Source organism: Novosphingobium sp. NDB2Meth1, assembly GCF_900117425.1.
Classification (GTDB): domain Bacteria; phylum Pseudomonadota; class Alphaproteobacteria; order Sphingomonadales; family Sphingomonadaceae; genus Novosphingobium.
In genome coordinates, this window is record NZ_FPEH01000019.1 from 56,346 (window position 1) to 110,842 (window position 54,497).

57 protein-coding genes (2 of these 57 cut by a window edge) are annotated in these 54,497 nt (G+C 64.1%); 27 read left to right on the forward strand and 30 right to left on the reverse strand.

Annotated elements, in window-relative coordinates:
* The 7 genes in view from NDB2M1_RS14960 to NDB2M1_RS14990 are tightly spaced (at most 36 nt apart) and all read left to right on the forward strand, a layout consistent with a single transcriptional unit that may run on beyond the window.
* A protein-coding gene (locus NDB2M1_RS14960; RefSeq protein ID WP_072383560.1) for an SMP-30/gluconolactonase/LRE family protein crosses the window boundary here: on the forward strand, positions 1-256 show its end. Its footprint begins 602 nt before the window's first position; only the last 256 of its 858 coding nucleotides appear in the window; its start codon lies off the left edge, out of view; the stop codon is at positions 254-256.
* Positions 249-695 carry a nuclear transport factor 2 family protein gene (locus tag NDB2M1_RS14965; RefSeq protein WP_072383562.1) on the forward strand — a complete coding sequence of 149 codons (447 nt, stop codon included), beginning with the start codon at positions 249-251 and terminating at the stop codon, positions 693-695. The genes NDB2M1_RS14960 and NDB2M1_RS14965 overlap by 8 nt, the downstream gene beginning before the upstream one ends.
* Before the next feature lie 36 nt (positions 696-731).
* Entirely contained in the window at positions 732-1,190 is a 459-nt protein-coding gene (locus tag NDB2M1_RS14970; RefSeq protein ID WP_072383564.1) for a MarR family winged helix-turn-helix transcriptional regulator, read from the forward strand.
* Entirely contained in the window at positions 1,187-2,263 is a 1,077-nt protein-coding gene (locus tag NDB2M1_RS14975) for a phosphotransferase family protein (RefSeq protein ID WP_072383566.1), read from the forward strand. Before NDB2M1_RS14970 ends, NDB2M1_RS14975 begins: the two co-directional genes overlap by 4 nt.
* A 14-nt stretch (positions 2,264-2,277) precedes the next feature.
* The gene (locus NDB2M1_RS14980; protein WP_072383569.1) at positions 2,278-3,558 is read left to right on the forward strand and encodes an acyl-CoA dehydrogenase family protein; all 1,281 of its coding nucleotides are present in this window, start codon (positions 2,278-2,280) and stop codon (positions 3,556-3,558) included.
* Positions 3,558-4,298: an SDR family NAD(P)-dependent oxidoreductase gene (locus NDB2M1_RS14985; RefSeq protein ID WP_072383571.1), complete on the forward strand. Its 741-nt coding sequence runs from the start codon at positions 3,558-3,560 to the stop codon at positions 4,296-4,298. Before NDB2M1_RS14980 ends, NDB2M1_RS14985 begins: the two co-directional genes overlap by 1 nt.
* Positions 4,295-5,029, forward strand: a complete 735-nt coding sequence (locus NDB2M1_RS14990) for an enoyl-CoA hydratase/isomerase family protein (protein ID WP_072383573.1) — start codon at positions 4,295-4,297, stop codon at positions 5,027-5,029. The genes NDB2M1_RS14985 and NDB2M1_RS14990 overlap by 4 nt, the downstream gene beginning before the upstream one ends.
* A 17-nt stretch (positions 5,030-5,046) precedes the next feature.
* Here the strand turns inward: NDB2M1_RS14990 and NDB2M1_RS14995 are convergent, their stop codons facing one another.
* Entirely contained in the window at positions 5,047-5,802 is a 756-nt protein-coding gene (locus NDB2M1_RS14995) for an N-acyl homoserine lactonase family protein (RefSeq protein ID WP_072383575.1), read from the reverse strand.
* Positions 5,803-5,861: 59 nt separating this feature from the next.
* Here NDB2M1_RS14995 and NDB2M1_RS15000 point away from each other — a divergent pair, with 59 nt between their 5' ends.
* Together NDB2M1_RS15000 and NDB2M1_RS15005 are read left to right on the forward strand one after the other, a co-directional pair.
* Positions 5,862-6,722 (forward strand): SDR family oxidoreductase, encoded by an 861-nt coding sequence (locus NDB2M1_RS15000; RefSeq protein ID WP_072383577.1) that lies wholly within the window; start codon positions 5,862-5,864, stop codon positions 6,720-6,722.
* A 1-nt stretch (position 6,723) separates the two neighbouring features.
* The gene (locus NDB2M1_RS15005) at positions 6,724-7,704 is read left to right on the forward strand and encodes an NADPH:quinone oxidoreductase family protein (protein WP_072383580.1); all 981 of its coding nucleotides are present in this window, start codon (positions 6,724-6,726) and stop codon (positions 7,702-7,704) included.
* Here NDB2M1_RS15005 and NDB2M1_RS15010 read toward each other — a convergent pair.
* Genes NDB2M1_RS15010 through NDB2M1_RS15030 form a run of 5 tightly spaced genes read right to left on the reverse strand, consistent with a single transcriptional unit; the run spans position 7,701 to position 12,679 of the window.
* Positions 7,701-8,630, reverse strand: coding sequence for an NAD(P)H-dependent flavin oxidoreductase (locus tag NDB2M1_RS15010; protein ID WP_072383582.1), 930 nt, complete (start codon positions 8,628-8,630; stop codon positions 7,701-7,703). The genes NDB2M1_RS15005 and NDB2M1_RS15010 overlap by 4 nt on opposite strands.
* On the reverse strand, positions 8,630-10,126 hold the full coding sequence (locus NDB2M1_RS15015) for a class I adenylate-forming enzyme family protein (protein WP_072383584.1): 1,497 nt from the start codon (positions 10,124-10,126) through the stop codon (positions 8,630-8,632). The genes NDB2M1_RS15010 and NDB2M1_RS15015 overlap by 1 nt, the downstream gene beginning before the upstream one ends.
* 17 nt (positions 10,127-10,143) lie before the next feature.
* Complete coding sequence (locus NDB2M1_RS15020) at positions 10,144-10,431, reverse strand: hypothetical protein (protein WP_072383586.1); 288 nt, start codon at positions 10,429-10,431, stop codon at positions 10,144-10,146.
* A 28-nt stretch (positions 10,432-10,459) separates the two neighbouring features.
* On the reverse strand, positions 10,460-11,467 hold the full coding sequence (locus NDB2M1_RS15025; protein ID WP_083554886.1) for an acyl-CoA dehydrogenase family protein: 1,008 nt from the start codon (positions 11,465-11,467) through the stop codon (positions 10,460-10,462).
* 3 nt (positions 11,468-11,470) lie between these two features.
* Complete coding sequence (locus tag NDB2M1_RS15030) at positions 11,471-12,679, reverse strand: acyl-CoA dehydrogenase family protein (protein WP_072383590.1); 1,209 nt, start codon at positions 12,677-12,679, stop codon at positions 11,471-11,473.
* 96 nt (positions 12,680-12,775) lie between these two features.
* Between NDB2M1_RS15030 and NDB2M1_RS15035 the strand changes: the two genes are divergently transcribed.
* Positions 12,776-13,579 (forward strand): thioesterase family protein, encoded by an 804-nt coding sequence (locus NDB2M1_RS15035; protein ID WP_171955414.1) that lies wholly within the window; start codon positions 12,776-12,778, stop codon positions 13,577-13,579.
* 23 nt (positions 13,580-13,602) lie between these two features.
* On the opposite strand, the gene NDB2M1_RS15040 is transcribed toward NDB2M1_RS15035, so the two are convergent.
* From NDB2M1_RS15040 to NDB2M1_RS15050, 3 genes are read right to left on the reverse strand one after another with little or no spacing between them, the layout of a single operon-like run.
* Positions 13,603-14,544, reverse strand: coding sequence for an alpha/beta hydrolase (locus NDB2M1_RS15040; RefSeq protein WP_072383594.1), 942 nt, complete (start codon positions 14,542-14,544; stop codon positions 13,603-13,605).
* On the reverse strand, positions 14,537-15,337 hold the full coding sequence (locus NDB2M1_RS15045) for an enoyl-CoA hydratase-related protein (RefSeq protein ID WP_072383596.1): 801 nt from the start codon (positions 15,335-15,337) through the stop codon (positions 14,537-14,539). The genes NDB2M1_RS15040 and NDB2M1_RS15045 overlap by 8 nt, the downstream gene beginning before the upstream one ends.
* Positions 15,338-15,345: 8 nt before the next feature.
* Positions 15,346-16,632 carry an FAS1-like dehydratase domain-containing protein gene (locus NDB2M1_RS15050; protein ID WP_072383598.1) on the reverse strand — a complete coding sequence of 429 codons (1,287 nt, stop codon included), beginning with the start codon at positions 16,630-16,632 and terminating at the stop codon, positions 15,346-15,348.
* A 71-nt stretch (positions 16,633-16,703) separates the two neighbouring features.
* Here NDB2M1_RS15050 and NDB2M1_RS15055 point away from each other — a divergent pair, with 71 nt between their 5' ends.
* On the forward strand, positions 16,704-18,194 hold the full coding sequence (locus NDB2M1_RS15055; RefSeq protein WP_072383600.1) for a class I adenylate-forming enzyme family protein: 1,491 nt from the start codon (positions 16,704-16,706) through the stop codon (positions 18,192-18,194).
* Positions 18,195-18,225: 31 nt separating this feature from the next.
* On the opposite strand, the gene NDB2M1_RS15060 is transcribed toward NDB2M1_RS15055, so the two are convergent.
* Genes NDB2M1_RS15060 through NDB2M1_RS15075 form a run of 4 tightly spaced genes read right to left on the reverse strand, consistent with a single transcriptional unit; the run spans position 18,226 to position 22,899 of the window.
* Positions 18,226-19,206, reverse strand: a complete 981-nt coding sequence (locus tag NDB2M1_RS15060) for an aldo/keto reductase (RefSeq protein ID WP_072383602.1) — start codon at positions 19,204-19,206, stop codon at positions 18,226-18,228.
* 2 nt (positions 19,207-19,208) lie between these two features.
* Positions 19,209-20,429 (reverse strand): acyl-CoA dehydrogenase family protein, encoded by a 1,221-nt coding sequence (locus NDB2M1_RS15065; protein WP_072383604.1) that lies wholly within the window; start codon positions 20,427-20,429, stop codon positions 19,209-19,211.
* A 1-nt stretch (position 20,430) separates the two neighbouring features.
* A complete protein-coding gene (locus tag NDB2M1_RS15070) occupies positions 20,431-21,537 on the reverse strand; it encodes an acyl-CoA dehydrogenase family protein (protein ID WP_072383606.1) in 1,107 nt (368 codons plus the stop codon).
* Positions 21,538-22,899 (reverse strand): phosphotransferase family protein, encoded by a 1,362-nt coding sequence (locus tag NDB2M1_RS15075; protein WP_072383608.1) that lies wholly within the window; start codon positions 22,897-22,899, stop codon positions 21,538-21,540.
* Positions 22,900-22,967: 68 nt separating this feature from the next.
* On the opposite strand from NDB2M1_RS15075, the gene NDB2M1_RS15080 reads away from it, so the two are divergent.
* From NDB2M1_RS15080 to NDB2M1_RS15100, 5 genes are all read left to right on the forward strand, one after another.
* On the forward strand, positions 22,968-23,774 hold the full coding sequence (locus NDB2M1_RS15080) for an enoyl-CoA hydratase/isomerase family protein (protein ID WP_072383610.1): 807 nt from the start codon (positions 22,968-22,970) through the stop codon (positions 23,772-23,774).
* 13 nt (positions 23,775-23,787) lie between these two features.
* Complete coding sequence (locus NDB2M1_RS15085) at positions 23,788-25,287, forward strand: acyl-CoA synthetase (RefSeq protein WP_072383612.1); 1,500 nt, start codon at positions 23,788-23,790, stop codon at positions 25,285-25,287.
* Positions 25,288-25,693: 406 nt separating this feature from the next.
* Positions 25,694-26,362 carry a TetR/AcrR family transcriptional regulator gene (locus NDB2M1_RS15090; protein WP_072383614.1) on the forward strand — a complete coding sequence of 223 codons (669 nt, stop codon included), beginning with the start codon at positions 25,694-25,696 and terminating at the stop codon, positions 26,360-26,362.
* A 218-nt stretch (positions 26,363-26,580) separates the two neighbouring features.
* A complete protein-coding gene (locus NDB2M1_RS15095) occupies positions 26,581-28,218 on the forward strand; it encodes a flavin-containing monooxygenase (RefSeq protein WP_072383616.1) in 1,638 nt (545 codons plus the stop codon).
* 46 nt (positions 28,219-28,264) lie between these two features.
* Positions 28,265-29,926 (forward strand): class I adenylate-forming enzyme family protein, encoded by a 1,662-nt coding sequence (locus tag NDB2M1_RS15100; RefSeq protein WP_253185898.1) that lies wholly within the window; start codon positions 28,265-28,267, stop codon positions 29,924-29,926.
* On the opposite strand, the gene NDB2M1_RS15105 is transcribed toward NDB2M1_RS15100, so the two are convergent.
* The 8 genes from NDB2M1_RS15105 to NDB2M1_RS15140 all read right to left on the reverse strand — a co-directional run bounded on the left by NDB2M1_RS15105 (position 29,927) and on the right by NDB2M1_RS15140 (position 35,737).
* Complete coding sequence (locus NDB2M1_RS15105) at positions 29,927-30,628, reverse strand: TetR/AcrR family transcriptional regulator (RefSeq protein ID WP_216234027.1); 702 nt, start codon at positions 30,626-30,628, stop codon at positions 29,927-29,929.
* Between the two features lie 4 nt (positions 30,629-30,632).
* Positions 30,633-31,733, reverse strand: a complete 1,101-nt coding sequence (ribB, locus tag NDB2M1_RS15110; RefSeq protein ID WP_072383622.1) for a 3,4-dihydroxy-2-butanone-4-phosphate synthase — start codon at positions 31,731-31,733, stop codon at positions 30,633-30,635.
* A gap of 1 nt (position 31,734) precedes the next feature.
* Positions 31,735-32,520, reverse strand: coding sequence for a DUF2889 domain-containing protein (locus tag NDB2M1_RS15115; protein ID WP_083554887.1), 786 nt, complete (start codon positions 32,518-32,520; stop codon positions 31,735-31,737).
* Between the two features lie 8 nt (positions 32,521-32,528).
* Positions 32,529-33,059 (reverse strand): flavin reductase family protein, encoded by a 531-nt coding sequence (locus NDB2M1_RS15120; protein ID WP_072383626.1) that lies wholly within the window; start codon positions 33,057-33,059, stop codon positions 32,529-32,531.
* A 1-nt stretch (position 33,060) separates the two neighbouring features.
* Entirely contained in the window at positions 33,061-33,831 is a 771-nt protein-coding gene (locus NDB2M1_RS15125; protein ID WP_072383628.1) for an enoyl-CoA hydratase-related protein, read from the reverse strand.
* Positions 33,832-33,833: 2 nt separating this feature from the next.
* Positions 33,834-34,670, reverse strand: a complete 837-nt coding sequence (locus NDB2M1_RS15130) for an enoyl-CoA hydratase-related protein (protein WP_072383630.1) — start codon at positions 34,668-34,670, stop codon at positions 33,834-33,836.
* A 5-nt stretch (positions 34,671-34,675) separates the two neighbouring features.
* Positions 34,676-35,137, reverse strand: a complete 462-nt coding sequence (locus NDB2M1_RS15135) for a nuclear transport factor 2 family protein (protein ID WP_072383632.1) — start codon at positions 35,135-35,137, stop codon at positions 34,676-34,678.
* Positions 35,138-35,221: 84 nt separating this feature from the next.
* A complete protein-coding gene (locus NDB2M1_RS15140) occupies positions 35,222-35,737 on the reverse strand; it encodes a nuclear transport factor 2 family protein (protein WP_083554888.1) in 516 nt (171 codons plus the stop codon).
* Between the two features lie 98 nt (positions 35,738-35,835).
* Between NDB2M1_RS15140 and NDB2M1_RS15145 the strand changes: the two genes are divergently transcribed.
* Positions 35,836-36,495 carry a carboxymuconolactone decarboxylase family protein gene (locus NDB2M1_RS15145; protein ID WP_072383636.1) on the forward strand — a complete coding sequence of 220 codons (660 nt, stop codon included), beginning with the start codon at positions 35,836-35,838 and terminating at the stop codon, positions 36,493-36,495.
* Here the strand turns inward: NDB2M1_RS15145 and NDB2M1_RS15150 are convergent, their stop codons facing one another.
* The 4 genes from NDB2M1_RS15150 to NDB2M1_RS15165 all read right to left on the reverse strand — a co-directional run bounded on the left by NDB2M1_RS15150 (position 36,496) and on the right by NDB2M1_RS15165 (position 41,236).
* On the reverse strand, positions 36,496-37,755 hold the full coding sequence (locus NDB2M1_RS15150) for a cytochrome P450 (protein ID WP_072383638.1): 1,260 nt from the start codon (positions 37,753-37,755) through the stop codon (positions 36,496-36,498). It lies immediately after the preceding gene.
* An 18-nt stretch (positions 37,756-37,773) separates the two neighbouring features.
* On the reverse strand, positions 37,774-38,859 hold the full coding sequence (locus NDB2M1_RS15155; protein WP_072383639.1) for a zinc-binding dehydrogenase: 1,086 nt from the start codon (positions 38,857-38,859) through the stop codon (positions 37,774-37,776).
* A gap of 79 nt (positions 38,860-38,938) precedes the next feature.
* Entirely contained in the window at positions 38,939-40,039 is a 1,101-nt protein-coding gene (locus NDB2M1_RS15160; RefSeq protein WP_083554889.1) for an LLM class flavin-dependent oxidoreductase, read from the reverse strand.
* Between the two features lie 42 nt (positions 40,040-40,081).
* Entirely contained in the window at positions 40,082-41,236 is a 1,155-nt protein-coding gene (locus tag NDB2M1_RS15165; RefSeq protein WP_072383641.1) for an LLM class flavin-dependent oxidoreductase, read from the reverse strand.
* A 164-nt stretch (positions 41,237-41,400) separates the two neighbouring features.
* Between NDB2M1_RS15165 and NDB2M1_RS15170 the strand changes: the two genes are divergently transcribed.
* The gene (locus NDB2M1_RS15170) at positions 41,401-41,769 is read left to right on the forward strand and encodes a VOC family protein (RefSeq protein WP_072383643.1); all 369 of its coding nucleotides are present in this window, start codon (positions 41,401-41,403) and stop codon (positions 41,767-41,769) included.
* 99 nt (positions 41,770-41,868) lie between these two features.
* Here NDB2M1_RS15170 and NDB2M1_RS15175 read toward each other — a convergent pair whose 3' ends face one another.
* Together NDB2M1_RS15175 and NDB2M1_RS15180 are read right to left on the reverse strand one after the other, a co-directional pair.
* On the reverse strand, positions 41,869-44,223 hold the full coding sequence (locus NDB2M1_RS15175; RefSeq protein WP_253185899.1) for a TonB-dependent receptor: 2,355 nt from the start codon (positions 44,221-44,223) through the stop codon (positions 41,869-41,871).
* Between the two features lie 193 nt (positions 44,224-44,416).
* Complete coding sequence (locus NDB2M1_RS15180) at positions 44,417-45,541, reverse strand: LLM class flavin-dependent oxidoreductase (RefSeq protein ID WP_072383646.1); 1,125 nt, start codon at positions 45,539-45,541, stop codon at positions 44,417-44,419.
* Between the two features lie 178 nt (positions 45,542-45,719).
* Between NDB2M1_RS15180 and NDB2M1_RS23330 the strand changes: the two genes are divergently transcribed.
* A complete protein-coding gene (locus NDB2M1_RS23330) occupies positions 45,720-46,385 on the forward strand; it encodes a TetR/AcrR family transcriptional regulator (RefSeq protein WP_072383648.1) in 666 nt (221 codons plus the stop codon).
* Here NDB2M1_RS23330 and NDB2M1_RS15190 read toward each other — a convergent pair.
* Positions 46,382-46,804 carry a nuclear transport factor 2 family protein gene (locus NDB2M1_RS15190; RefSeq protein WP_072383649.1) on the reverse strand — a complete coding sequence of 141 codons (423 nt, stop codon included), beginning with the start codon at positions 46,802-46,804 and terminating at the stop codon, positions 46,382-46,384. The two genes, NDB2M1_RS23330 and NDB2M1_RS15190, sit on opposite strands and share 4 nt — an antisense overlap.
* Positions 46,805-46,979: 175 nt before the next feature.
* Here NDB2M1_RS15190 and NDB2M1_RS15195 point away from each other — a divergent pair, with 175 nt between their 5' ends.
* A complete protein-coding gene (locus NDB2M1_RS15195) occupies positions 46,980-47,726 on the forward strand; it encodes an SDR family NAD(P)-dependent oxidoreductase (protein WP_072383651.1) in 747 nt (248 codons plus the stop codon).
* An 810-nt stretch (positions 47,727-48,536) separates the two neighbouring features.
* Here NDB2M1_RS15195 and NDB2M1_RS15200 read toward each other — a convergent pair.
* Positions 48,537-48,779: a helix-turn-helix transcriptional regulator gene (locus tag NDB2M1_RS15200; RefSeq protein WP_072383653.1), complete on the reverse strand. Its 243-nt coding sequence runs from the start codon at positions 48,777-48,779 to the stop codon at positions 48,537-48,539.
* A 40-nt stretch (positions 48,780-48,819) separates the two neighbouring features.
* Positions 48,820-49,353, reverse strand: coding sequence for a helix-turn-helix domain-containing protein (locus NDB2M1_RS15205; protein WP_253185900.1), 534 nt, complete (start codon positions 49,351-49,353; stop codon positions 48,820-48,822).
* A gap of 267 nt (positions 49,354-49,620) precedes the next feature.
* Here NDB2M1_RS15205 and NDB2M1_RS15210 point away from each other — a divergent pair, with 267 nt between their 5' ends.
* The 7 genes in view from NDB2M1_RS15210 to NDB2M1_RS15240 are tightly spaced (at most 36 nt apart) and all read left to right on the forward strand, a layout consistent with a single transcriptional unit that may run on beyond the window.
* The gene (locus NDB2M1_RS15210; RefSeq protein WP_072383740.1) at positions 49,621-49,953 is read left to right on the forward strand and encodes a TrbC/VirB2 family protein; all 333 of its coding nucleotides are present in this window, start codon (positions 49,621-49,623) and stop codon (positions 49,951-49,953) included.
* A 36-nt stretch (positions 49,954-49,989) separates the two neighbouring features.
* Entirely contained in the window at positions 49,990-50,277 is a 288-nt protein-coding gene (gene traL / locus NDB2M1_RS15215; RefSeq protein ID WP_072383655.1) for a type IV conjugative transfer system protein TraL, read from the forward strand.
* A 12-nt stretch (positions 50,278-50,289) separates the two neighbouring features.
* Entirely contained in the window at positions 50,290-50,883 is a 594-nt protein-coding gene (locus tag NDB2M1_RS15220) for a type IV conjugative transfer system protein TraE (protein ID WP_072383657.1), read from the forward strand.
* On the forward strand, positions 50,883-51,638 hold the full coding sequence (locus tag NDB2M1_RS15225; RefSeq protein WP_072383659.1) for a type-F conjugative transfer system secretin TraK: 756 nt from the start codon (positions 50,883-50,885) through the stop codon (positions 51,636-51,638). The genes NDB2M1_RS15220 and NDB2M1_RS15225 overlap by 1 nt, the downstream gene beginning before the upstream one ends.
* On the forward strand, positions 51,631-52,971 hold the full coding sequence (locus NDB2M1_RS15230) for a TraB/TrbI/VirB10 family type IV secretion system protein (RefSeq protein WP_253185901.1): 1,341 nt from the start codon (positions 51,631-51,633) through the stop codon (positions 52,969-52,971). The genes NDB2M1_RS15225 and NDB2M1_RS15230 overlap by 8 nt, the downstream gene beginning before the upstream one ends.
* Positions 52,968-53,849, forward strand: a complete 882-nt coding sequence (locus tag NDB2M1_RS15235) for a DsbC family protein (RefSeq protein ID WP_072383660.1) — start codon at positions 52,968-52,970, stop codon at positions 53,847-53,849. The genes NDB2M1_RS15230 and NDB2M1_RS15235 overlap by 4 nt, the downstream gene beginning before the upstream one ends.
* A gap of 5 nt (positions 53,850-53,854) precedes the next feature.
* Positions 53,855-54,497 carry the 5' portion of a hypothetical protein gene (locus NDB2M1_RS15240; protein ID WP_072383662.1) on the forward strand. It continues 104 nt past the right edge of the window, so only the first 643 of its 747 coding nucleotides appear in the window; it begins with the start codon at positions 53,855-53,857; its stop codon lies off the right edge, out of view.

A 54,497-nucleotide genomic window follows, 5' to 3' on the forward strand; every position in this document is an offset into this window, starting at 1 on the left:
GGGGCATGTCGGGTTCGACAGCCTCGCGGTCACGGCGGCCGGAAATATCTGCGTCGCAACGCTCTATCAGGGCGGCATCACGACGATCACGCTGGACGGGAAGACGACCAAGCGCGCCTTCGATGATCGCTACACCACCAACATCGCGTTCGGCGGCGAGGAAATGCAGGATGCCTGGATCACGCTTTCGGCCTCGGGCCGGCTGATCAAGGTTCGCTGGGACGAGCCGGGCCTGCGGCTCAATTTCAATGGCTGAACCCGCCCCCAATGCCGCAGCCGACCGCGATGCGATCCGCGATCTCCTTGCGCGCTACACCTACAACGGTGATCGCGGGCGGATCGAAGCACTCGCCGCCTGCTTTGCCGATGACGGCACGCTGGAATATCCCGGCAACCGTGCGAGCGGTCCGGCTGCCATCGTAGCCGCGCTCGCGGGCGGCAGCGGGACGCCCGGCCCAAAGCCGAGCTTCGTGCGCCACCATATCACCAACCCGCTGATCGAACTGGACGGTGATCGGGCAACCGCGCGCAGCTACTTCGCCGTTCACACCGACATCGGCCTCGATCACAGCGGCACTTATAGCGACACGCTTGTCCGGACGCCCCACGGCTGGCGCATTGCGCACCGGCTGGTGCGAGTCGACTGGCAATCTGCGCAGTCGCTGTTCCGACCGATGGTGACGCGCAAAGGATAATTTGACACCATGGTGTCGTTTTGACACTAACGTTCCATGTCCGAATCACACTCAGACCTTGCCCTGCTGATCGACGCTCTCGCGCGGACGCAGGGGCGTCTGCGCGCCGCATTTGCTCCAGCCCGTGCCGGATCGGCGCTTGGCGACATGGAGCACACCGTGCTCGTCGCGGTCGTGGAAGCCCGGGAGCCTCCGACAGTGCCGCAAATCGGCCGGTCGCTTGGCCATCCGCGGCAGGTGATCCAGCGTGCGGCCAACCGGCTGATCGAGGCAAGGCTGATAACTGCAGAGCCAAACCCCGATCACAAACGGGCCGCCCTGCTCGTCGCCTCTGCGGCGGGACAAGCGCTCCAAGCGGAAGCCAATCGGCGCGCAGGAGACATCGCCGCCGGTCTGATGACCTGCCTCGATGCAGCGCAGGTGAAGCAGGCAACCGCCTTGCTCTCGGCCATCCGCGCCGGGATCGAGCGCCACGAAAAGGGCAAAGCATCATGACCGAAACCGCGCCCCTCGCCCCCGGTCTGGTCGACCTGCCGCGGCTCACCGCATGGCTCGATGCACATATTACTGCGCTGGGCGATGGTCCGCTCACCGTGACCCAGCTTCACGGCGGCACCTCTAACGTGATCCTCACACTCAATCGCGGCGGCAAGGATATGGTGCTGCGCCGCCCGCCGCCGGTTGCGCCGCCCGGTGCGGAAAAGGGCGTGCTGCGCGAAGCGCGCGTGCTCACCGCGCTAGGCGGAACGGCGGTGCCGCATCCGACCTGCCATGGTTCCTGCGCCGATCCCGAGGTCATCGGCGCGCCGTTCTACGTGATGGAGCGGGTCGCAGGCTGGGCTGCGGAACTGCGCGGCGAGCGCATCTATCACCGCGCGCCGTTCGACCGCGCGCCCTGCGAATACGGCATCGCCTATGCCATGGTCGACGGGCTGATCGCGCTCGCCAATGTCGATTACAAGGCAGTCGGCCTCGAAGACTTCGGCAAGCCGGACAACTTCCTCGAACGGCAAGTCGACCGCTGGGAAGGCCAGATCCGCTCCTACCCCGAACGCTATGGGTCCGAGTGGCGCGAGCTGCCGGGCTTTGCCTATGCGCGTGACTGGCTGCGCGCGAACATTCCGGACGATTTCCGCGCCGGGATCATCCACGGCGATGTCGGCACGCCCAACGCGCTGTTCGCGTTCGATCGCCCGGCCCGGCTCACTGCGCTGATCGACTGGGAGCTTTCGACGATCGGCGATCCGCTGATCGATCTTGCCTGGTTCACCGGGCGGCTGCGCGATGAGGACCACCCCGAGGTGATCGGCGAGGCGGTGCTCTATGCCGCCGAGAACTTCCCGACGCGGCAGGAACTCGCGCGCTATTACGCCGCCGGCACGGGGCGCGACCTTGCCTGTTTCGACTATTACTGCGTGCTCGCCGCCTACAAGAGCGGCTGCATCCTTGAATACAAGGTGGCGCAGAGCAGCGCCGGGATCCTTCCGCCCGAGACCGGGCGCTTTTTCGACAAGCTGGTGCGCGCGGCTTTCGCCCGTGCCGAAGTGCTGGCCCGCAAGGCCGGCTGAGGAGACGCGAGCGTATGTGGCAATTCCAGACAGACACCGCTTTCCAGGCCCAGCTCGACTGGATGCTGGACTTCGTGAAGACCAAGGTCGAACCGCTCGACTACCGCTTCCCCGGCCACGGCGCGCCGTATGACGTTGCCAACCGCGAAAGCCGCGCTGCGATTGCGCCCTTGCAGGCCGAAGTGAAGGCGCGCGGGCTCTGGGCCTGCCACCTCGGCCCGCATCTGGGCGGACCGGGCTACGGTCAGGTCAAGCTCGCCTTGATGAACGAGATCCTGGGCCGCGCCTATTGGGCACCGACGGTGTTCGGCACGGCCGCACCCGATACCGGCAATGCCGAGATTCTGGCGATGTTCGGCACCGAGGCGCAGAAGGCACGCTACCTTCAGCCGCTGATGGACGGCGATATCGTCTCATGCTTCTCGATGACCGAACCGCAGGCGGGTGCCGATCCCAAGGAGTTCGTCTGCCGCGCATGGCAGGAGGGCGAGGAGTGGGTGATCGAGGGCGAGAAGTGGTTCTCGTCGAACGCCCGCTACGCCGCGTTCCTGATCGTGATGGCGGTGACCAATCCGGAAAACCCGCCGCACGGGCGGATGAGCATGCTGATCGTGCCGACCGATACGCCGGGGGTGGAAATCCTGCGCAATGTGAAGGTGATGGGCGATGATCTGGCCGGCGATGACGGCATTCACGCCTATATCCGCTACAACAAGGTCCGCGTTCCGATTGACGCCATGCTCGGCCTGCCCGGCGAAGGCTTCAAGGTGGCGCAGGCGCGGCTCGGCGGCGGGCGCGTCCATCACGCCATGCGCACCGTTGGCAAGTGCCAGCGCGCGCTCGACATGATGGTCGAACGCGCCAATTCGCGCCGCACGCAGGGTCGGCTGCTCGCCGAGCACCAGTTCGTGCAAGGCATGATCGCTGACAGCTGGATCGAGCTCGAGCAGTTCCGGCTGCTGGTGATGAAGACCGCCTGGTCGATCGACGAGGTAGAGGCCGGACGGACGCCCCCGGTGAACCCGCGCACGCTGATCGCAATGTGCAAGGTGCAGATGGCCAAAGTCTATCACGACATCATCCAGCGTGCGATCCATCTCCACGGCAGCCTTGGCGTGACGCACGAACTGCCGCTGGCCGACTGGTGGGGCGGCGTCGCCAGCCTCGCGCTCGCCGATGGCCCTACCGAGGTCCACAAGGCACAGGTCGCCAAGGCACTGCTCAAGCGCGGTGCGGCAGCACCGGGGCTTTTCCCGAGCGAGCATATCCCGAGCCGGATGGGGGCTCTGGCCTGATGGACCCCTTGTTCGATTTCACCGGCAAGGTCGTGCTCGTCACCGGCGGCAGCCGTGGGCTCGGCTATCAGATGGTCAAGGCCTTCGCAGAGCGCGGCGCCGACGTGATCATCGCCAGCCGCAAGCTGGAGAACTGCGAGCAGGTGGCGAAGGAATGCCGGGCGCTTGGCCGCAAGGCCATGGCTTTCGCAATGCACGCAGGGCGCTGGGCCGAATGCGATGCGCTGATCGCGGCTGCATATGCCGAGTTCGGCCGGATCGACGTGCTCATCAACAACGCCGGCATGTCGCCCCCCTGCCCCAGCCACGAAATGCCCGAGAGCCTGTTCGATTCGGTGCTCAATCTCAATTTCAAAGGCCCGTTCCGGCTCGCCAGTCAGATCGGCCGCCGCATGGCCGAGGGCGATGGCGGCGCGATCATCAACATCAGTTCGACCGGTGCGCTGATGGCGCTTCCCGGCGTGGTGCCCTACGGCGCTGCCAAAGCAGCCCTCAATGCGATGACCGTCTCGCTCTCGCGCGAGTATGCCCCCAAGGTGCGGGTCAACACGATCAGCGCGGGCCCGTTCCTGACCGATATTGCCGAGGCGTGGGAGCCGAAGAAGCGTGAAAAGCAGCCCGTCGCGCTCGGGCGTCCCGGACATCCGCCCGAGATTGTGACTGCCGCGCTGATGTTGGCGAGCCCCGCGTCTTCCTTTACCACGGGGGCATTGCTGCGGGTCGATGGAGGGCAAAGATGAGCGATCTCGTTCTGTTTGAGCGCGCGGGCGCCATCGTCACGCTCACGCTCAACCGGCCGGACAAGCGCAATGCCCTCAATCTGGCGCTGTGGGGGGAACTGGCCGCGCAGCTCGATGCGGTCCGCGCGCTCGGCGAAGACATCTCGGTAGTCATTCTGCGCGCATCGGGTCCGGTGTTCTGCGCGGGCAACGATCTCAAGGAGCGCGGCGCCAAGGCACCGGAGCGCGACTATCAGGCAAAGATCGTCACGCGTCTGGCCGATCTGGCGCAGCCGGTGATCGTGGCCGTGCAGGGCGGCTGCTTCACCGGCGGGCTCGAACTGGCGCTTGCTGGCGATATCATCGTCGCCAGCGAGAGCGCCAGCTTCGCCGATACCCACGGCAAGTTCGCACTGGTCCCGGCATGGGGCATGAGCCAGCGGTTGCCGCGCCGGGTGGGCCAATGGAAAGCGCGCGAGATGAGCTTCACCGGGCTGCCGGTTTCGGGCCGCGAGGCGGAGCGGATCGGCCTTGCCAACCACTGCGTGCCCGATGTCGAGCTGGACAGCACCGTTACCCGGCTGGCCGAGGCGATCGCCAGCCAGAGCCGCCACAGCGTGTTCGCCTACAAGCGTCTTTACCGCGAGCAGGCTGACCTGCCGCTACAGGCCGGGCTCGCGCATGAGGTGTTCGCCAGTGCCGGTGTCGGACCGGACTTCGCCGAGCGGGTCAGCGGACAGTTCGGCAAGTAGTCGGAAGCGCAGCGGTGCTATTCGAACCGGGCGTTCTCACGGATCGTCGCCCATTGCCGCCCATCGTGGCCGAACAGGATGCGCGTTCCGGAAGCGCGCGCCCGTGCCAGCCGTTCGAACGTCAGGCGGCCTTCCTCCAGATCAGCAGTCGCCTTGGGCAGCACCATCGTATCGAGATTGCGCTCGGTATAGCAGCAGTCGCCCGCGAGCAGCACGTCGCCACGCGCGAGCCTGATGATCATGCTCTGGTGGCCGTGGGTGTGCCCGTAAGTCGGCACGATCCGCACCGAGCCATCGCCGAACAGATCGAGCTCACCCTCGATCGTGCGGATCGGTTGTCCGGTATCGAAATCGACCGCTTCGTAGAGCCCGGGATCGGGCCGCTCGCGCGCAACCTCGTATTCGCGCGCCTGGACGATGACTGTCGCGCGCGGGAAATGCACGTTGCCCCCGCAATGGTCGATGTGGAGATGCGAGTTGACGATCCAGTCGATGCTCTCAGGATCGACATCGATCGCACGCAGGCGGGTGGCGATATCCATGCCCTCGAACCACTGCAGGCCGAACTTGTTCGCCGGCAGCGCGGTTTCCAGATCGCGGCGATAGCGCTCGCCCATGCCGGTATCGAACAGCGCGCGGCCCTTGGGGTGATCAATCAGGTAGGACGGGACAGGCCCGCGCAGATAGTCGCCTTCGTCCCCTTCGACGAAGTAGCCGGGGCGGCACTGGAACCAGCCGCAATTGAAGGCATAGAGCCGAACATTTTCCGTCATGGGGGCGAGTTTAGTGCCAGTCACGCCAATCGCAACGAGCGTTTGGAAAGGAGAGCCAGATGAATCTCGGTAACAAGCGTGTGGTCATAACAGGTGCCGCTTCCGGCATAGGCAAGGCGTTGGCCGAAGCGCTTGCGGCAGAAGGTGCGCGGCTGATGCTCGCCGACCTGGACGAGAAGCGTGTCGAGGGCCTTGCCGGAGAGCTTGGTGAAGCGACTGGCATTGCGTGCGATGTGAGCGATCACGCGGCAGTGGAAAGACTGGCTGAGACAGCCCATGCCTTACTGGGCGGCGTTGACCTTGTCTTTGCGAATGCGGGAACCATTCTCAACGGACCTCTGATCAATGCCAGTCCGGCTGAGTTTGATTGGCTCATGGGTGTAAATCTGCGCGGAGCGTGGAGTTGCATGACTGTGTTTGCAAAGCTCATGCAGTCGCAGCCGGACGGTGGCCGCATCTGCCTGACCGCGTCGGAACATGCGCTTGGCATGCAGCACACCGGCGCCGGGGTATATACTGCCAGCAAACAGGCCGCGCTGGGGCTCGCCGAAGTGCTCCGAGCCGAGCTTCCGCCAGCTGTTGGCATCAGCGTGTTCTGTCCGGGTCTGGTGGCAACAGGCCTTGCAAATGCAGTGATACCCGGCCACCTGCCGCAGCCCAGGACGCACCAACGTGCGTTTTCCCGCGCTGTTCTGGCCAAGGGCATGAGCGCGGCAGAAGCTGCGCAGGCAGCCATAGCTGGCGTGTGCCGCGGTGACGACCTTATCGTCACGCATCCTAATTCATTTGCCGCTGCCGAACGCCGCTTTGCCGCAATCAGCGAAGCCTTCGCCGCGCAGGCTCCAGTCGGCGACGACGCCAATCGATACGATGTCAATCAGATCGTCGCCGACCTGATCACAGCGCAGAAGGATAGCTGACATGCCGCGCGCCGTGATCGCCGACGAACTTGGCCCACCTTCGGCCTATGACCTTCGCGAGGTATCGTCACGCCCACTGGGACCGGACGAAGTGCGGATCGCGATCCGCGCTGCCGGGATCAGCTATGTCGACGTGCTGACCGCTGATGGACGCTATCAGGTCAAGCCCCCACTGCCGTTCATTCCCGGCAGCGAGGCAGCGGGGGTGATCCGCGAGGTCGGCAGCGCGGTCAGGGGTCTTGCGGTGGGGGACCGCGTTTCTGCGAGCGGCTGGGGCGGCCTGTTTGCCGACGAAGCGGTCCTGCCCGAGCGTACGGTGCGCAGGCTCCCCGATGCGATGGACTTTGCCGAAGCGGCGGTGTTCCCGGTCAGCTACGCTACCGCCTGGCACGCGCTGGTCGACCGCGGCCAGCTTCGCGCCGGCGAGACGCTGCTGGTCCTCGGTGCGGGCGGGGCGACCGGCTATGCCGCCGTCCAGCTCGGCAAGCATCTCGGCGCCCGGGTAATCGCCTCAGCCTCAACCGAGCCAAAGCGCGCGCTGGCGCTTGCCGGAGGGGCCGATGCTGCCGTTGATGCCCGCGCGGAGGATTGGCGCGAACAGGTGAAGACCGCCAACGGCGGAAAGGGCGTGGACGTGGTGTTCGACAGCATCGGCGGCGCGGCGACCGATCCGGCGTTCCGCTCATTGGGTTGGGGCGGTCGGCATCTGGTGATCGGTTTTCCCGCAGGCATCGCGGCGCTGCGCACCAACCTGCCTCTGCTCAAGGGCTCCAGCCTCGTTGGCGTCGATATCCGTCAGTTTGGCGAGTTCGAGCCGGAGAAGGCCGAAGCGAACCGCGCCGAAATCTTCCGGCTGGCCGCCGAGGGTGTGCTGCGCCCGCATATCGCCGCAGCTTATCCGCTCGAGCAGTTCCGCGAAGCGATGACCGCCGCTGCCGAAGGCGCGCAGGCGGGGCGGATCGTGCTGATGATGGAGATCTAAACCCAGTCCTGTTCGATCGCGGCGAGCCGCGCCCGCCAGCTTTGCTCCGGTACCAACTTGGCAAACTCGCGGCGCATCCGCGCGACAAGATTGGCTACCGGCTCAATCGCATCGATTAGTCCCACGCTTTGCCCGGCGCTGAAGATATCGCGCCATGGGCGGACCCCCTCCGGCATGGGCACGCGGTGCGCGGGGAGGCTATCCGGGTCGAGCCCGGAGGCTTCGACGGAATCGCGGATCCAGTTGGCGGGAACCCCGTTCATCGCGGCGGAAGTCATGATCCTATCGATCCCGGCGCCCGCGATCATCTCGCGGTGGGCCTGAACCACTCCGCTTTCCGGCGTGGCGATAAAGCGCGTGCCCATGCAGGCGAGATCGCCTCCCAGCGCGAGGACGGCAGCCATACCCCGGACATCGGCAATCCCCCCGCCCACAATCAGCAAACCGTCCCAGATCCGTCGCACGACAGGCACGAAGGCAAGCGGCGTGATGAACCCGGTATGTCCGCCAGCCCCGGCACAGGTGAGCATCAACCCATCGACCCCGGCCTCGATCGACTTTTCGGCATGGCGCAGCGTGGTCACGTCCTGGATCACGCGTCCGCCCCAAGCGTGGACACGTTCGACCAGAGCTGTGGGGTTCCCGACGCTCGAAAGCACCAGCGCGGCGCGGTGGCGCTCCAGCAGCGCCAGGCGCGCTTCGCCGTCAGCATCATTGGCAATGCGCGCGGGCAGATTGACAAGCGCCGGTGCACCCTGCGTCTGCGCCAGCGTTTCAAGATAGCACTCGAACTCGCTGACCGGGGTCGCCGCCCCGCCCTGCCAGCCCGCCACGACCCCCGCCTTGCTACAGGCCGCTGCCAGAGCGACCGAGGAGGCAAAGCTCATCGGCGCGCAAACGAGCGGCAGCGCGAGCCGCTCGAACATCACGCCGCGAGCAGCTTCTTGACTTCGCGGCGCAGCAACTTGCCCATCTCGTTGTAGGGCAGGCTCGGGAAGAAGCGCACCACTTCGGGCACCCGGCTCGAACGCAGCCGCGCGCGGACCATGCTCCGGATCTCGTCCGCATCCGGCTGCGCAAAGCCGCCGCGCACCACCACGGCGACGCCAACTGCCTCGCCCCATTCGAGGCTGGGCACTGCAACAGCCGCAATATCGGCGATTGCGGGATGGGTAAGCAGCAGATCCTCGATCTCGCCGGGGGAAATGTTCTCTCCCCCGCGCACGATCACATCGTCCGCGCGCCCGGCGAGGAACAGATAGCCGTCCTCGTCGAGGTAGCCGGCATCACGGGTCGGGAACCAGCCCTCGGCATCGAGCGCGCTCTTTTCCTTGTACCGGCCCGAAACCTGATCGCCGCGCACGTAAATCTCGCCCGGTTGTCCGGCGGGCAGGACCTCGCCGTCCTCGCCGCGAATCTCAAGCTCGATCGTCGGCAGCGGAATGCCGACCGAGGCGAGCCGGGCGCGCACCTTGGGATCGGCCGAGCGATGCGCTGCGCGATGCTCCTCGGGACCAAGCAGCGCGATGGTCGAGCTTGTCTCGGTCAGGCCATAGGCATTGGTGAAAGCAGTCTCGGGAAACAGATCGAGCGCGCGGTGGATCAGTTCGAGCGGCATCTTGCCTCCGCCATAGGCGATGGCCTTCAGCGAGCCGATATCGGCGCGCACGCCCTTGTCCAGCGCCTGGATGATTCGCCCGAGCATGGTCGGCACGACAAAGGCATTGGTGACCTTCTCGGCCTCAACCAGCTTAAGCCAGTCCTCGGGCGCGAAGGCAGGCAGGAGCACGACCTTGCGCTGGGCGTAGATCGAGGAGACCAGCGCAGCTATCCCGGCGATATGGTAGGGCGGCACCGAAACAAGCGTCGCTTCGCTTTCCTCCGCCGAGCCGAACTCGACCGTGCCGAGAATGTACGAAACGAGGTTGGAATGCGCGAGGATGGCGGCCTTGGGCGCGGCGGTCGTGCCGCTGGTGAAGAGCTGGATGCAGACACCCTCGCCCGGATCGCATTCAGCCTGTTCGTCCACCACGGCTTCGAGTGCAGCGAGCGTGAACTCGCTCCGCGGATAGACGATGTGTCCGGCATCGCCCGATAGCTGCTGCACACGCCGGGCATCGCCGACAATGAGCGCAGGCGCCACGCGGCCAAGCAGCGCGGCGAGATCGGCATCGGCCAGCCGGTAGTTGAGCGGGCAATAGGGCACTCCGGCCAGCGCTGCGCCGAACAGCGCGATCACCGCGGCCTCGCTCGATTCGTCGAGCAGCGCGACATGGCTGGCCCCGCTCGCGCGGATCAAGGCACAGGCCCCGCGCGCGGCGGCGTCAAGCTCGCCATAGGACCAGTGCTTTCCGTCGCAGACAAGGCCGATGCGGTCGGGGTCGGCCTGAGCCGCCATTTCCAGGAAAAGGGCAATGTTCATGGGCCGGGCAGGTCCGTTCAGTCCGAGGCCGGAAGAGGCTTGGCTTCCTTGAGCTGCAGCGCCGCGCCATCGAGCGCGAGCGTGCCTTTGCCCGGCTTGACGCAGAGCAGCTCGACCGTACCGGCAGCGTCAACATAGCGCTTGCCCATGACGGTGCCGCCAGCCTGCGCGGGATCGATTTCTCCGCGCTCTCCGGCACCATCGCCCAGCGGCGCGCCGCCGCAGGTGAGCACCCCGCTGCCATAGCGGATCACCACCACTTCACTGTCACAGACCGTGCTTTTCAGACGCGAACCCGGCTTCATGGCCCGTTGCTCCCTTCCTCTGTTTTCTCTACCAACCCGCCAGCTGTGCGGCGCGGGCGCGATGCTGCGCCGGACTGCCAAGCCAGGCCCGGTTGTGCACCGAGCGGCGGAACCAATAGTTGAGCCCATATTCCCAAGTATAGCCAATGCCGCCATGCGCCGCGATGGCGGCGCGGGTGGTGCGGGTATAGACCTCACATAAATGCGCCTTGGCCATCGCCGCCGCGCGGGTCGCGTCGGGCAATCCGGCGTCCCACCCATAGGCGGCGTACCACACTTGCGCGCGCGCGGGCTCGACATCGAGCATCATGTGCGCGAGCTGGTGCTTGAGGCCCTGAAACCGGCCGATCGGCTGGCCGAACTGTTCGCGCGTCTTGGCATATTCGACCGAAAGATCGGTGCAATGCTGCGCGCCGCCCAGCGCGTCGGCGGCAATGAGCACCAGAGCCGCATCGCGGATGCGCTGGACCATCGGATCGCCCGCAACAAAAAGCGGATAGGTCTTGGCCGATCCGAACGTGACGCGCGAGACCGGGCGGCTGCGGTCAGTGGCGCTGACTGCTTCGATTTCCACCCCCTCGCCCGCAGCGATCAGGCAGAGCCCGCCGGCACCGTCGTCCGCCAGAAACAGCTGCGCGGTGCGGGCGCACTGGACGAGATTGCTGTCGAGCGCGATTGTCGCGACGGTCTCGCCGCTGGCAATGCCTGGCAGCAGCGCGCGGGTGGCAGCATCTTGGCACTGCGCCACAGCAAGCGCGGCGACGATCTGTCCGATCAGCGGCCCGGGCGCAGCCGCCTCACCCGCCACTTCGCAGACAAGCGCAGCGTCAAGCAGGCCAAGCCCGGCGCCGCCTTCCGCTTCGGGCAGCGCCAGAGCGCCGATGCCCAGCGCCATCAGCGCCTGCCAGCTTTCAGCATCAAAATCGGCTTCGCCATCGGCAAAGGCATGGAGCCGCTCCATGCCCCAGCATTCGCCGAGCGTGCCCCGCACGGCATCCTGAATCGCGACCTGTTCGGCTGTCAAATGAAAATGCATGGCTTACTTCTCCGCGCTCATCGCGAGATCACGCGGCAGGCCGAGCCCGCGTTCGCCGATGATATTGCGCTGGATATTGCTGGCGCCGCCCGCAATCGAATTGCCGAGGCTGCCCATGATCTGATCGAGCCATTTGTTGGGGCCGCGAGGGCCGCGCGGGCCCCGACCGCCTGCCCCCAGCGGCTCGGTCATGCCTTCCTCGCCAATCAGATCCTGCGCGAGGAGAGCGATATCGTGGCCGATTTCTGTGAGCAGCAACTTCATCAGCAGCGGCACCGCACCCGGATCCTCGCCCGCTGCGGCGCACGAGAACAGGCGGAAGCTGGTATAGCGGTGCGAGAGCACGCGGCCCTCGATCTCGGCCAGCCGGTCGCGCACCAGGGGATCGCCGATCCGGCCCATTTCCTGCGCCAGTTCGACGAGCTTGCGGAACTGGCTGCCCAGCCCATCGGCGCTGCCGATGCTCGCGCGCTCGTGCTTGAGCGTCGTGCGGCTGACATACCAGCCTTGGCCGCGCTCACCCACCTGCCACGAGACCGGTGCTTCGGCATTGTCGAAGAAGAACTCGCAGAAGGTGTGGCTGCCCTGCTCTCCTGTCATCTGCCGGATCGGGCGGCGGGTCACGCCCGGCTGGTTCAGGTCCATGAGCAGGTAAGTGATGCCATCGTGCTTGGGCGCATCGGGTTCGGTGCGCACCAGCATGAACATGTGCGTTGCTTGCATGCCCTGGCTGGTCCAGATCTTCTGCCCATTGACGATCCATTTGCTGCCGTCGGCGGAGAGTTCGGCCTTGGTCCGGACCGAGGCAAGATCGCTGCCCGAGCCGGGTTCGGAATAGCCCTGCCCCCAGATGTAATCGCCCTCGATGGTGGGTCGGATGAACAGTTCGCGTTGCTCTTCGGTGCCCTTTTCGAGCAAGGTCGGCACGGTCATGTTGACGCCGTTGCCGCCCACTTCCATCGGCGCGCGAGCCCGGCCGAATTCCTCGCGGATCACCTGCGCGCGGATCACGTCAACCGGCTGCTCCGAACCGCCATAGCGTTTGGGCACCGAGCGGTAGAGATAGCCCTGCTCGATCGCCGCGCGGCGGAATGCGCGGATATGATCCTTGAGCTCGGCCCCGCGCAATTCACCCGGCTGCCAGGCCGCCTTGATGAAGCCGCGGACCTCCTTGCGGAACGCCTCCGCCGCTTCGCCATAGCTCAGGTCCATTGACAAAACTCTCCCGTTACGGTGCTTGATTGACCGCGCATCCTATGCCTTACTTATATCACTAGGTCAAATATGTCGACAGAGGAGCACGCGCGTTTGAACGAAGCTGAAACTCGGCCCTGGCCTCCGTTCTACTACGAGCGGGATGGCAAAAACTTTCGGCCCTCCGGTCTCACCCGCAGCCCCTGGGATGGCCGCGCGATTGCCGGCGGGCCGGTGAGCGCATTGCTGGCCTGCGGGGCGGAAGATGCGCAGCTTGACGATCATTTCGAGATTGCCCGCTTCCAGGTCGATATCTTCGGCAAGGTGCCTCATCAGCCGCTCACCATGGCCACCGAACTGCTGCGTGACGGGCGTCAGAGCAAGCTCCACCGCGTGACCATGCTGGCGGACGATCGTCCGGTAGCGCAGGCGCACGTGCTGCGGGTGCGGCGGATGGAGACCCCCGTGTTTCCTGTTCCGCACGACTATCCCATCCCGGCCAGCGTACCCGAGATCGAAAGCCCGCGCGCAATGCGCATGGCCGGGGCCATCCGCCTCAAGCGCGTGCTGGGCGGTCCGGGCGAGCCCGGTCGCGGCATTTCCTGGCTGGCAATGGACGGCGAAGTCATCAGAGGCGCCACCCCGTCGCAATTCGTAAAGGCGTGCCTCTTTGCGGATTTCGGCAACGGGTTCGGATCGGCAACGGCTGCGGAAGATTGGTCGTTCGCCAATCTTGACATCACAGTCCAGTTCTTGCGCATGCCGGTCGGCGAATGGTTCCTGCTCGATGCAGAAACCCACATGGCCGGCAATGGCCATGGCACCGCTCGCAACGTTTTTGCAGACGAACAAGGGGTCTACGCGCGCGGTTTTCAGACTATCTTCGTGGCCCCTGGATATCGGCCGGACGGCAACTAAGAGGCCATGCGCTGAAGCGTGCTTCAATGTCCCGCCTGATCGCGCACCCAGCGGTCGATCCGCTCGTACATCTCCAGCCGCGTCTCGGCGAAGTTCTGGCAGTGGCCCGAGCGCGGCAGGATGTGCAGCGTGATGTCACGGCTGCTACGGTAGTAGCCAGGTTCGGCATGGGGATCGGGCGAGACGTCGCGCTCGCCCAGATTGATGTAGAGCGGAACGTCGATGCGCGCAGCATCCTCTCGCACGATGCCCATCAACACCGACTGCGCACTGAGCACGTAGGGGACCTCGACCAGCAAGCTATCATCAACCGCAATCACGTCATCGGGCACGTCATCCCAGTGGAAGGTCGAATGCAGGCGCGATCGGTCGTGGAGGATGTAGTCAGGCATCGCGAAATCAAGCGGCCCGCGATCGGCCGGAATCGTCTGGCCGTCGACGTGCAAGTGAACTCCGCAAGCCGTATAGCCAAGGATCAGGCAGAGATCGTAGGTGCGGTGGGCGGCCTGCTGGGTAATGGTCTGGAAAGCCCCCATGGAATGACCGCCGCCGACCTTGACCATCCGCTCAAGCGGGGGAACGGCGGGACTGATCGTGCCCGCAGCAAGACGCGCGTAGATTTCGGTCATGGCCGCATGGTTCGCTGCCGCGGCGATATGCCGGGTCACGAGCATCTGATTGCTCGCCCGGTCGCTGGCTCCGATCCCGAGATGGTCGGGCAGCACAACGATATGCCCGCGCTGGCGCAGGTATTCGGCAAGCGAATATCCGGTTCGCCCGGGCACCTCGAAATGAAAGTAGCGCCGGTCGTACGTTCCCCCGTTCAGCAACGAAATGACCGTGGGCCGGTCCGGCATCGCATCGGGCAGGAACACCCATGTGCTGATGAGGAGCGGCTTTCCCGCACTGACCTCCGGCGGCAAAGCACCGCTGACATCGACAAAGATCTCGAGCGGTTCAGCCACCTTTGTCTTCGTTGGCCTTGCGCGCTTCGCGCCAGATCATCGCGGTCGCTTGGGTAGACAGCCCCATGTTGAGCGCCTCGGCATCGAACTGGGCTTCGAACGACCAGTCCTCGGCATTGTTGAGGTTCTGCTTCATGTAGCGGAAGCCCATGCGGGGTCCGTCGGCCAGCCGGTGCGCGGCCTTCAGTGTTTCCGCGCGCAGTGCCTCGTCGTCGAAAAGGCGGGTGTAGATGCCCTTGGTGAAGGCTTCCTCGCCGGACAGCTTTTCGCCCAGCAGGAACAATTCGCGCGCGACCCCGGTGCCGAGGATCTTGGTCCAGAACCACGTCGAGCCGAAGTCACCCCCCGCGCCGATCTTGTCGAACGCGGTGAGGAAGCTCGCCGAGCGCGCGGCGAAGCGCAAGTCGCAGGCCCCGGCGATGCCGATCCCGGCCCCCGCGACCGGCCCGTTGACCATGGCGATGGTCGGCTTGGGCATCTCGTGCAGCAGGCGCGCGGTTTCCATGAAGCCGCGCAGCCGCACGAAGCTCTGCTCGGCGCGGCTGCCGCTCTCCGGATTGGCCGGGACGACAGCCTTGTCGCCCCCGCCGTCCTTGAGATCACCGCCCGCGCAGAAGCCCCGCCCGGCCCCCGTCACGACCACGCAGCCGACAGACGCATCGCGCGCGGCATCAGCGCATGCGTCGGCGAGCGGCGCCATGATCGCGCCGTTCAGCGCATTGAGCCGGTCTGGCCGGTTGAGGGTGATGATGCGAACACCGCCCTCATTCGTGATCAGCACTTCATCGGCCATGGCTGCGCTCAATCCCCGCCCAGTTCCCAATGCCGCGCCATCATCCGCACCGCGGTTTCGGCCAGATCAGCCGGCACCTCGGGATAGAGCGGCAGCGGCTTGTCCTTGCTCGGCAAGGCGATGGTCGCGGTCGAGCGGACCGTCTCCTCGCCGCGCTGGTTGACGAAGCGCACCGCGACATCGACGAGGTTCTGCCCGTTTTCGGTCCGCTTGCCCAGCACTTCACCGGAGACGCGCTGGACATCGCCCATGTAGTTGAACTTGCGGATCTCGTCGTGGACATGGACGATCACGCCGTCATCACCGGCCCAGTCGTTGAGGTACTGCCACAGGTAGTTCTCGCGCATGACCCCATAGTCGTAGGCCATCGGGTTGCCGATCGCCTGCGCCCACACCGGGTCCCAGTGCAGTCGCTGCGCGACATCGGGGATGCCGTGCTCGTTCTTGACGTAGAACGCCGGGATGCGCTGGCGGTTCTTGTGCGCGCGGCGGTTGGCCGTCGGCGCATAGGGGGTAAAGCCGTAGCCGCCCGCGTGGAAGCAGATCACGTCGGTCACGGTCAGCGGCCCCTTGGCCTGAAGCCCCAGGGCATCACCCTTTTCGACATCCTCGAACCAGCGCTTGCTGCTGCCTTGCACCTTTTCGCCGGCGTAGATGTCCTCGATCGCCTGCAATTCCTCGTCGGTATAGGTCGCCGGCTGGATCGAGAGATTCTTGCCCTTTTTCGCGGCGGTCTTGCGTTCGGTGAGCACGCGCAGAAGATCATAGGTCGCGATCACTTCCGCACGCTGATTGACCTTGACCCGGCGGCTGGTGATGATCACCGAGCGGCCGGCAAACTCGGACTGCTTGACCTCACAGGTCAGGTCGCCGCCATAGGAGTAGATCGTGTCGCCCGGTCGCACCGGACGGTAGAAATTCCATTCCGAGCCGGACACGAAGACGTGGATACCCTTGAACAGGCTCTTCTTGAGCGCGCGGATTTCGTCCGGCACCGGATCGCCCTTCATCGGGCGGTTGATCTGGCCGACGAACATGCCCGGCGCGATGATCCCGCCCCACCGGGTCTTGCGGGCATAGGCCGGATCGCAAAACAGCGGATTGTCATCGCCGCAGCCGTAGGCCCAGTTGCGGATCGAGTCTTCCGAGGCGGTCTGGACATATTCAGCCGTCTTCTGCGGTTCCCAGAAGCCGATCAGTTTGCGCTGCCGCTCGATGTCGCTATCCGCGATCTCATAATCGACGGCTTTCTGCCACTCTTCGCTCTGCTTGATATCGGTCTTTGCATCGGCCATGGCATTCGCTCCTTGATCCCAGTTGTATAACTAGGTAATAGAAGCTCTGACGACAGGCAAGGGATTTCAGGATGGTTGAGGTGCGGCGGATCAGTGATGCGCTCAAGGTGCGGGCACAGCACCAGCGCGATGAGATCGCGCACGACGGTATCAATCGCACCATTACCTATGCCGAATGGGACAGCGAGGCCGACGCAATCGGGGGCGGACTGGCCGCAGCCGGGCTTGAACCCGGAGACCGCGTATTTCTTCCGATCAGCAATGCCCACGCGGTCGAAATGGCGATCGCGGTGTTCGCCGTGTTCCGTGCCGGCGGGATCGCATGCCCGATCAACACGCGGCTCAATGCCAAGGAGATCGCCGACTTCGCCGCGCTGACCACCCCGCGCTGGTGCATTACCGACGTGCCGGAAGTGGTGGCGGGCCTTGAGCTCGACGGCTGCTGGACGGTCGATGCTATGCCCCGCAATCTCGCCGCGCTGCCCTATCAGAGCATGCTGGACCCGAACTCCGATGCAGAAATCCTTGGCACCAGCGGCACCACCGGCAAGATCAAGGGCGTGGTCGTCTCGCACCCCGATCTGATGAAGGGTGTGACCGGCACCAACATGGACCGTTCGCGCTCAACGCTCAATGCCCTGCCGCTGACCGGGTCGGGCGGGAACCTCGGCATCGTCATGCTCCCCGCGCGCGGCGGCGCGACCGCGATCACCCAGCCGAAGTTCGATCCCAAGGGCTTCCTCGAACTGGTCCGGGAGAAGAAGCCCGATCTGGTCTATCTGGTCCCCTCGATGCTGCGGCTGATCCTCGATCATCCCGATGTGCGGGACTACGATTTCGCCGGGGTGAAATACCTCATGACAGGCACCGCGCCGCTGCCGCACGATTCGGTGAAACGCGCGCTCGAGCTTTGGCCGCACGTGCGGATGCGCAACAGCTACGGCATGTCCGAAGGCGGCATCGGCATCGGCACGACGACCAAGGAGCAAGTGCTCAAGCCTGGCTGCGTTGGCAAGCTGCCCGAACACATGCAGCTCCGCGATGAAGCGGGCGCAGTGATCACCGAGCCCGGAGTCGTGGGCGAAATCTACGGTTTCCAGAAGCATCCGCGGCGCTACTGGAACGACCCCGAAGCCACCGCCGCAAGTTTCATCGGCGGCTGGACCAAGACCGGCGATCTTGGCTACGTCGACGAGGACGGCGATCTCATCATGGCCGGCCGCTCCAAGGAACTGATCATCCGCGGCGGCTACAACATCACACCGCTGGAAATCGAGACCGCGCTCCATCTGCACCCGGCGGTGCAGCAGGCTGCCGTGGTCGGGGTCGAGCACGAGGTGCTGGGCGAGGATATCGCCGCCGCCGTGACCTTGCGCCCGGGCCAGAGCGCCACGCCGGACGAGATCATCGCATTCTGCCGCGACCATTTGGCCGACAACAAGGTCCCGCGTACCCTGCTGGTGCTTGGCGACATGCCGCTCAACCCCAATGGCAAGATCCTCAAGAAGGATCTGGTCGGACCGCTTACCGAAGCCGCGAAAGCACGCCGGAAAGCCGCCTGATGCGCTAGAGTCTGTCCTGATAGGGTGGACTCTAGACGTGCCCGAGCACCGGGTGCGGCACGTAGGGCGCTTCGAGCGCACTCAACTCGTCAGCGCTCAAGGTGAGATCGAGCGCTGCCAGCGCGTCCTCAAGCTGCGCAAGCTTGGTCACCCCGATGATCGGTGCCGTCACTTCCGGCTTTGCAAGCACCCAGGCCAGTGCGACCTGCGCCATTGGAGCCCCGCGCGCTGCAGCGACAGTGGCAACCGCCTCGACGACCTGCCGGTCGCTCTCCTCGGTGCGTGCATAGAGCATCGAGCCGAACCGGTCGCTGCCCGAACGCTCGGTCATTTCGCCCCACGGCCGGGTCAGTCGGCCGCGCGCCAGCGGACTCCACGGGATCACACCGATGCCGGCATCGCGGCACAAGGGCAGCATCTCGCGCTCTTCCTCGCGGTAGATGAGATTGAGGTGGTTCTGCATCGAAACAAAGCGCGCCCAGCCATTGCGCTCGGAAAGCAGCAACGCCTTCTGGAATTGCCACGCATACATCGATGATGCGCCGATGTAGCGCGCCTTCCCCGCCTTAACGATATCGCTGAGCGCCTCCAGCGTCTCCTCGATCGGCGTTTCGCTGTCCCACCGGTGGATCTGGTAAAGATCAATCCAGTCCGTGCCGAGCCGCCGCAAGCTGTCGTCCACCGCCTGCATGAGCGCTTTGCGCGATAGGCCGCCCTGATTGGGGCCCTTGCCCCATGGGCCGAACGCCTTGGTCGCGATCACCACCTCGTCGCGGCGGGCCATGTCCTTGAGGGCGCGGCCGGTAATCTCCTCGGACGCGCCGTCGGCATAGACATTGGCCGTATCGAAGAAATTGATCCCCGCCTCGACCGCGCGGCGGATGATCGCACGGCTGGCATCTTCATCGAGTACCCAGGGGTGCGCGCCCTTGCCCGGTTCGCCAAAGCTCATGCAGCCAAGGCAGAGCTGCGAGACCTTGAGGCCGGTCTGGCCCAAACGCTTGTAGGTCATGCTCATTTCAGCTGCTCGAAGGGGATGTCCTTGTCCATGCGCACCTCTCCCGGCATGCCCAGCACGCGCTCTGCGATCTGGTTGCGCAGCACTTCGTCCGCGCCGCCTGCGATGCGCATCACAGTCGAATAGATGTAGTCGTATTGCAAGTCGGCCGTAGCGCTGTCCGCCGGATCGGCAGCGATGGCATCCAGCCCGCGCAGCTCCATGCCGAGCCCCAGCGCCTTCTGCTGCCGGCCGGCATAGGCCAGCTTGATCATGCCCGCGAGCGCGCCGGGGTTCTCACCCTTGGAAACCATCGTCCTGAGCCGCGCCTGGAAGAACCGTTCGCCCTGCTCCTCCGCCAATGCATCCGCCAGCGCAAGGCGCACGGCGCGATCATCCAGCATGGTTGAGCCGTCATGTGCAGGCGTGCGGGCGGCCATGGCGATCAGCGGCTCGACCCCGCTGCGATGCGCGCCCGAGCCCAGCCGTTCGCCCATCAGCACGGTCATGCAGCAGGCCCAGCCCTCGCCGATCGCGCCGATCCGGTTGGCATCGGGAATGCGCACGTCGGTGAGGAACGTCTCGTTGAACTCGCTCATCCCGGAAATCTGCCGGATCGGGCGGGTCTCGATGCCGGGCGTCTTCATGTCCACGACGAAGAAGGTCAGCCCCTTGTGCTTGGGCACTGCGGGATCGGTGCGGACGACCAGAATCCCCCAATCTGTGAGATGCGCCCAGCTCGACCAGACTTTCTGGCCATTGACGATCCAGTCACCCGAACCATCTTCGGCGCGCACGGCCTTGGTACGGAGGTTGGCAAGGTCTGACCCGGCGGAGGGCTCGGAGAACAGTTGGCACCACGTCAGATCGCCCTTGAGCGTGGGCTCGATGAACTGGGCGCGCTGGGCGTCGTTGCCGTGCTTTGCAATCACCGGCAGCGCCATGCCGGTGCCGATCGAAGTGAACGGGCCCTTGGGCAGATGATAGCGGCTCTCCTCCTCGGAAAAGATCACCGCCTCGATCCCGGTCAACCCGCGTCCACCGAGTGCCTTGGGAAAGGTCAGGCCCGACCAGCCGCCGTCGAACAGCTCGCGCATCCAGGCACGGCTCCGGTCGGCTTCCTCGGTATCGGGGATCTTGAGCCCGGGCGTCAGTTCGTGTGCCGGGGCGTGCGCGGCGAGCCAGCCTCGTGCCTCAGCGCGGAAAGCGGCTTCGGCGGGGGTATCATTGAAGTCCATCTCAGGCAGCCTTTCCGGTCGAATGGGTTTGCCCTTGCGCGCCGGGCTGCGCGTTGAGGAGGCGGTCCGCCCAGTAACCCCGGCCGCCGACAATCACCGCCAGCATGCGTTCGCGTCGGTAGTAGAAGTGGCAGTTGGCCTCGAAAGTGTAGCCGATCCCGCCGTGGACCTGCAGGTTCTCGCGCGCCGCCATTTCGAAGGCCTTGATCGCGGTGAGCCGCGCTGAGGCCGCTGCCCCCGGCAGATCATCGGCCGAGCATTCTGCCGCCCAGCCGGCGAAATAGGCGTTGGACTTGGCCAGCTCGATCGCCACCGCGACATCCGCAAGCTTGTGCTTGATCGCCTGATAGCCGGCAAGCGGGCGGCCGAACATCGTGCGGCCCATCGTGTAGTCGCGCCCCATGGCAAGGCAGGCTTCCGATCCGCCCACCGCCTCAAAGGCTGCCTGCACCGCTGCCCGGTCGAGCAGAGTGGCAAGCACGCCAGCGCCCGGCATGGGCTCGGCTAAGGCATCGGCAAAGTCGATCCGGTAGTGCGCGCGCAGCTGATCAAAGCTGTCGAGCCGGGTTCGCGTGACGCCCGGCTGATCAAGCTTCACGAGCGCCAGCCCATCACCCACTTGCACCACTGCGAGCGCCGCAATCCCGGCATCGGCGACCGGATGCTTGGCACCGCTGAGCTTGCCATCGGTCAGTTGGGTCCCCTGCCCCAGCAGCGGCCCCGGTCCCTCGGCGCTGGCAAAGCAGGCGATCACTTCACCGCTCGCGAGGCGGGGCAGCCATTCGGCCTTCTGCGCGGCACTCCCGGCGAGCCGGATCGCATCGGCCGCGAGCACGATCGAGGAAAAGAACGGGACAGCCGCATTGGCCCGGCCCAGTTCTTGCGCGATCACGCCAAGATCGAGCTCCGCCATGCCCAGCCCGCCGAATTCCTGCGGGATATTGGCGCCCAGAAAGCCCATTTCGCCAAGCTCGCGCCACAGTTGCTCGTCCCATTCGGCCCCGCTGTCGATCAGCTTGCGCAGCCGGTCATACGGGGTGCGCTCGGCCAGCAGGCCGCGAGCCTGATCGGCCAGCATCTTCTGTTCGTCGGAAAGGTCGAAGTCCATTCAGCCGATATCCTCATACCATGTGGTGGCGAGTGCACCCAAAGCGTCCGCCATCACGAAAGTCTCGCGCGCCGCGCGGTTGTGGCACAGTTGCAGGGCCGCGGCGAAGTCAGCCTTGCCTCCCGCAATCGCCTCGCCCAGCGCGGTGCGAGCTGCGGCGAGAGCGTTTGGCGCACCAGGCAGAAGCGCCTGAATCTCGGCAAGCTCGGCCGCGTCGAACGCCGCACCGTGGCTCGCGCGGCGCCGCCAGAACTTGACCATCCGCGCGAGATCCTTGGCCTTGGCCGCCGCGCGCTGGTTGGCAGCGGCAGGGACAATATCGGCCTTGAGATCTTCAAGCGCGGCGGCGAAGTAGCGATCGGTCCAGTCAGGCGCGATCTGCGGCACGGGCGGACCGGTCAGCGTGATCCCGGCCAGTTCGGCCACCGCGCGCACGATGACGCGCCGGTGCATGGTGCCGTACAGCAGCCCGGTTCCGCTCGCGCCGACTGCCGAAACCGCAGCTGCCGCCGCAGCGCCAGCAACGCTGAAGCTCAGCTGGAAATAGAGCCGATGATACTTGATCCGGGCCAGATCGGGCACAGACCCACTTGCCTCGGCATAGGCTTCAAGAACATCGCGCATCGGCACGAAAGGCTGAATCAGGCTACGCACCCAGATTTGCGCAAGATCCTCCGCCGGATCCCCGAGATGCGTGAGTTCCCAATCGATCAGCGCCGCAACACGGTTGCCATCAAACAGGAAGTTGCCCGGCCCCGCATCGCCGTGCAGCACTACCGCCGGACCGCGATCTTCCGGCACATGGCGCGCCAGCCAGTCGAGCGCGATCTGCAGGATCGGATCGGCCCCTGAAGCCAGATTCGTCTCCCGCCACTGCGCAAGATTCGCAGCGATGCGCTGTGATGGCGGCTCGCTCGCATCGCCCAGCTCAGCAAAGGCTGGGTCCGCGGCGTCGAACCTATGTAGCGCCGCGAGTTGCCTCATGAAATCAGCGGCCAGCGCGGCCTTGTTCTCGGCCATCGCAAAGCGGTCATTGCCCGGAACGAACACGCTCAGCAAAGCGAGGTGCGAAGGATAGCTCCCGATCAACGGCGCGGCCTTGATGCCGCTTGCCGCAAACGGACCCGAAAGCGCCCGCAGGATGGCGGTCTCGCGCGCGAAGAACGGCAGCCGCGAGGGATCGCCCGCACGCGCATCCCACGCCAGATAGCAGCGCTGTTCGGCGCCGCTGGCCGCCCGGAGGGTCACTTCCGCCCCCTGCCGCGATGCGCCGCCGCCGCCCCGCGCAACTTCGGCGGCAATGACACAGCCGGTGCCTTGCTCTACCTGTTGCCTGAGGTCAGAGGGGATTGCGCTTGCCATCGGTCCTCTCAGTTATATAACTAGGTCACATACCAGCCAATCACACGCCTCAGGCGGGAGAGTCAAGCGTGCGCTACGAAACCATCCTGTTCGAAGTGGCCGATCACGTCGCCACGATCACGATCAACCGGCCCGAGGCCATGAACAGCTTCAACCGGCAGATGATGGACGAATTTGCCCATGTCTGGCACGAAGTTTCGTGGAACGATGATATCCATGTCAGCGTTTTGCGCGCGGCGCCAGGCCGGGCCTTCTGCACCGGGGTCGATGTGAAAGGCGCCGTCGCGGGCGGCGACCAGCGGCCCGCGGTCGATCTCGACAACATATGGCACTGCGAAGATCCGGGCGATCTGCTCGGCCCCAAATCGCGCAAGTGCTGGAAACCGATGATCGCGGCGGTGCACGGCATGGCGGCGGGCGGAGCGTTCTACTGGCTGAACGAGGCGGACATCATCATCGCGTCCGAAGAAGCAACGTTCTTCGATCCGCACGTGACGTACGGGATGACCAGCGCGCTCGAGCCGATCGGCATGACCTACAAGATGCCGCTCGCCGATGTGCTGCGCATGGTCCTGCTCGGCAATGATGAACGGATGAGCGCCGAATACGCCAAGTCCATCGGTCTCGTCAGCGAAGTGGTCCCGCTCGATGCGCTGTGGAGCCGGGCGCACGAACTGGCGCTTCAGATTGCAGCCAAGCCCCCCGCCGCGATCCAGGGCAGCATCAAGGCGATCTGGACGAGCCTCGACCTGCCGCGCTCGGTCGCGCTGGCAAACGCGCTCAAGTTTCCGCAGATCGGCAATCCAGTCGGCGTGCCGCAGGTCGACCGCGCGGCGCTGATGGCGGACAAGGCCAAGAAATACACGCTGCGTTGACGGGCGCACCGCGATGACCCACCCCCGCCTGCACGCCCTCGCCGATCCGGCCAAGCCAGCGGTGCTGATGAGCGACGGCTCCGCCGGGCTCACTTATGGCGAGCTTGAGGACCGCGCCAATCGCGGCGCGCAGCTGTTGCGGTCACTCGGGATCAAGCGCGGCGATACGATCGCATACTGGCTGCCGAATTGCCCGGAAGTGTTCGAAGTCTATTGGGCCGGGCAGCGCGCCGGGCTTTATATCACGCCCATCGCCACCGGGCTCACCGCAGGCGAGGCGGACTACATCGTCGAAAACTCGGGCTCGCGTCTGCTGGTGGTCTCGCCCGAGATCGGCGGCCTTGCAGAACTGCCCGCGCGTGAAGGCGTCACTGTCCTGACGCTCATGCAATGGCGCGAAGCGCTTGGTGCACAGCCGTCCGAAACGATTGCTGACGAGGCACCCGGCTTCCACATGGTCTATTCAAGCGGCACCACCGGCTGGCCCAAAGGCATCCGCCTGCCGCTGCCGCAGGGTGAAGTCACCGCCAGCCACATGCTCGCGGAGCTGTCAGCCGCCGCCTACGGCACCGGTCCGCACACGATCTATCTGTCGCCTGCGCCGCTCTATCATACTGCGCCACTGGCCTATACGACCAGCTGCCACCGGCTCGGCGGAACTGTGGTGGTGATGCCCAAGTTCGATCCCGAAGCCGCGCTGGCCGCAATCGAGCGCTTCAGGGTCACCGCCACGCAGATGGTGCCGACCATGTTCGTGCGCCTGCTCAAACTGCCGGACGAGGTACGCGCGCGCTACGATCTTGGCTCGCTCAAAGTGGTCGTCCACGCCGCCGCGCCCTGCCCGGTGGAGATCAAGCAGGCTATGATGGCGTGGTTGGGGCCGATCATCCACGAATACTACGGCGGATCGGAAGGCAACGGCTCGACCCGGATCACCCCGGAAGAATGGCTGAGGAAGCCCGGCTCGGTCGGCAAGGCGAGCTGGGGCGTGGTCCACATCTGCAGCGATGCCGGAGAGGAACTGCCCGCCGGCGAACAGGGCGTGGTGTATTTCGAAGGGGGCTGGGATTTCCAGTACCTCGGCGATCCGGACAAGACGCGCGACAGCCGCAACCCGCTGCATCCGGCCTGGTCCACCCTCGGCGATGTCGGCTTTCTCGACGCGGACGGCTACCTCTTCCTGACCGACCGCAGGAGCTACATGATCATTTCCGGCGGGGTGAACATCTACCCGCAGGAAGTCGAAAACCTGCTCATCACGCATCCGCGCGTGGCCGATGCCGCCGTGATCGGCGTGCCCAATGCGGATTTCGGGGAGGAAGTAAAAGCCGTCATCCAGCCGCTTGACCCGGCCAATGCTACCCCTGATTTCGCGGCTGAACTGATCGCGTTTTGCAAGGCCCGGCTCGCGCATGTGAAGTGCCCGCGCTCGGTTGATTTCGATCTCGCCCTGCCCCGGCTCGACAACGGGAAGCTCTACAAACGGCTGATCAAGGACCGTTATTGGAGCTGAAATTTCGTGGCTCGGTTCTGCCTCACCAATGTCCCTTGGCCATGCCCCAGAGAGTTGGGCCTAGATACCGGCTTCCAGCAGGCTGGCAGATGCAAAGTAATCCCGCCGGATTGCGACCTCGTTCTGTCGGAGAATGTTCGGCATCGGCTAGATGCCGCGAGCGACTTAGTGAAGCCCCCCGCCCTAAGCAATGACTGAACGGGGGACGTCAGTTGGCCCGGGATCCGGCGGGACGCGGGATTGGATGAATATTGCTCGAGACCCCGGGCATCACTCGAGACCGGCGGGTCCATGATGGTTTCCCTTATAGTTTGACCCTGAGCAACATCCCCGGCAGTGATTGATGAGGCGCAGCCCTTGCCATTGCATGGCTCGGGAGTGAGCTGCGCCAGCATAAGCACCAGCGATGAGCACGATGCCGGGCAAAAACCAGACTGCTTCGCTTGAGATCAACCCGATCAAGGCGGAGATTGACGAGGTCAAACGCAGACGCATTCTCGAGGAGGCCGTGCGGCAGTTCTTCGAGAAGGGCTATGAAGCGACGTCGCTGGAATCGATTGCCGAAGGGCTCGGTGTCACGAAGCAGTTCATCTACTCGCGCTTTCGCAGCAAGGCCGAACTGCTGGTCCATGTTTGCAAGGCCGGTGCGACTGCTGCCGATGAAACGGTTGCGTTCAGCGCCACCTTGGCGGGGGAGCCGGCGACCCGCCTGGCGCAGATCATTCGCTATTTTGTCCGGCTGCAGATCGAACATCGCCGCGAAGTGGCACTCTATTTCCGGGAGGCCAAGAGCCTTCCGGCCGAAGAGGCCGTGACCATCGACGCCTCGAAGCAGCACTTTCACCGGATGCTGCGCGCGCTGCTCAAGGAAGGCTCGCTGAGCGGTCAGTTCGAGATTGCGGATCCTTCGCTGGCGGCTTCGGCGCTTGGCGGCATGGCATCGTGGGCATTCACGTGGTTTACCCCCGAAGGGCGTTGGGACGCCGAATCCGTCGCGCAGGAACTCGCCCGCCTCGCGCTCAGAACGGTCGGGGTGCGCGATCCCGAGGCTTACGTCATCGACAGCACCGCCTGAACCAGCCGCCTCGCTGGCGCGCCATTTGACCACCGGATGTGGCCTTTACTCCCTGATTATCAATCATTTGTCTTTCGCACACGGTCAGCGCGGCCCCCGCCGCACGCCCGTGACTTGCGCCTTTCCGCTCAGAATATTCTTGACAGAATATATATATTCCTTTGAGTATATTACTGACCCGGCGGCGTGGCCCGGCGGCAATATCCGGAAGGTGCCTCATGATAACTGGCGAACTCGTGCCCGATTTCGATGCCGTAGTGATCGGCGCCGGCGTGACCGGAATGTACCAGACACATCTGCTCGAGCAGAGCGGCCTCACCGTGTGCGGGATCGAAGCGGGGGCCGATGTCGGCGGCACGTGGTATTGGAACCGCTACCCCGGGTGCCGGCTCGATACCGAAAGCTACGCCTACGGCTACTTCGCGCTCAAGGGCATCATTCCGGATTGGGAATGGCAGGAGCGCTTCGCCTCGCAGCCGGAGATGCTGCGCTATGCCAACCGGGCTGCCGATGCGATGGACGTCCGCAAGCTGTATCGTTTCAATACCAAGGTGGTCGCCGCGCACTATCAGGATGCGGGCAATGTCTGGCGGGTCACGCTCGATAATGGCGACGTGCTCAGCTGCCGCCATCTGATATCGGCGACGGGCCCGCTATCAGCCACGAGAATGCCGGACATCAAGGGCATCGACGCGTTCCAGGGCGGGTCCTTCCACTCGTCGCGCTGGCCGGTCGATGCGGACGGCCTGCCGCGCGACATCGATTTCACCGGCAAGCGCGTGGGGATCATCGGAACCGGTGCGACGGGGGTTCAGATCATCCCGATTGTCGCGGAAAGCGCGGGCGAACTCTTCGTGTTTCAGCGCTCGCCCAACTGGTGCACGCCGCTGGGCAACACGCCCATCAGCAAGGACGAGATGGCCGTCATCCGCAAGCGCTACCCCAACATTCTGGAATACGTGAAGGTCACCGACACGGCGTTCCCCTATCACCGCGACCATCGCAAGGCGATCGACGTCCCTGCGGACGAGCGCGAAGCCTTCTTCGAGGATCTCTACAATCAGCCCGGATACGGCATCTGGCTGAGCGGCTTCCGCGATCTGCTGGTCAACAAGGAATCCAACAAGTTCCTTGCCGATTTCGTTGCCGGCAAGATCCGCCAGCGGGTCAAGGACCAGCGCACTGCCGAGAAGTTGATCCCGACCGATCACCCCTTCGGCGGCAAGCGCGTTCCGATGGAGACCAACTACTACGAGGCCTACAACAAGGACACCGTCCACCTCGTCGATATCCGCGAGGCCCCGATCGTGGAGATCACCGCGAGCGGCATCCGCACGGCCGACGCATTTTACGAACTCGACGTGATCATCTTTGCGACCGGCTTCGATGCGGTGACCGGTTCGCTCGACCGGATCGATATCCGCGGGAAGCACGGCAAGCGACTGAGGGACGCCTGGGCCGATGGCCCGACCACCTTCCTCGGCCTACAGGCACGCGGCTTTCCGAACTTCTATACGCTGGTCGGCCCGCACAACGGATCGGCCTTCTGCAATGTCGGCGTGTGCGGCGGGCTGCAGGCCGAATGGGTCACGCAGATGCTGGTTTACCTTACCGCCAAGGGCCTCAGCTTTGCTGAACCTTCGCAGGCGGCCGAGGACGAATGGACGGAATCGATCTACCGCGATTTTTCGCGCACCCTGCTTGCCGAGGCCAATGCCTGGTGGGTCAAGACGACGACGAAACCAGATGGATCGGTCGTGCGCCGCACGCTTGTCCATGTCGGCGGCGGCCCCGAATATCGCAAACGGTGCGAACAGGTGGCTTATCATGATTACGAAGGCTTCGAACTCGCCTGATATCAATCAACATTAGCGTTGACAGTCGCGCTCGTGCGCTTCATTCTTGGCCGCGACAAGCGATGACGGGGAGAGTTTCGCCTTGATATTCAGCGAGTGGTCCGAAGTTGCGCCACTGGCGGATCTGCTGATCCGCAGCGCAGCGCGCCATCCTGACCGGCATGCGCTGGTCATGCCAGACCTGACCCTGACTTATGCCGAACTGCGCGATGCCTCGATCGAGATCGCCCGGGGCATCATCGGGCTGGGCCTCGCCCCGCGCGCGCATGTCGGCATTCTCGCCAACAACAGCCGCGAACTCGTCACCGCCCTGTTTGGCGCGGCGCTGGCCAATTGCGTGGCAGTGCCGCTCAATGCCCGCCACAAGAGCCGGGAGCTTGGCTTCATTATCGAAAACGCCGATCTCGCGGTGATCCTGACAACGGCGGCCGACACACGCTTTGTCGATTTTCGGTCTGTGCTCGCAGAGGCCCTGCCCTCGCTTGGCACAAGTGCGCCCGGCGCGCCGCTTGCGCTCGCCGAAGCACCCCTGCTGCGCGGTGTCGTGGTGCTCGAAGGCGATGCGCCCGCGGGCTTCATTTCCCGCACCGACTTCGTTGCGGCAGCGCAGGCTGTGCCCGTCAGCGCGGTGGATGCCGTCCGCCGCGCCACGCGCCTGCGTGATACGGCCTTCATCATCTACACGTCCGGAACCACGGCCAATCCCAAGGGTTGCCTGCTTTGCCACGAAGCTGTGTCACGCGGGCCGGTGGAGCGCGCCAGCAGCCGCTTCCGCGCGCGCGAGCATGACGTGACATGGGGCGGCGGTCCGCTGTTCCATATCGGCTCGCTCGCCCCGTTCATCGGCGTGATCGGCACCGGCGGAACCTATGTGACCGACGTGTTCTTCGATGCCGGGCGCGCGCTCGATCTGATGGAGCGGGAAAATGTATCCGTCGCCTGGCCCTGGTTCCCGGCCATCCTGCAACCGTTGCTCGATCATCCCGCGTTCGATCCAGCCCGCCTTGCTGCCTGGCGCAAGGTCTTGCTGATTGCGCCCCCCGCGCTGGTGAACCGCGTCCAGCAAACCTTTCCCGAGGCCGAATTCATGCAGGCCTGCGGCATGACCGAAACCGCCGGGATCTTTGCGCTTTGCGCGCCTGATGAAACACCCGAGCAGCGCGCCGTCAGTCAGGGCAAGCCCGTACCGGGCATTGCGGTCAAGATCATCGAGCTCGAAAGCGGCGAGGAGGCCGCAGCCGATGTCGTGGGCGAAATTCTCGTCCGGGGCTACTGCGTGATGGACGGCTATTACCGCTCGCCGGAAAAGACGGCCGAAGCGCTCGATGCGGAGGGCTGGCTGCACACGGGCGATCTCTACGCTCGCGCTGCGGACGGGCAGCTGACCTTTCATGGCCGCGCCAAGGACATGCTCAAGGTCGGCGGGGAAAACGTCGCGGCGATCGAGGTGGAAGCCTACTTGTGCAGCCACCCGGCGGTGAAACTGGCCGAAGTGGTTGGCCGACCCGATCCGCGGCTGGACGAAGTTCCCATCGCCTTTGTCGAGCTTCGCCCTGGCAAATCCGCCAGTGAAGAGGAACTCATCGCGTTCTGCCAAGGACGCATCGCGAGCTACAAAGTGCCGCGCGCGGTGTTCTTCATGAACGACGGCGAATGGCCGATGTCCGCGACCAAGGTCGACAAGCGGGCCCTGCGCGCGCGGCTCTAGTCAGCGCTTCTCCATGCCGCTGAAGAAGATCTCGCAGAAGGCGTTCGAGATTTCGGGCGCCGAATGCGCGCCGCCCGGCTGGTACCAACGGTGGGTCCAGTTCAGCATGCCGAATACGGCATTCGCGGCCACCGAGACGGCGATATCGTCGCGCATCTCGCCCTTGCCGATGAGTTCGCTGATCAGGCTGAGGACGATCTTCTCGAACGTGCGGGTCTTGGCCACGATGCGCTGCGCCCAGGCGCTTTTCTCGCTGGTGACCCGGCTCATTTCTTCCTGAATGTAGACGTACATATGCGGATAGTACTGGTCGTAGGCCGACATGAGCTGGGTGATGACCGCGCGCAGCTTTTCCTTCGGTTCCAGCGCATCGTCGGCAAAGATCGCTTCGCAGGCCGCGATGTTCGCTTCCACCCCAACCCGCAAACATTCGCGAAACAGCTCTTCCTTGCTGCCGAAGTAGTAATAGACGGTAGCCCTGTCCAAGCCTGCCTTATGGCCGATTTCGGCAAGTGTCGTTGCCTTGAAGCCGTGCGTCTTGAACTGCCTGCCGGCAATTTCAACGAGTTCGGCCCGCTTTGCCAGATAATCGTTGCTGCCCTCTTCGAGAGCCGACTGCCGCCGTTTCGAAATATTGCTCGTGGTTGCCATGCCCCGAGGCCTATCGACCTCCCGCTTGGCTGACAAGGTCGATTGGTTCATGGCTTCAGCCTCCGACAATGGCTTTGCGATCGACGATCTCAAGCCCAAATCCCTCCAGTGCCGCCATCTTCCTGCTGCTCGAAGTCAGCAGTGCCATCCGCCCGACGCCAAGGTCCTTCAGGATCTGCGCCCCGATCCCATAGTCTCGCTCGCTTGAAATGCGCGCATATTCCTCGCGGCCGCCCAGCACCCGGCGCGAGATCGACGCGCGGTCCGGATCCTGGACGAAGACCGCGACGGCCGGGCCGTCATGCTGCGCAAGCTGGCGCAACGCTGCGGGCACATAGTCCGGATGCGCATTGCGATAGCCCAACAAGTCCGCCGTCAGGTCGAACTGGTGGACGCGGACCAGCGTGTCCTCCTCGGGCGTGATCGCACCGCGCACCAGTGCCACGTGCTCGCCATGGTCGACCAGATCGCGGTACACATGGATCGTGAAGCTGTCCCCGTAGTGGCTGTCGAACGGTCCGCTGGCGACCCGCTCGACAAGCGTCTCGGTGCGCCGGCGCCAGGCGATGAGATCGGCGATCGTGCCGATCTTCATGCCGTGCTCGGCGGCAAAGGGTACAAGGTCCGGCAGCCGCGCCATGGTCCCGTCCGGGTTCATCACCTCGCAGATCACCCCGGCCGGAACCAACCCGGCAAGCCGGGCGATATCAACCGCGGCCTCGGTATGTCCGGCGCGCACCAGCACGCCGCCGTCACGCGCGGTCAGCGGGAACACGTGGCCTGGCGAGACCAGATCGCGCGGCCCACATTGCGCATTGATCGCGACCGAAATCGTCCTGGCGCGGTCAAATGCGGATATCCCTGTCGTCACGCCTTCGCGCGCCTCGATCGAGACGGTGAAGGCAGTTCCATGCCCCGAGCGGTTGTCACTCGACATGGGCGACAGTTCGAGATCCCGCGCGCGCTGCGCCGTGATCGCAAGGCAGATCAGACCGCGGGCATGGATTGCCATCTGGTTGATCCGTTCCGGTGTGGCAAACTGCGCCGGGACAATGATGTCGCCTTCGTTCTCGCGGTCATCCGCGTCGACCAGAATGAAGGGCCTGCCATTGCGGGCTTCGTCGATGATTTCGTCGATGGAGGCAATCGCGGCCATCTCAGGCTCCTTGGTTCGCGGGTTCGGGGGCAGCGTGCCGCATGGGAGGAAGTCCGCCGCTGAAATCGCGAACATAGCCCGTGTTGTCGAAAGCGGTTTCGAACGATGCGCCGCTGTAGCTGAAGCACGCACCGAACCGCGAAGGTTCCTCGGCAACGCGGCGCGGGCTGTGGCTGTCGACCACATAAGCCCGCCCGCGCGCGACGAAGACGGCCATCTGGGCCATGCGCCACAGGTCTGCCTCTTCGGCAGGAAAAGACGCGTGAACCCAGCGGATGAACCCGCCGAACAGGCCCTGCCCGCGATGCTCTGCCGGCTCGACGAGTGTCTCGTCACGGAGCACCCATGCCAGTGCCGGTTTGCCATCCTGATGCAGCGCCAGCCGCTGCTCGCCCATGCCATCCCGATCAGCGAGGGCAATTTCGACGATACCGCTGCCTTCATTCCGCACAAGCCGGCTGAGGCCCAGCCGCGCCAGTTCGACAAGATGGGTGCACTGCCCGCCGCGGTCCTCAGCGGAAAGCGCCAGCGCCGTGGCCGGTCGGCCGATCAGCGTGCGCAATGCAGCAATTGCGCCTGGACAGCTGGTCTTGGGAAAGCGGTCCATGCGGGCGGCGGCATCGGTAATGACTTGGCCATCGACGATGAGGGTGACGCCCATGTCGTGATAGTCGTCGAGCAGCGCGACATCGATCCCGTTCGCCCTCCGGGTGAAAGTTATCCGCCGCCGGTATACCCCTGTCCCGTAAGCGGGATTGGGCGGATAATGCTGGAGATTTCCGGACATCGGGGGCGTCAGCTTGCGGCAGCGAACCGGCCGTACGCACCCTTGAAGAACAGGAGGGGCCCCACCGCGCGCTCGACTGCCAGAGTCTCGACCCGGCCCAGCACGATCGTGTGATCACCGGCGTCAATCTCTTCGGCAATGGCGCATTCGATATGCGCGACGACACCGTCGAGCAGCGGCAGGCCGCGCCGCGACAACCGGTGTGCGGTACCGTCGAACTTGTCACCCCCGCGTGAGGCGAACCGGCGGCACAACTCGATCTGATCGTCCGCCAGCACGTTGACACAGAAATAGCCGCCGGCCCGCACCAGCGGCCAGCTGCTCGAACCGCGATCAGGGAAGAAGGCGACCAGCGGCGGATCGAGCGAAACCGAAGTGAAGCTGCCGACCACCAGCCCAGCAGCCTCGCCATCATGGCTCACCCCTGTGATGACGCAGACGCCGGTAGGATAGTTACCAAGCACGGAGCGGAAGTCGCCCGGATCAATCTCGACCCGGGTATCGGTTTCGCCCGCTGCCGTGGTGCCTTCCCCGGTCATGTCAGCGTCCGGTCCACACCGGCTTGCGGCGCTCGGCCCCTGCCAGTTCGCCCTCGCGCTTGTCGTGGCTTTCGGCATATTGCTCGATCTCCTCGAAGCGCGTCATCAGCGCGACTTCGAGCGGATAGCCGAGACGACCCAGCGCCGCGGCCTTTGCCGCCTGATTGGCGAGCGGCGAGGCCGCCGTGACCTTGTCCGCCCACTTATGCGCCGTGGCTGCCAGATCGGCAAACGGGACGACCTCGTTGACGAGGCCAAAGCGCGCGGCCACATCGGCCTTGATCCGCTCGCCGGTCAGGATCATCGCCATCGCGATATGGTGGGGCAATTGCCGCATCGCGCGGTGCACGACGCCGCATTCGCCGATGATGCCGACCTTGGTTTCAGGCAGCCCGAACTGGGCGGTTTCTGCAGCGACAATGATATCCGCGCACATCGCCAGCTCAAAGCCGCCGCCAACACAGAAGCCCTGCACCGCCGCAATCAGCGGCTTCCTGAGCGTGACCAGCGGCCCACCGATCCCGGTCAATCCGCCGGCCAGCGCCATGCGTGTCTTGCGCTCCGCGCCGCCCGAAACATCAGCTCCGATACAGAAACCCTTTTCGCCTTCTGCCGAAAGGATCGCGCACCAGATATCCGGATCGGCGTTGATCGTGTTCCAGGCGTCCAGCAGGAGGTCGTCCATTTCCTGCGTGATCGCGTTGAGACCCTGCGGGCGGTTGAGGCGGACATGTGCGACATGCCCCTCGATCGTGAATTCGACGTCTGCCATGTTTACTCCTCCGGCGCGACGAGCGGGCTCGTCGGCGCGACTTTGAACTGCTGGATGACGGCCTTGAGGCCCTGCTCCTTCATGCGCTGGCGGATCTCGAGAACCGCCGGTGCCAGGTGCAGCAGCGCGTCGATTTCAGCGATACCGGACAAGGCCTGCCTGAACCCTGCCGCCTCGGTGGCGCGGTTGATCGAGAGCTTCTTGAGCCTCAGGACCTCGGGCGGGGTCAAGGCGATCCGCTGCGCCAGCGAGCGCACCGCCGGAATGAGCTGCGCGGCGGGCACGCAGTGGTTCGCCCAGCCCCAGGTTACGGCGGTTGGCCCGTCGATCCAGTTGCCCGGCACGAACGCGAATTCCTTGGCGCGCTTCGGGCCGACAAGGCTGACCCAGGTCGGCGCAATGAAACCGCCGCCGATCGGAATGGTCGGCTCGCCGATCCGCACATCATCGGCAACGACGGTGATATCGGTGAACACGCACATCTGCGCCGCAGCGGCCAGGCAGAAGCCGTGAACCGCAGCGATCACCGGCTTGGGATGATCCCACATCAGCAGCCAGCGTTCGACATTGGCGCGAAGGCGGGCTTGGTCGGCCATCGGATCAGCGGGGCCGCTGTCACCTGCACCATAGCTGCCAAGGTCCATCCCGGAGCAGAACCCCTTGCCCTCGCCGCGTATGGCGATCACCGGACCGCCCTCGTGCTTCAACCTCCCGAGTGCGTCGGCAAACTCGTCGAGCAACTGCGGCGACAAGGCATTGGCCGCCTCAGGCCGATCGAGCACGATCCAGCTGAGCGCTTCCTCGTGCTCGATCCGGATCGTGGCATAGTCGCTCGCCATTGTGGTTACTCGGCGCGTCCGATGGGGTTAGCGGCGCGTACGTGATAGTCCGTCGCCATCGTGGTCTTGAGGATGCGCTGCTTGAACTTCCACTGCCCGTCCCGCTTGACGATGACGTCATGGTACTGGCCATAAAGAATGCCGTCGGGGCGTTCCTTGGTGTAGCGGTGGATGGCGAGCACGGCGGCGCGCAGCGTCACCTCGGTGTCACTGACCCAGTCGATCACGATGTTGGAGACATGGTGCGAAGTCGCGCGGAAGAACGTGCCGATCCCGTCGAGCGTCTTGGCATAGGCCTCGATCCCGGTCGCGCCGAAATTCGGGGCATAGCTGACTTCGCAATCTTCGACGAACAGCTCGATCATCTTCTCGGGCATGTTCATGTCGAGGTAGTAGGCGTAGTCGAAAACGATCCGCTCGATCGCGCGTTCCTCCACGATCCGGTCCAGGGCGCTTGCTACATCCACGACATCTCTCCTTTTTCATTCAGTGGGTTGAGCCCTAAGTTCCAGCTCCTACCCGCAAATCCCGGGCAAACCATGCCCACCCGATCAACCATCCCGCCGCCTTGGAAAATCGGAAGCCAGCGGCTCGGCACCGGGCCAGCGCACGTTGAGCGCGCTCGTCAACGAGGCCTCCACAGCAGACCAGGGCGCCATGTGCACGACCCTCATGGCGCGGACTGCGAGCCGCCATTCGCCCTCCTCACGTTCGTAGCGGTCGACGTAGCGGACCGCTCCGAAGTAGGTTGCCGCACCGAGGCCCAGTTCGAGATGAGCGCAGACGAGGCCATCCGCCGCATCGGGTCCGTCAATCCGGATATGCACATAGTGCGGCGTATGGACGGTCTGGCCCATGCCGGAGCGCGCCGCCTTCAGGACCGCGACAATCCCGTCGCGGCCATCGGCATCCTCAAAGCCAGAGGCTTCAAAACGTGCTGATCGGGTAAAACACTGCGCCAGCGCGGCGTAGTCATCATCGTCGGCTGCACGGAAGTAGCCCGCGACCAGATCCTGAATCGCTGCCCTGTCCTCCAGTATCCTGATGCGCTCTTCCAGCGATGGCACGACACGACTCTCCAACTCTTCAAACCGATATGGGCAAGGCGGAAACCGCAGTCAACACATAAGTTGACAGTTTCAAACGGAGTGGGCAAAGTCCTCTCATGACAGTTATTTCGATTGCGCAGCTGCGCGCAGAAGCGGAAACCATGACGGCGTCGCTTGGTGAGGGAGAGCCGCTCGACGCGCTCGGCGTTGCCCTCGTAACCCTCGCCGTAACCGCGTCCGTAACCGCGCTCGAACGCGCCGGGATCAAGCGCGCCATCGCTCAGGCTTTCGATGCGGGCGCGACCATAGCGCAAGTACAGGAAATCCTCGCGCTTTCCTCCGGGCTTGGCGTGCACACCCTGATGGTTACAGCCGCCCCAGTGCTGGATGCGGCCGCAGCCCGAGGGCTGATAGACGCCGCGCAGCCACTCGATGCCGAGCGCCAGTCACTGTGGGACCGGTACGTTGGCAATGATCCTTTCTGGAAGGGCGTTACTGAGGAGCTGCCCGGATTTCTCGAGGCAATGCTGCGCCTTTCTCCCGACATCTTTGTCGGCTTCTTTGACTACTGTGCGATTCCCTGGCGCAGCGGCACCGTTCGCGCGCGGATAAAGGAACTTGCCGCGCTCGCCTGCGACGTAACGCCTAGCCATCGCTTTCGACCCGGCTTTCGCGTGCACCTCAAGAATGCCATCGCGCTCGGCATCGGCCGCCGCGCCATCCTGCAAGCGCTCGATATCGCCGCCGCGGTGCCGGAGCACCGCGGCACCGAATGATCACCCGGCCTTGCCGGCATCCCAGATCAGCGGAACATTCTCGACCGCGGCGACGATGCCCGAATGGTAGATCGGGTTCGCCCCGGGTGCGAGGCTGAACTCCGGAATCCGGCGGATCCACTCCTGCAGCGTGACCGTTGCCTCGAGCCGCGCGAGGTGGAGCCCGGCGCAGCGGTGCGGGCCAGCCGCAAAGGTACTGTGCTGCGGAGCCTTGCGGTCCCAATCGAGGTTCCAGGGATCCTCGTTTTCATCCGGATCGAGGCCGTGGAGCGCCGTCGGCAGCAGGATCATGTCGCCCTGCTTGAGTTCGACGCCGCGATAGGTCTGATCAGCGGCGACCATGCGGGCGTCTGAAACGACCGGGAAACGGCGGAACAATTCCTCGACACCGCGGCGCAGCTTCAGTTCGTCGTCACGGATCTCCGCAACCTTTTCCGGATGCCGCGCGAGATAGATCATCGCGAAACTAAGGAAATTGACGACCGTATCGAGCCCGCCGAGCAGGAGCAGCGAAATCAGCCCGACGGCCTTGTCATGCGGCATGGGCTCGCCGTTGATCGTGCCGTTGACCATGACCGAAATGAGATCGGTGCCATCCTTCCCGCGCCGTTCGCGAATGATCGGATCGACATAGGCGTCAAAACCGCGGTTGGCCGCATCGAGCGTTGCAGCCATTTCTTCGGGCGTATTGCCCGATGGCCGGGTCATGTCCTGCGCAAAAACAGCGAGCTTGGGTACGTCGGACATCGGCAAGTCCGCCATCGCCATGAAGACCTTGACCGGGAAGACATTAGCGTACTCGGCGGCAAAATCGCAGTGTCCACGCGCGACCATCGGCGCGATCAGGTCTGCCGCCGCCTGGCGTACCTGATCTTCCATCCTGCGAATCTGCGCAGGATTGAGCCCGGTATCGAGCAGCTTGCGGTAGGGCGTGTGCTCGGGCGGATCCATTCGCGTCGGGACCATGCCATACTTTTCGCCCGCTTCCTTGGGCAGGAAGATCACCTGGCTCGAGAAGCGCGAGGGGTCGCTGTAGATTTCCTTGATGACCTCGCCGCGCGTCGCGACCCAGTGGCCGCCGGTTAGCGGAGTCCACGCCAGTTCGGGCGTGCCATCCGTCTGCAATGCCTTCCATGCCTCATGGAAGCCGTTCTCGATCCCGTCGATCGCATACATGTCGATATCGCGGACAAGGGCTTCTGGAACGTGCGGCGGGCGCGGCGCGCGCACGCGACTGTCGTCAATTGCGGTTTGCGTCATGGAACGTCCTTCCGTGCGTCAGCTGATTTCGGGATCGATGATGGCCTTGATCACCGCACCTGCGGCCGTCGCCTCAAGCGCTTCCAGCGCCCCTGCGACACCGAACCGGTGGCTGACGATTTCGGCCAGCGGGTATTCGCCATTGAGTCGCGCCGCGAGGTGCAAGGCCTGATGGAAATGCTTGGGCTTGGCGAAGGTCGCCCCCGCAATCGTCAGGTTCTTGATCGTGAGGTCGCGCGGGGAAATCGGCTGCGTGCCGATAGCCCCCCACAGGCCAAGGATGATGTAGCGGCCATGATTGCCCGCGATGTCGACGCCTTCAGGGAAGGCGGGCAAGGCGCCGGCTGCTTCAACCACGATATCCGGCCCGTTGGGCGCTACCCGGTCGTAGATCTGCCGGCGGCGTTCCTCCGGGCTGTCCTTGAGCGATACGGTCGCCGTCGCGCCGAGCGAGCGGGCGATTGCAAGGCGGTTCTCATGCATGTCGACCGCGATCACTTCCCGCGCGCCCGAAAGCTTCGCCAGAAGGATGGCAGAGAGGCCGACCGGGCCCGCCCCCTGCACCACGACGGTATCGCCCATGCGCACCGGCCCGCAGCGATCGAACCCGCGCAGCGCGGTGGGAAGCGCGCAGCCCAGCGCGATCACCGCCTCGACCGAGGCGCCATCAGGCAGCCGGAAGAAGGCAAGGCCATTGGGCAGCCAGGCGTAATCGGCATAGCTGCCCCAGTTGGGCTTTTCGGCATGTTCGAAGAAGGTCGAATTGTCGCAGGGAGTCTCATCAAGCACGGTGCAGCTGTGGCAGCGATGGCAAAGCGCAATCGGCGCCCAGTAGACGAGGTCACCCGGCTTGACCGCAACCCCGGCATAGTCGGTCGTCACGCCCGCGCCGAGCTTCTCGATCCGGCCAACCCCTTCATGGCCAAGAATGATCGGGAACGGCATGACACCGGCCTCGCCCGACATGATGTGCACGTCGCTGCCGCAGACGCCGCCCGCTACGATGCGCACCAGCGCTCCGCCGGGTTCGGGATCGTAGATCTCGACATCCCAGGTCTCGACCCGGTTGGGTTCGACCAGCACGCATGCTCTTGCCTTGCTCATCACACAGTCCTCTCGCGAGCCCGGCGAGGGCAACCGCGGCGCGTCTGCCGGCGCCCTCGGTTACCGACCCGGGAGGGGTTCAATTGGGCATGCGCACCTTGGGACAGACCTCGGTCGCAAGCCGGCGCAGCGATTCCTCCCAGGGCTTGGGATCGTCGATGCTGTCATGCTGGTTGGCCACGATCTGCCCCCAGCCGCCGACCGCATCGGCAAGCTTTTCCAGCTTCTCGATCACCGTTTCGGGCGAACCGCACAGGATCACGTGCTCGACAAGGAAATCCTCGTCGATTGCGTCAGGCGTGATGTCGATCCCGCTATCGTGGATGATCCCGTCGAACAGCCCGAACTTGACGTAGATTTCCTTCAGATACTTGTGCCAGGTCTGCATCAGCCCGGTCTTGCGCACGAGCCGCTTTGCCTCGGCATCGGTATCGGCGATGAAGATGTCGCGGCACACGCGGTAGCGCTTGCGGTCAGGAGTATGGCCCTTCGAGATCATCGCCTCGGCCCAGGTATCCCAGTGCGCGCGCATCTGCGGGGTACCGCCGAAGAACGAGATCGGCGAGTAGTCGCGCTCGCCGGCAAACTTCATCGAGGATGACTTCATCGACAGGCCGGTCACCGCCAGTTCCAGCGCCGCGCGGCCGCCATAGGGGCCGTTGTTGGCGATCTCGACGTGGTACTCCGGCATCGTGTCCGGCCCGGGGAAGCCGGCCTGGAAGTACTTGCCCTTCTCGATGAAGGGCTTGCCCTCCCACACCCGCTCCATGAGCGCCAGCGCTTCCAACTGCATCGGCGGCAGCGGGCCGATGCTCTCGAAGCCGTGAAGGATCGCGTCGGTGTGGTGGCCGCCGGGCGCCACGCCAAGGAAATAGCGGCCTTCCATGACCTGGCTCAGCCAGCCGATGCGGATCGCAAGCGTTGCCGGGTCATGGTAGGGCAGCAGGTGCGCCATCGGCGCAAAACGGATCTGCTTCGTGGTATGCGCGCAGGCGGCGATGATCGCTTCTGGCATCGGAATGTTCTCCCAGCCCAGCGTGTAGTGCTCGCCGATCATGTAGTCGGCAAACCCCGCCTCATCGGCGATCCTCGCGATATCGACCGCCCAGTCGAACACCTGGCGCGGTGTGCGGCTCGGCGGATTGTAGGGCGTCATGAAGATACCGCACTGCATGGCCATTCCATCTCTCCCAGCGTTTGAATTGGTTTCAAACTTTATGCCTCAGACGAAGACACCCTCTTCGTTCTTGGTCGAAAAGCGCGGCGCCACCTTGCTGATGAACCTTTCGAGCTCTTCCTGGTTTTCCTCGGGCTCGAGGTGGCCCTGGCCGAACATCAGGAAGAGTTCATCGAAGCCCAGCCGGTCGTGGGCCTCGCCGATGCGGTCGGCGATTTCGTCGGCCGAGCCGATCAGGACGTTCGGCGGGCGCTGGCCCATCGGGATGAACCATTCATCCCAGAACCACATGTGCTCCTCCATGAGCTTGGCCGCACGGTCCTTGTCGTCGGTCAGCATGAGGAAGCCGCCCCAGGCCGAGGCCTGGGTATTGGTCACCTCGCGGCCAACCTTGGCGGCCGAGGCGATGTAACGGTTGTTGAGAGACTCGCAGAAATCGAGGTTGTCCGAAAGGACGATCAGCTTGCCGCCTTCTTCGGCCCAGAAATCGATTGTGCGGCCCGATGCGGCAAAGCCCCCGTAGATCGGTGGATGCGGTTCCTGGAAGCATTTGGGGGCGATGCCGATCTGGCGGACAATGCCATCAGCATCCTGGCCCTTGCCATACTTGGCGTAAGCCGGATGACCGGCAGAACCGCCGTTCGGCGGGAACTCCCAGTTTTCGCCCTTATGGCTGAACACGTCGCTGGTCCATGCCTTCTTGATGACGCGAACGCCTTCTTCGAACAAGGAGCGATTGCGTGCATCCTGTTGATCTCGCGCCTTTACATTGTCCGGCGTGGTTGCGCTGATACCTTCCTTGGCGGCATAGCTATCCACCCAGCGGGCATGGTAGCCGCGGGTGAAGCCGCAATACATGCGGCCCTGCAGCATGTGATCGAGCGTGGCGATTTCCTCGGCAACGCGCACCGGATTGTGGGTGGTCATGGTGTAGCCCATGATCCCGGCTTTGAGCCGCTTGCTGTTCTGTCCGACGAACAGGCTGAACATCCCCGGATGGTTGTTCGCCTCGAAACCCTCGATCTGCAGGTGATGCTCGGGCTGGCAGTAGCCATAGTAGCCAAGGTCATCGGCAAGGCGGACGTAGCCGCGAATCTCTTCAAGAAAGCGCTGGTACAGATCATTGCGCTGCCCGGCCATTCCGGCCTCGATCTCGTGACGCCGCCCCACCACACCAGTCTGCATCAAGTGGAATTTCATCGCCTCGATCCCTGTCCATCTTTATCAACACAACCGTTGATAGGGGGTAGAATCAGAGCTTGTCAATGGCGATCAGGTCTCCCCGAGGCTCCAAATCAACCTTTTCGTTGATTGCATGCCCTCGTGCCTTGCCTCGATGAAATCGCGCGCGCAAACAGCCGCTTATGGAAATCGCCGGAATCGATCATGTCGTCGTCAGGGTGGCCGATCTCGATCGCTCCATCCGGTTCTACTGCGAAGTTCTCGGCTGCAAGCTGGATTGGCGGCGTGACGATATCGGGCTCGCCCATCTGCGCGTGGGCAGCGCGTTCATCGACCTGCTCGCAGGCGAGGCAATATCGTCCGACGCCGTCCACAACATGGATCATCTCTGCCTCACTGTTGCCAGCTTCGATGCAGCCGAAGTGCGGCGCCATCTGGAAGCTCACGGCGTGGCTGTCGGCCCGGTAGCCGAACGGTACGGCGCATCCGGCTGGGGCCAGTCGCTTTATCTCAGCGATCCCGATGGCAACGGGCTGGAACTGAGAGGCTAAGACAGAAAATGCCGCGACGACGTCGCGGCATTTCCAGATCTGGTAGTGAGGCGGAAGAGCCATGAGGGACGACTCCTCCGCCCGTGGCGGTGCATCCGGTCAGAACTTGACCGAAAGCTCCGCACCAAAGGTACGCGGCTCGCCCGGGTAGGCTGTGTTCACGCCGTTGGAAGCGCCGAGCGCGTAACCCGACACGTAGTAGGTATTCTTGGTCAAGTTGCGCACATAGAACGCTGCCGAGACCCGGCTTTCCATGATCTCCTTCCAGTTCAGCCGCATGGCGAGCGTGGAATACCCGTCCAGCTGCGTGCCCGGAGTGGAGGTGCCGTTTGTGTTCGAGAAGAAGAAGCTCGACTGCTTGTAGAAATCGGTCCGCAGGCTGACCCGGCCGATCTTCTCGGGCACCGGGAACTTGATTTCCGCATTGACCGAGCCGGCCCACTTCGGCGCATCCGGATAGGAATCGACCTGGAGGCTGCCGACGAACGGGATCGGCACAGTCCGCTGGGTATACTTGGCATCGGTGTAGGCCAAGTTGAAGCCGACATCGAGCCATGAAGTAAGCCCGAAGAAGCCGTCGACTTCGACGCCTTGAGTCTCGGCCTTGGGCACGTTGACCGTAAAGCCGGCCGGCGCACCGCCGACAATCGCGTAGAGCGCGCGCTGGGCGTCCTTCACGATGACCTTGTAGGCGGCAACATTGAACTGCACCGGCACCGAGGAAATGCGACCGTTGAACTTGTAGCCCAGTTCGAAATCGTGAACCTTCTCGTTCTTGAACAGGTTCGCCGCCTTGCCGGTCAGCGGATCGGTGAACGGAGCCACCGTACCGTTGAGGTTACCCGCACGGAAGCTGCCGCGCTGGTTGAAGTAGATCATGTTGTTGGAGTCGATCTGGTACTGCAGGCTAGCCGTCCAGGCCGGTGCGGAAAGCTTGGTGCTCTGGTCTGCCGCCGGCGAGTTCGGATCGACTCCGAAGACGTTGCCTTCCGCCTGACGAATGCCGACGGTTTCCCAGGTATAGCGCCCGCCGAGCGTTGCGGTGAGCTTGTCCGTCAGCTGGTAGCTGAGCTGGGCAAAGATCGCCTTCGATGTCTGGCGGTTGCGGTATGCGTAGGAGATGTCGGCAATGCCGCCGGGGACGACATCGGCACCGATGTTGATCGGAATGATCTCGTAGCGCTTCTGGTTCGAATAGAAGGCGCCCACGGTATAGTTGAGCTTGCCGTCCACGGCCGTACCCTGCAGCTGCAGTTCGTCGCTGTAGGTTTCGGATTCGAACGTCTGTCCACCTGGCACGCCGGTGGCATTGATGCCAGCGAGCTTGAACAGCCACAGCGAGCCGAACGGACCGCCACCGAGATTGCCAGCAGTGCGCGAATTGCCCTTCATGTAGCTGAAGATGTTCTTGATCTTGGCGTGATCGCCAACCTCGACCTCGGTCGTGTTGGACACGAAGGTGTTGTTCGCGCGGTGCGGCAGATCATACTGCAGGAAGATCTTGTAGGGGTTTGCGCGCGAGAACTTGGTGTAGCCCTCGACGGCCCCCGGAAAGAAGCCCGGCCCTGCCGGCCCATCGTTGGCACCATAGATGGCGGCGAGCGTGTTGGACAGCGGCGTACCGGTGGTGTTGGGAATTTTGTTTGTGCCGTCGCTGATGAACTGTGACGTGGGATCACCCGGGATCGCGAGCCGCGAATAATAGTTGAAGATGCCGCCGACGCCTTCAGTGCCGCGCACACGGTCATGCTGCACGATCGTGACGTTCTTGATCGTTTCGGTCGGCGTGAACAGGATCGTCAGGCGACCTGAACGGCTGTTCTTGTCGCCCAGCGTATTGTTGGTGTTGATGTTGGTGATATAGCCATTGCCACGGGTGATATCGCCCGCAATGCGGATGGCCAGCTTGTCCTTGATGATCGGCAGGTCGACTGCGGCCTGGATCTGCCCGAACTCGCGCGATGCACCGCGCGCGATCACATAGCCGGCGAATTCATTGCCCGGCATCGGCGTCGTATAGAGCACTGCGCCGCCTGTGGCATTGCGGCCAAACAGCGTCCCCTGCGGCCCTTTCAGCACCTGGATCGAGGCCAGATCGAAGAAGGCGGTCGCGGTGTTGCCGGGGTTGTAAGGCGCTTCGTTGAGGTAGGGCAGCACGGCAGGGCTCGTACCCGAGAACGGGTCGAGCGACTGTCCGCGCATGCTGTAGCTCAGCTGGTTCGAGTTCTGCCCGTTCTTGACCTGAAGACCGGGAACCAGCGTACCGATATCCTGCTCGCTCGCGATGTTCCGGGTTTGAAGGGCTTCGGCATTGTAGGCAACGACCGAGACGGGAACCTTGGACAGTTTCTCCTCGCGGCGCTGTGCGGTCACGACGATGTCCTCGGTGCCAGTCGCGTCGACAGCTTGCGGCTGCGCGGTTTGCGCTTGGGCAGGAACCGAAAAACCGGCCACGATCAACGCGACTGCACTTACGCCCTCCCGCAGGAAAGCCGCACCAAACCTGCGACCTTCACTGGCGCCGCTGTTTTCAAATACCATTACCCTTCTCCCACTTTTGTTATTTACTCATCTCACTGCATCCGAAAGAATTTTGACCCTCGTTTCCATGACTGCGCGAAGACGGTTTGTTCCGCTTGCGGCTCGATCAGGCCGCAACCAGCGCTTCGCCCGGAACGCGAACCCGCGGCGCGACTTCCTTTGAAAGCAGCTCGAGCGAGGTGAACCAGGCCGACGGATCGTCGTAGTAGTCATGCGCTTCGACCTGCAGCGTGCCCCAGCCGCCGGTCTGCTCGAACAGGTGGCTCAGCTTTTCGACGATCGTATCGGGTGAACCGACGACGAAGACATGATCGGTCAGGAACTCGAGATCGATGTCGAGCGAGTCCACGCCGAAATCGCGGGCAAAGCCATCCATCATGCCGAAGCGGCGCCAGATCGGGATCAGATAGCGATTGAAGCAGTAGCCGATCGGCCCTTCCATCACGAGGCGCTTGGCCTCGGCATCGGTTTCTGCACAGAACACCGTCTGAGAGACAGCGTGGCGCTGGCGCTGGGGTGTGAAACCGGCCTTGATGTTGGCTTCGGAATAGATTTCCCAGTGGCGCTTGAGTGCATCGAGGCCGGAGTAAATCGAAACCGGCTTGAAGTTGCGCTCGCCGGCAAGCTTCATCGACGGGGAATTAGCGCTGAAGCCGGTCACCGCGAACTCGGGGAACCCGCCGCCGTAGGGGGCGTAGTTGGCAAGGAGGTGCTGTTCGTCTTCCTCGGTTTCTGCCGGTTCTTCTTCGGGGAAGCCCGCGCTCCAGTACTTGCCCTCGTAGAAGAACGGTTCGCGCTTCCAGATCTTCTCCATGATGAAGAGCGATTCCCGCACCATGTCGTTGAGGTGCGTCGTCTCCGCATTCTTGATGCCATGGATGTAGGATGCCAGCGGATAGGCACCCGCGCCGATGCCCATGAAATAGCGGCCTTCCAGGATCTGCGAGAGCCAGCCGACCATCATCGCCAGCTTAGCCGGATGTTGGTGGGGAAGAATGTGCGCCATCGGGGCAAACTTGATGGTCTCGGTCTGCAGAGCGGCGGCCGCCATGATCAGTTCAGGGTTGGGAATGTTTTCCCAGATCTGCGAGGCATGCTCGGAGATCATCATCGAGGTGAAGCCGATCTTGTCGCAGTGAACCGCGCTGTCGACGCCCCACTGGAAGGTCTGCCGGGCCGTACGACCGGGACGCATGTAGGGGTGAAAGATCAGGCCAGTTTCCATTGTCATTGCAACTCTCCCTTCGGCCCTTGATTAAGCCATATGGCTTAAATGCTCTTCGCCCGCATCCGCGTCAACCCCATTCAACACATCCGTTGACCAAAATCAACACCCTCGTTGATTGAACTTGAATGGCAACCCAAGCACCGGGCTTGACGCGTTCGCCCAGCTATCCCAATTGGCGCACATGACCCGAGCGGCCCCGAAATCTGTTGTTCCTGTCGGAAATGCGTCGCCGCAGGGCGCAAAAGTAGCGCTCATCCTTGCCGCGGAGGTCCTCATAGCCCGCAACGGGATAGAGGGTGCTTCCCTGCGCGAGATCGCGGCCCAGGCTGGGCAGCGCAACCATCACGCGGTGCAATATCACTTCGGATCGCGCGAATCGCTCGTCCAGGCCGTGTTCGACTATCGGATGGATCAGATGGAGCCGACCCGCGGCGCCATGCTGGATGCCGCAGAAGCGGCCGGTGCCCTTTCGGACCTGCGCACAATCGCCGATATCATCTACCGGCCGCAGATCGAACTCATCGACGAATTCGGCGATTACTCCTACGCCGGTTTCCTCAGTGCCTATCTGCTTCGTTATCAGGGCAAGCGGTTTGGCCAATTCGGCGAACGGGTCGCACCCAATCTCGCACGCACGCTGGGTCTGCTCCGCGCCTGCCTCGGAGATCTGCCAGAAGCCATGGCGCAGCGGCGGTTGGTGACAGCGAGCTTCATGTTCCTCAATATTCTCGTCATTCACACGCGCGATGACAGCAACAATGGCGAACGTTTCGAGGACGCGGTGAGCGACACGCTGGGCCAGATCGTCGCCGCGCTGTCCGCGCCGGCGCCGGTGTCTGCCAGCTAACTGCCAAAGAACGTATCCTTGGCGTGCTGCGTGTCCATGTACTCGCGCACTTCGAAAACCTTGCCGCCGCTCACCGTCACCAGAAAATGATACTGAGGAGTGTAGGTCCGCCCGTCCGCGAGCTCTGCAAACCCCGTCGCTTCGACCGCCACCCGGTCTCCCTCGCCGATCATCGAAACCGGCGTAATAGTCAGGCAGCCCGACTTGTAGATGGCCTTGGCGCCCTCGACCAAAGGCCCGAAGCTTGCCTTGTCATAGCGGCCCGACATGCCCTCCAGCCGCCCGGAAACCCACCAGCTGCCGCCATCGGCCATCGCATCAAGCAGCGCCGGCACATCGCCGCTCGAGAAAATCTCGAAGAACCGAGCGACGATAGCCTTGTTCTCAGCCGCAGCGCCGCTGGTGATGTCGTCTGCCATTACCTTGTCTCCCGATGCAGCATGGCGCCGCAGCAGCACAATTCTAGCGCGTCCCTTGCCTGCTTGTAAACGCTAGTGTTGACTAGACTGCAGCGGTCCAGCATGAGTGCTGACGACGAGGCAGGGCACATTGCCGACTGTGCCGCGCACAGCTGACAAGACCGGAGAGACTGCAATGGGTAAACTGGATGGCCGCACCGCAATCATCACGGGCGCATCGCGCGGCATGGGCTCCTCACATGCCCGGCGCTTTGTGGCTGAGGGTGCGAAAGTCGTGCTCACCGATCTTCGTTCCGACACCGGCAACGAACTAGCACAGGAACTGGGGCCGAACGCGGTATTCATCGAGCATGACGTGACCAATGCATCCGACTGGGCGCGGGTTGTCGCTGCAGCAGAGGACTTCTTTGGTCCGATCAACATTCTCGTCAACAACGCGGGAATCCTGGGTGCCATGGCCAAGACCGCGGACATCACCGAGGCGGATTACCGCAAGGTCTGCGAAGTGAACCAGCACTCGGTCTACCTCGGTATGCACGCGGTCATCCCCTCGATGCTCAAGGGTGGTCGCGGATCGATCGTGAACATTTCTTCGATCGCGGGCCTTGTTGCCAACTACGGCTTTCCCAGTCTCGCGTACGTCGCCAGCAAGTTCGCCGTGCGTGGAATGACCAAGGCCGCCGCCATCGAATATGGCCCCGAAAACATCAGAGTGAACTCGGTCCATCCCGGCTTCATCATGACCCCGATGATGGTAGAGGCGACCGATGAAGGCGGTGGCGAAGCGCTTCTGCAAATTCCCCTCCGCCGCATTGCAGAACCGGAAGAAGTCTCGAACCTTGTACTGTTCCTGGCCTGCGATGAATCCAGCTACATTACCGGCGCAGAGCACGTGATCGATGCCGGGATGACCGCTCAGTGAACGAGCTCATCAAGAAGCCCGATCTTAAAAACTAGGCGAGATTACCAATGCTGCTGAGTGCACCTCGACGTTTAGGGCGGACGCCTCCGCACAGCTCAAGTGGTGCAACCATTCAAAGCGAGGTTAAACGCATTGCCTCTAAAGGCAATATTAAGGCTGCTTGAGAGACGCCATGGCGCCGTTCGATGGAGACGTCTTAGAGGCTCTGAAGGGTCAGTGACATGACATCAAAGCAGCTCAGATCCTCGTTCCAGTGAGTATCGGTTCGAGCGCTCTGCGGTCGGTCGCAGTGACCGCTGCGGGCGGTTGGAAGAGCCGGCCCGAAAGAGCCAGCTAATCACACACTATACAGCATTAGAGATCATTTTCTGCGGCATGACGGCAGCAGCGGATTTGCCACTGCCGACGGTCTTTAAAACGACGGGCCTGAAAAGAGAACTTACTCGCAGGAGTGGTTGGTATCTCCGCTTGGGACGAGCATTCACATATTCAGTACACTGAAGAGCGCGCGACCGTATGCTGTCCGCACTGAAATCCATGGGTGATGGGAAATCGCCAGTCTGAACCTAAAACCCCGATGGTTGTCCGGCTATGTATGCCGGTGATTTCCATGACCTCCCAGCGAGTAAACATTTCATGGACAGTCTTTTTCGCCTGATGTGATGTATTTGTTCATGGCTCTGGCTACCTCCAAGCAGACGAAAAACAGCTGATTCGAGCAAAGCCTGGAACACCTTGGCTTCCGAGCGTCAGTCGGTCAGTGCAGACCACCACGCGCAACGACCGACTGCGTTTACAACTAAGTGACTGCTATTGCATCTCGACTGCCGCGATCCATGCATCAACCTCCGCCTCGACCCAGACCACACAGCGCGGCCCGAGCGAGCGCCCTTTCGGGAAACGGCCCTCAGCCATGCGCTGATAGATCGACGAGCGCTTCAGCCCTACTCGGGCGATGACCTCCGGCAGGCGGATCAGGCGCGCTGGCGCAGCGGGCAGCGCCGCCGCCTCATGAGCAGGTTTGGCAACGCGGTCTGCAACAACATGTGACATGGTCATGGTTTCCTTGTTTGGTCATACCACCCCGATCCCCTCACCGGCCGAGCACGAGAGAAATGTCGCGCTCGGTAAACTCGTCGATATGTTTGGCCAGCAGCCGCGCCACTAGGCGCGAGGTGCCGATGGCCCAGCGCGGGCGCAGATCGGCGATGCGGGGGCCCAGCGTTTCGTTCATGGTCACAGGGAGCGCGGCGAGAAACTGATCAAGGAACGCGCCTGCATCTTCGCCAAGCCATTCGATGGCCAGATCCTCGTGCCCCAGGATAGCAAGCAGAAGGGCGCCGTTTGAGGCAAGACCACACGCATCGAGCACGCGCGCGGCTTCCTCGATCGTCACGGCTTTCTCGCCGCGGAGCACGCGCAGGAAGGTGTCCTTGTTCATCGCCGCCACCCGGGCGACCTCGCGCCGCGACTTGCCCGACCGGTCGACGGCAGCGGTCAGGAGCCGCGCCAGTCTGGCGTTGATCCCTATGGTCATTGCGTTGCAGGTCATGTCCACAATCGGTCCCAGATGGTTCGACTCGGACATGTAGCGCGAGTCCGCTTCTCTAGGAACAGAAAAGAACATATTTAGAACATATCGGTTATCCTAGAATGAACCGATTCGGGGCACTGTCTCGCAAAACGGCCTGCTCTGGCGCGGATTTCCGGCGCTCCTTGCCCGATTTTCCGCCTCACTCGGCCAACTGAGCAGCATGGCGATCACGGTCATCGTCCAGATTTGTCCGAGAACGCTTCCTCGATCAGCCTTCCCTTTTCCTAGACCCATTTCTCTGGCCAAGACGGTGGGGCAGCGGCGTTGACCGCTGCGCCCACCCCGCTCGGAGAACGCTCCATGACCTTGCTTGCCCTCGCCTCGTCGCGCCTGTCCAAGGCGCATATCGCCAAGTCCGCTGCCCTCATCGTTCCGGCCCTCGCGCTCACGCTCGTCGCCGGCACGGCCTACGCCGGCACCGACGCCACCTTCACCACTGCACTGACGAAGTTCACGAACTTCCTGCAGGGCTCGGGCGGTAAGATCATCACCGTCCTCAGCCTCGCCGCTGGCCTTATCAGCCTCGCCTCGGGCCGTTTCACGCTCGGCCAGATCGCCGTGCCGGTCGGCGTCGGCGTGGGTGTCGGCACGGGCGTTCCGATCGTCACCTCGGTGATCACTGCCGTCATCTGATCACCGCTTTGTGACGCCTTGGGAGGGCACGTTACCATGACAGACCGCCATGCGATCCCCCGCCATCTCGACGATCCCGAGCTGATCGGCTTCTGGACCATTGACGAGTTTGCCGGGATCATCGTCCCCTTCACCTGGGGGATCCTCGCGCAGCATATCCTGATCGGCATCGGGCTTGCAGTCGGAGCCTGGTTCGCTCTGCGAAAAGCCAAGGCCGGGCGCTCCGCCTCCTGGGTTCGCCATGCCGCTTACTGGTATCTGCCGCCGGGACTGACTGGTCTCAAGGCAACGCCGCCCTCCCATTGCCGCGTGCTGGCAGGCTGAGGAGCGCATCCCATGCTCACCGATGTCGCCCACGAGCGCACGCAGAAGCTGCTGCGCCAGCGCAATATCTTCGCGATGACCAGTGCAGCGCTCACAGTCCTCTTCGCAGGCGCTGCCAGCCTGGTTGCCACCCGCGAGCGCGAAGTCATGCTGGTCCCGACCACCCGTACGCCGCTCGTGATTTCGAGCGCGGGGGTTTCTGCCGAGTACCTCGAGTTCGTGACCCGCGATGTCGCTCTCGTCCTGCTCAACCGCAGCCCCGAGGGGCTCGACTACTGGATGGGGCAGATCCTCGCGCTCGCCGATCCGGCCCAGCGCGGCCGGCTCAAGGCCGAGCTCTTGCGCATCGTCGAGGAGCAGCGCGGGTCCGAAGTCACCCAGGCTTTCGTGATCAGCAAGCTCGAAGTCGATCCTCGCGCGCTGACCTCGGAGGTCAGCGGCACGCTCAAGACGTTCGTGGGCGAGCAGGTGATTTCGAGCGAGGAGCGCCGCTTCCGTTTCGACTGGACCTACCGCGGCCTGCGCCTCGCGCTGTCCGGTTTCGCGGTGGTTCCACCGCCCCATCCGGCTGATGCCCCCAGCCCATCTTCAACGGAGTCCCACTGATGCGCGGATCTCTCCCCGCGAGGCCAAGACGCCTCTCCCTGTTCACAGCGCTTGCCGCAACTAGCCTGTCCTCGCCGGCCACGGCCGACCAGTTCAAGCAGACCGCCGATGGCGGTACGATTGCCTGCGAGGTCTCGGCGCACGAGCTGACCCGGTTCGCTCTGGTCGGCGACGCCTTTGCCAGCGTCTCGAAGATCGGGACCGGCACGCCCTACAACGACTTTGCCGTCTCGAACGAGCCGGTTCGCGGGGACATTTATGTGTCGGTGCCCGAGGTCTATGCGGGTTCGCGGATCAGCTTCTTCGCCACGACCAAGAAGGGCTACGTCTACAAGTTTGCCTGCCCGATCCGCCCGATCGAAGCGCAGCAGGTTTTCGTGACCAACCCGGCGATCGCCAGGGACGATGCGAGCAGCTGGGAGAAGGCGACACCGATCGAGACGAGCGCCGTGCGCCTCGTCCAGGCCATGGCCGCCGAGACGCAAGTGCCGGGTTTCGCGGTGCGGCAGTCGAGCAGCCTTCCCGCCCGCGCCGGCCAGATCGAGGTCCAATTGATCGCCGAGTACCGCGGCGCGAGCCTTACCGGCAAAGTCGTGCGCCTCGCCAACCGGGGCAATACGCCCGCCACGCTCGCCACCCGCGATCTCGCGCCGCTCGGCACGATTGCGGTCGCCATCGCCAGCCCGGTGCTCGCGCCGGGCGCTTCCACCACCGCCTGGATCGTCGGGCCGAACGGAGACAACGGCCATGACTGAGAACATGCGCGATGAGCAGCCGCCGGTCCGCCAGAAAGCGAAAGACGAGGCCGGCACCGCCGAACTTCTGTCAACGCTGAACGCCAGCACCCGGCGGCGCCAGAACCTGCTGCTTGGCGGTGTCGCCGCAGTGCTCCTCGCCGGTGCGGCGTGGTTTCTTCTCGGAACCGACGGCACCGGCAAGGCCGACACCGACAAGACCAGCGTCGACACCTCCGGGCTCGTCAACCGCGACCTCTCCGAGCGCGAGTTCGTCACCATGTTCGGCAACCGGCTCGATGCCGTGGCCCGCGCGCAAAAGGAGCTGAAAGACGCCGCCGTCCCGCGCAGCGAAGTCGACGAGCAGATGGCGGCGCTCAAGGCCGAGAACGAGGCCATGCGCACCAATGGCCAGGCCGCGATCGATGCGGTGTCCGCAGAGAATGCGCAGCTGAAGAGCCAGTTGGCCAGTCCGCAGGTTCCTGCCGCTGTGCCGCCGGTCCCGGCCTACGGCCCCCGCGGTGGCAGTTACGATGCACGGGGGCTTCCCGCTCCAGGCAGCAATGCCGACGGTCTGGGCGGCGCGCCGGCCGAAAGCCCCGCCGCGCCCAGCGCCGAAGTCAAGCTGATGAGCTTCACCGGCGACAAGGGCAGTGCGGGCCTCAAGGTTGCGCGCGCCGAGACGCCGCCGCTCGTGGTCGAGGACTCGCCCGAATATCTGCCACCCAACTCCTATGCGCCGGCGCGCGTGATCGTCGGGGTCGATGCCTCGGCAGGCGTTGCGAGCCAGACCGATCCGCTCCCGGTTGTCCTGCGCATCACCGGCCCTGCCCGCTCGGTCCTGCAGAACGGCAAAGTCCTGACGACGCGGATCGAAGGCTGCGTGGTCAACGGCGCAGCGCGCGGCGATCTCTCCTCGGAGAAAGTCTACGTGAAGCTCGCCCGCATGACATGCGACCAGCCTGGTGGGCGCGTCGCGGTGAGCGAGGTCAAAGGCTTCATCAGCTTTGCTGGCAAGTCCGGCGTGCGCGGCCGCGTTGTCAGCCGCGAGGGCAACCTCGTCACGCAGGCGCTGCTTGCCGGAATCATCGGCGGGTTCGGGCGCGGGTTCTCGGCCAACGCCAACAGCGTGTTCGCGAACCAGCGCACCACCGCGAACGGCACCCCGGCCAAGCTCTCCGCTGGCGACATTTTCGGCGGCGGGCTCGGGCAAGGCGCAGGCGAGGCGGCCGACACGGTCAGCAAATACCTGATCGAACGCGCCGAACAGTACCAGCCCGTCGTCGAGATGCCGACCGGCATCGATGTCGAGATCGTGTTTCTCGACGGCGTCTTCGTGAGGAACAGCCAATGACCCCGATCCCATCACCGCGCCCCCGTCCGTTTACCCGGGGGGCAGGCCTTGCCAGCCTCATCGCGCTCTCGGCTGCGACCGGATGGGCTGCGGCCTACATGGCCTCGCCGGCCCATGCCGCAGCCGACACCGCCAAAGTACGCGCCGCGCTCCAACTGCGCCTGCCCAAAACGCCGATCGATGCGATCGACTGCAAGGGCCTCGGCGGTCTGTGCGAGGTCGCCTCGAAGACAACGCTGTTCTATGTCGACGCGCAGGCCAAGTACCTTGTGATCGGCCGGGTCTACGACATGGAAGCGCGCCAGGATCTGACTGCGGCGCGGCTGCTCCAGCTCAATCCCGATCTGCTCGCCGCAGGCGCCGCACACCGCGACGATGCGGACGATCAAACACCTGGCCGATCGCGAGCGACACCCGCGCCGCAGAAGGTCACGCTTGCGGGCCTTCCCGAGAACGGCGCGATCCGCTGGGGTCCGGTAGATGGTCCCAAAGTCGTGGTCTTCTCCGACTTCCACTGCGGCTACTGCAGGAAGCTCTCGGGCGAGCTCAAAGCCATCGGCGCGCGCGTCGAGGAGCGGCCGATTTCGATCTTCGGCCCCGAATCCCGCAAGGACGCAGAGCGCGTGCTCTGCTCGCCCTTCCCCGAGACCTCGCTCCATGCCGCTTACTCTGGGACAGCGCTCGCCAATCCCAGGCCCTGCGACACGCGCGGGCTGGACGCCAACGAGGCTTTTGCCAAGGCGCATGGCTTCTCCGGAACGCCTGTGATCGTGCGGCCCTCCGATGGCGCGGTGCTCGAAGGCTACCGCCCGGCCGCCGCGCTGCGCGCCTTCCTGACAGCGTCCACTTCGCAACCTCCTGCATCGAACAAAAGGTGAATCTGATGTCGCACCACCGGCGCCTCGCCGCCGCCCTCACCCCGCTTTGCCTGTCGCTCGCCGGCTGCGTCGGCCTCGGCACCAACGTCAAAGGCCAGTTCTCCTGCCGCGCACCGAGCGGGACCTGCGCGCCCTCGCGCACGATCGACGAGCGCGCGACGAAGGAGATTGCCTCGCCCGATCCGGACAGCGGCTTCAGCGCGGCGCGCCAGCGCGCTGGGATCGCGACGCCAGTGGGCAGCGACGATCGCGCCCGCACGGCGGAACGCCGCCTGCGCGTCGTCTTCCCCGCGCATGTCGACGAGAGCGGGATACTGCACGACGAGGCAGTCGCCTGGACCGTGATCGAGGCACCGCACTGGGCCGCTGAGCTTGGGGCCAACAGCCAGCCCTCGACCGCACCGCTCGCTCGCCAGATCGGCCGGCAACTCAAGGCAGCGCAGGCTGCCGCCAAGTCTGCCCCCGATGCTGAGGCCGCTCCCGTCACTGCGGATATCGGCATCGCAACGAACCCCAACGACACACCACCCTTCGAGCTTGCCTCGCCTTCGGCCCTCCCCTCCACGGTAGGCGAGGCAATACCCGGCGTCCCCCCGCCGGTGGCCGAGGGGTCCGACATGCCCGCCACCCCGCATGATCGGACCTCTC

Bases quoted from the DNA above. Each gene is read 5' to 3' on its own strand.
- NDB2M1_RS14965 (WP_072383562.1), top strand. From the start codon at position 249: ATGGCTGAACCCGCCCCCAATGCCGCAGCCGACCGCGATGCGATCCGC.
- NDB2M1_RS14970 (WP_072383564.1), top strand. From the start codon at position 732: ATGTCCGAATCACACTCAGACCTTGCCCTGCTGATCGACGCTCTCGCG.
- NDB2M1_RS14975 (WP_072383566.1), top strand. From the start codon at position 1,187: ATGACCGAAACCGCGCCCCTCGCCCCCGGTCTGGTCGACCTGCCGCGG.
- NDB2M1_RS14980 (WP_072383569.1), top strand. From the start codon at position 2,278: ATGTGGCAATTCCAGACAGACACCGCTTTCCAGGCCCAGCTCGACTGG.
- NDB2M1_RS14985 (WP_072383571.1), top strand. From the start codon at position 3,558: ATGGACCCCTTGTTCGATTTCACCGGCAAGGTCGTGCTCGTCACCGGC.
- NDB2M1_RS14990 (WP_072383573.1), top strand. From the start codon at position 4,295: ATGAGCGATCTCGTTCTGTTTGAGCGCGCGGGCGCCATCGTCACGCTC.
- NDB2M1_RS14995 (WP_072383575.1), bottom strand. From the start codon at position 5,802: ATGACGGAAAATGTTCGGCTCTATGCCTTCAATTGCGGCTGGTTCCAG.
- NDB2M1_RS15000 (WP_072383577.1), top strand. From the start codon at position 5,862: ATGAATCTCGGTAACAAGCGTGTGGTCATAACAGGTGCCGCTTCCGGC.
- NDB2M1_RS15005 (WP_072383580.1), top strand. From the start codon at position 6,724: ATGCCGCGCGCCGTGATCGCCGACGAACTTGGCCCACCTTCGGCCTAT.
- NDB2M1_RS15010 (WP_072383582.1), bottom strand. From the start codon at position 8,630: ATGTTCGAGCGGCTCGCGCTGCCGCTCGTTTGCGCGCCGATGAGCTTT.
- NDB2M1_RS15015 (WP_072383584.1), bottom strand. From the start codon at position 10,126: ATGAACATTGCCCTTTTCCTGGAAATGGCGGCTCAGGCCGACCCCGAC.
- NDB2M1_RS15020 (WP_072383586.1), bottom strand. From the start codon at position 10,431: ATGAAGCCGGGTTCGCGTCTGAAAAGCACGGTCTGTGACAGTGAAGTG.
- NDB2M1_RS15025 (WP_083554886.1), bottom strand. From the start codon at position 11,467: ATGCATTTTCATTTGACAGCCGAACAGGTCGCGATTCAGGATGCCGTG.
- NDB2M1_RS15030 (WP_072383590.1), bottom strand. From the start codon at position 12,679: ATGGACCTGAGCTATGGCGAAGCGGCGGAGGCGTTCCGCAAGGAGGTC.
- NDB2M1_RS15045 (WP_072383596.1), bottom strand. From the start codon at position 15,337: ATGGCCGATGAAGTGCTGATCACGAATGAGGGCGGTGTTCGCATCATC.
- NDB2M1_RS15050 (WP_072383598.1), bottom strand. From the start codon at position 16,632: ATGGCCGATGCAAAGACCGATATCAAGCAGAGCGAAGAGTGGCAGAAA.
- NDB2M1_RS15055 (WP_072383600.1), top strand. From the start codon at position 16,704: ATGGTTGAGGTGCGGCGGATCAGTGATGCGCTCAAGGTGCGGGCACAG.
- NDB2M1_RS15060 (WP_072383602.1), bottom strand. From the start codon at position 19,206: ATGACCTACAAGCGTTTGGGCCAGACCGGCCTCAAGGTCTCGCAGCTC.
- NDB2M1_RS15065 (WP_072383604.1), bottom strand. From the start codon at position 20,429: ATGGACTTCAATGATACCCCCGCCGAAGCCGCTTTCCGCGCTGAGGCA.
- NDB2M1_RS15070 (WP_072383606.1), bottom strand. From the start codon at position 21,537: ATGGACTTCGACCTTTCCGACGAACAGAAGATGCTGGCCGATCAGGCT.
- NDB2M1_RS15075 (WP_072383608.1), bottom strand. From the start codon at position 22,899: ATGGCAAGCGCAATCCCCTCTGACCTCAGGCAACAGGTAGAGCAAGGC.
- NDB2M1_RS15085 (WP_072383612.1), top strand. From the start codon at position 23,788: ATGACCCACCCCCGCCTGCACGCCCTCGCCGATCCGGCCAAGCCAGCG.
- NDB2M1_RS15090 (WP_072383614.1), top strand. From the start codon at position 25,694: ATGAGCACGATGCCGGGCAAAAACCAGACTGCTTCGCTTGAGATCAAC.
- NDB2M1_RS15095 (WP_072383616.1), top strand. From the start codon at position 26,581: ATGATAACTGGCGAACTCGTGCCCGATTTCGATGCCGTAGTGATCGGC.
- NDB2M1_RS15105 (WP_216234027.1), bottom strand. From the start codon at position 30,628: ATGAACCAATCGACCTTGTCAGCCAAGCGGGAGGTCGATAGGCCTCGG.
- ribB (WP_072383622.1), bottom strand. From the start codon at position 31,733: ATGGCCGCGATTGCCTCCATCGACGAAATCATCGACGAAGCCCGCAAT.
- NDB2M1_RS15115 (WP_083554887.1), bottom strand. From the start codon at position 32,520: ATGTCCGGAAATCTCCAGCATTATCCGCCCAATCCCGCTTACGGGACA.
- NDB2M1_RS15120 (WP_072383626.1), bottom strand. From the start codon at position 33,059: ATGACCGGGGAAGGCACCACGGCAGCGGGCGAAACCGATACCCGGGTC.
- NDB2M1_RS15125 (WP_072383628.1), bottom strand. From the start codon at position 33,831: ATGGCAGACGTCGAATTCACGATCGAGGGGCATGTCGCACATGTCCGC.
- NDB2M1_RS15130 (WP_072383630.1), bottom strand. From the start codon at position 34,670: ATGGCGAGCGACTATGCCACGATCCGGATCGAGCACGAGGAAGCGCTC.
- NDB2M1_RS15145 (WP_072383636.1), top strand. From the start codon at position 35,836: ATGACAGTTATTTCGATTGCGCAGCTGCGCGCAGAAGCGGAAACCATG.
- NDB2M1_RS15150 (WP_072383638.1), bottom strand. From the start codon at position 37,755: ATGACGCAAACCGCAATTGACGACAGTCGCGTGCGCGCGCCGCGCCCG.
- NDB2M1_RS15155 (WP_072383639.1), bottom strand. From the start codon at position 38,859: ATGAGCAAGGCAAGAGCATGCGTGCTGGTCGAACCCAACCGGGTCGAG.
- NDB2M1_RS15160 (WP_083554889.1), bottom strand. From the start codon at position 40,039: ATGGCCATGCAGTGCGGTATCTTCATGACGCCCTACAATCCGCCGAGC.
- NDB2M1_RS15165 (WP_072383641.1), bottom strand. From the start codon at position 41,236: ATGAAATTCCACTTGATGCAGACTGGTGTGGTGGGGCGGCGTCACGAG.
- NDB2M1_RS15170 (WP_072383643.1), top strand. From the start codon at position 41,401: ATGGAAATCGCCGGAATCGATCATGTCGTCGTCAGGGTGGCCGATCTC.
- NDB2M1_RS15180 (WP_072383646.1), bottom strand. From the start codon at position 45,541: ATGACAATGGAAACTGGCCTGATCTTTCACCCCTACATGCGTCCCGGT.
- NDB2M1_RS23330 (WP_072383648.1), top strand. From the start codon at position 45,720: ATGACCCGAGCGGCCCCGAAATCTGTTGTTCCTGTCGGAAATGCGTCG.
- NDB2M1_RS15190 (WP_072383649.1), bottom strand. From the start codon at position 46,804: ATGGCAGACGACATCACCAGCGGCGCTGCGGCTGAGAACAAGGCTATC.
- NDB2M1_RS15195 (WP_072383651.1), top strand. From the start codon at position 46,980: ATGGGTAAACTGGATGGCCGCACCGCAATCATCACGGGCGCATCGCGC.
- NDB2M1_RS15200 (WP_072383653.1), bottom strand. From the start codon at position 48,779: ATGTCACATGTTGTTGCAGACCGCGTTGCCAAACCTGCTCATGAGGCG.
- NDB2M1_RS15205 (WP_253185900.1), bottom strand. From the start codon at position 49,353: ATGTTCTTTTCTGTTCCTAGAGAAGCGGACTCGCGCTACATGTCCGAG.
- NDB2M1_RS15210 (WP_072383740.1), top strand. From the start codon at position 49,621: ATGACCTTGCTTGCCCTCGCCTCGTCGCGCCTGTCCAAGGCGCATATC.
- traL (WP_072383655.1), top strand. From the start codon at position 49,990: ATGACAGACCGCCATGCGATCCCCCGCCATCTCGACGATCCCGAGCTG.
- NDB2M1_RS15220 (WP_072383657.1), top strand. From the start codon at position 50,290: ATGCTCACCGATGTCGCCCACGAGCGCACGCAGAAGCTGCTGCGCCAG.
- NDB2M1_RS15225 (WP_072383659.1), top strand. From the start codon at position 50,883: ATGCGCGGATCTCTCCCCGCGAGGCCAAGACGCCTCTCCCTGTTCACA.
- NDB2M1_RS15230 (WP_253185901.1), top strand. From the start codon at position 51,631: ATGACTGAGAACATGCGCGATGAGCAGCCGCCGGTCCGCCAGAAAGCG.
- NDB2M1_RS15235 (WP_072383660.1), top strand. From the start codon at position 52,968: ATGACCCCGATCCCATCACCGCGCCCCCGTCCGTTTACCCGGGGGGCA.